The 57,671-nt window shown below is 57.9% G+C and carries 51 protein-coding genes and 7 pseudogenes (1 of these 58 only partly in view); 28 read left to right on the top strand and 30 right to left on the bottom strand.

The features are described from left to right. Positions 1–29: 29 nt before the first annotated feature. From NXC14_RS23760 to NXC14_RS33600, 6 genes are all read left to right on the top strand, one after another. Positions 30–1,316, top strand: coding sequence for a hypothetical protein (locus NXC14_RS23760; protein WP_085780501.1), 1,287 nt, complete (start codon positions 30–32; stop codon positions 1,314–1,316). A gap of 9 nt (positions 1,317–1,325) precedes the next feature. Next, on the top strand, positions 1,326–2,564 hold the full coding sequence (locus NXC14_RS23755; protein ID WP_085780500.1) for a hypothetical protein: 1,239 nt from the start codon (positions 1,326–1,328) through the stop codon (positions 2,562–2,564). A 151-nt stretch (positions 2,565–2,715) separates the two neighbouring features. Next, complete coding sequence (locus NXC14_RS23750) at positions 2,716–3,456, top strand: OmpA family protein (protein ID WP_198175541.1); 741 nt, start codon at positions 2,716–2,718, stop codon at positions 3,454–3,456. Beyond that, positions 3,437–4,279 (top strand): hypothetical protein, encoded by an 843-nt coding sequence (locus tag NXC14_RS32660; RefSeq protein WP_157131487.1) that lies wholly within the window; start codon positions 3,437–3,439, stop codon positions 4,277–4,279. Before NXC14_RS23750 ends, NXC14_RS32660 begins: the two co-directional genes overlap by 20 nt. A 74-nt stretch (positions 4,280–4,353) precedes the next feature. Next, a complete protein-coding gene (locus NXC14_RS33605) occupies positions 4,354–5,370 on the top strand; it encodes a thermonuclease family protein (RefSeq protein WP_245362187.1) in 1,017 nt (338 codons plus the stop codon). Between the two features lie 9 nt (positions 5,371–5,379). Further along, entirely contained in the window at positions 5,380–5,748 is a 369-nt protein-coding gene (locus NXC14_RS33600; RefSeq protein ID WP_085780498.1) for a hypothetical protein, read from the top strand. Between the two features lie 356 nt (positions 5,749–6,104). Here the strand turns inward: NXC14_RS33600 and NXC14_RS33595 are convergent. Both NXC14_RS33595 and NXC14_RS33590 read right to left on the bottom strand, forming a co-directional pair. After that, positions 6,105–6,549: pseudogene (locus tag NXC14_RS33595) on the bottom strand (plasmid partitioning protein); the annotation flags it as partial. Positions 6,550–6,931: 382 nt separating this feature from the next. Beyond that, a pseudogene (locus NXC14_RS33590) lies at positions 6,932–7,138 on the bottom strand (helicase-related protein); the annotation flags it as partial. A 2,539-nt stretch (positions 7,139–9,677) separates the two neighbouring features. Here NXC14_RS33590 and NXC14_RS23730 point away from each other — a divergent pair. Further along, the gene (locus NXC14_RS23730; protein WP_245362186.1) at positions 9,678–11,111 is read left to right on the top strand and encodes a helicase-related protein; all 1,434 of its coding nucleotides are present in this window, start codon (positions 9,678–9,680) and stop codon (positions 11,109–11,111) included. Positions 11,112–11,448: 337 nt separating this feature from the next. Here NXC14_RS23730 and NXC14_RS23725 read toward each other — a convergent pair whose 3' ends face one another. The 3 genes from NXC14_RS23725 to NXC14_RS23715 form a co-directional block, all read right to left on the bottom strand. Beyond that, on the bottom strand, positions 11,449–11,979 hold the full coding sequence (locus NXC14_RS23725; RefSeq protein WP_085780497.1) for a very short patch repair endonuclease: 531 nt from the start codon (positions 11,977–11,979) through the stop codon (positions 11,449–11,451). 46 nt (positions 11,980–12,025) lie between these two features. Next, on the bottom strand, positions 12,026–12,661 hold the full coding sequence (locus tag NXC14_RS23720; RefSeq protein WP_245362185.1) for an NYN domain-containing protein: 636 nt from the start codon (positions 12,659–12,661) through the stop codon (positions 12,026–12,028). Between the two features lie 1,014 nt (positions 12,662–13,675). Next, positions 13,676–15,049 (bottom strand): ISNCY-like element ISRel26 family transposase, encoded by a 1,374-nt coding sequence (locus NXC14_RS23715; RefSeq protein WP_085780495.1) that lies wholly within the window; start codon positions 15,047–15,049, stop codon positions 13,676–13,678. A 258-nt stretch (positions 15,050–15,307) separates the two neighbouring features. On the opposite strand from NXC14_RS23715, the gene NXC14_RS23710 reads away from it, so the two are divergent. The 7 genes from NXC14_RS23710 (at position 15,308) to NXC14_RS23680 (ending at position 22,167) form a co-directional block, all read left to right on the top strand. Continuing rightward, complete coding sequence (locus NXC14_RS23710; RefSeq protein WP_085780494.1) at positions 15,308–16,522, top strand: tyrosine-type recombinase/integrase; 1,215 nt, start codon at positions 15,308–15,310, stop codon at positions 16,520–16,522. Then, on the top strand, positions 16,519–18,051 hold the full coding sequence (locus NXC14_RS23705) for a site-specific integrase (protein ID WP_245362184.1): 1,533 nt from the start codon (positions 16,519–16,521) through the stop codon (positions 18,049–18,051). Before NXC14_RS23710 ends, NXC14_RS23705 begins: the two co-directional genes overlap by 4 nt. After that, positions 18,048–18,257, top strand: coding sequence for a hypothetical protein (locus NXC14_RS33585; protein WP_085780493.1), 210 nt, complete (start codon positions 18,048–18,050; stop codon positions 18,255–18,257). The genes NXC14_RS23705 and NXC14_RS33585 overlap by 4 nt, the downstream gene beginning before the upstream one ends. Positions 18,258–18,259: 2 nt before the next feature. Further along, on the top strand, positions 18,260–18,982 hold the full coding sequence (locus NXC14_RS23695) for a hypothetical protein (protein ID WP_085780492.1): 723 nt from the start codon (positions 18,260–18,262) through the stop codon (positions 18,980–18,982). Continuing rightward, on the top strand, positions 18,936–19,184 hold the full coding sequence (locus NXC14_RS23690) for a hypothetical protein (protein ID WP_245362183.1): 249 nt from the start codon (positions 18,936–18,938) through the stop codon (positions 19,182–19,184). Before NXC14_RS23695 ends, NXC14_RS23690 begins: the two co-directional genes overlap by 47 nt. Before the next feature lie 139 nt (positions 19,185–19,323). Beyond that, a complete protein-coding gene (locus NXC14_RS23685; protein ID WP_085780491.1) occupies positions 19,324–21,612 on the top strand; it encodes an AAA family ATPase in 2,289 nt (762 codons plus the stop codon). A 75-nt stretch (positions 21,613–21,687) separates the two neighbouring features. Next, complete coding sequence (locus tag NXC14_RS23680; RefSeq protein ID WP_085780490.1) at positions 21,688–22,167, top strand: hypothetical protein; 480 nt, start codon at positions 21,688–21,690, stop codon at positions 22,165–22,167. Here NXC14_RS23680 and NXC14_RS23675 read toward each other — a convergent pair. The 5 genes and pseudogenes from NXC14_RS23675 to NXC14_RS33575 form a co-directional block, all read right to left on the bottom strand. After that, positions 22,152–22,844, bottom strand: coding sequence for an alpha/beta hydrolase (locus tag NXC14_RS23675; protein WP_085780489.1), 693 nt, complete (start codon positions 22,842–22,844; stop codon positions 22,152–22,154). The genes NXC14_RS23680 and NXC14_RS23675 overlap by 16 nt on opposite strands. Continuing rightward, positions 22,841–23,323: a hypothetical protein gene (locus tag NXC14_RS23670; RefSeq protein ID WP_085780488.1), complete on the bottom strand. Its 483-nt coding sequence runs from the start codon at positions 23,321–23,323 to the stop codon at positions 22,841–22,843. Before NXC14_RS23670 ends, NXC14_RS23675 begins: the two co-directional genes overlap by 4 nt. Before the next feature lie 42 nt (positions 23,324–23,365). Beyond that, positions 23,366–24,076 (bottom strand): isochorismatase family cysteine hydrolase, encoded by a 711-nt coding sequence (locus NXC14_RS23665; protein ID WP_085780606.1) that lies wholly within the window; start codon positions 24,074–24,076, stop codon positions 23,366–23,368. A gap of 486 nt (positions 24,077–24,562) precedes the next feature. Further along, positions 24,563–25,099 (bottom strand): hypothetical protein, encoded by a 537-nt coding sequence (locus NXC14_RS33580; protein ID WP_348630264.1) that lies wholly within the window; start codon positions 25,097–25,099, stop codon positions 24,563–24,565. 42 nt (positions 25,100–25,141) lie between these two features. Next, a pseudogene (locus NXC14_RS33575) lies at positions 25,142–25,282 on the bottom strand (LD-carboxypeptidase); the annotation flags it as partial. A 927-nt stretch (positions 25,283–26,209) separates the two neighbouring features. On the opposite strand from NXC14_RS33575, the gene NXC14_RS33570 reads away from it, so the two are divergent. The 3 genes and pseudogenes from NXC14_RS33570 to NXC14_RS23645 form a co-directional block, all read left to right on the top strand. Further along, positions 26,210–26,785: a GNAT family N-acetyltransferase gene (locus tag NXC14_RS33570; RefSeq protein ID WP_245362182.1), complete on the top strand. Its 576-nt coding sequence runs from the start codon at positions 26,210–26,212 to the stop codon at positions 26,783–26,785. A gap of 14 nt (positions 26,786–26,799) precedes the next feature. Next, a pseudogene (locus NXC14_RS23650) lies at positions 26,800–27,389 on the top strand (isocitrate lyase); the annotation flags it as partial. 182 nt (positions 27,390–27,571) lie between these two features. Beyond that, positions 27,572–27,861, top strand: a pseudogene (locus NXC14_RS23645) (citrate/2-methylcitrate synthase); the annotation flags it as partial. Positions 27,862–28,007: 146 nt separating this feature from the next. On the opposite strand, the gene NXC14_RS23640 reads toward NXC14_RS23645, so the two are convergent. Continuing rightward, the gene (locus NXC14_RS23640) at positions 28,008–28,487 is read right to left on the bottom strand and encodes an Lrp/AsnC family transcriptional regulator (RefSeq protein WP_085780487.1); all 480 of its coding nucleotides are present in this window, start codon (positions 28,485–28,487) and stop codon (positions 28,008–28,010) included. A 125-nt stretch (positions 28,488–28,612) separates the two neighbouring features. Here NXC14_RS23640 and alr point away from each other — a divergent pair, with 125 nt between their 5' ends. The 4 genes from alr to NXC14_RS23620 all read left to right on the top strand — a co-directional run bounded on the left by alr (position 28,613) and on the right by NXC14_RS23620 (position 33,024). Then, positions 28,613–29,746, top strand: coding sequence for an alanine racemase (alr, locus tag NXC14_RS23635; RefSeq protein WP_085780486.1), 1,134 nt, complete (start codon positions 28,613–28,615; stop codon positions 29,744–29,746). Positions 29,747–29,777: 31 nt separating this feature from the next. Next, positions 29,778–31,028 (top strand): D-amino acid dehydrogenase, encoded by a 1,251-nt coding sequence (locus tag NXC14_RS23630; protein WP_085780485.1) that lies wholly within the window; start codon positions 29,778–29,780, stop codon positions 31,026–31,028. 35 nt (positions 31,029–31,063) lie between these two features. Beyond that, positions 31,064–31,444 (top strand): RidA family protein, encoded by a 381-nt coding sequence (locus NXC14_RS23625; protein ID WP_085780484.1) that lies wholly within the window; start codon positions 31,064–31,066, stop codon positions 31,442–31,444. A 149-nt stretch (positions 31,445–31,593) separates the two neighbouring features. After that, a complete protein-coding gene (locus NXC14_RS23620) occupies positions 31,594–33,024 on the top strand; it encodes an NAD-dependent succinate-semialdehyde dehydrogenase (RefSeq protein ID WP_245362209.1) in 1,431 nt (476 codons plus the stop codon). Positions 33,025–33,197: 173 nt separating this feature from the next. Here NXC14_RS23620 and NXC14_RS23615 read toward each other — a convergent pair whose 3' ends face one another. From NXC14_RS23615 to NXC14_RS23580, 8 genes are all read right to left on the bottom strand, one after another. Then, positions 33,198–34,643: a Glu/Leu/Phe/Val dehydrogenase gene (locus NXC14_RS23615; protein ID WP_085780483.1), complete on the bottom strand. Its 1,446-nt coding sequence runs from the start codon at positions 34,641–34,643 to the stop codon at positions 33,198–33,200. 43 nt (positions 34,644–34,686) lie between these two features. Next, positions 34,687–35,184 (bottom strand): UPF0262 family protein, encoded by a 498-nt coding sequence (locus tag NXC14_RS23610; protein ID WP_085780482.1) that lies wholly within the window; start codon positions 35,182–35,184, stop codon positions 34,687–34,689. A 15-nt stretch (positions 35,185–35,199) separates the two neighbouring features. Continuing rightward, complete coding sequence (locus NXC14_RS23605) at positions 35,200–36,381, bottom strand: acetyl-CoA C-acetyltransferase (RefSeq protein WP_085780481.1); 1,182 nt, start codon at positions 36,379–36,381, stop codon at positions 35,200–35,202. A gap of 74 nt (positions 36,382–36,455) precedes the next feature. After that, a complete protein-coding gene (locus NXC14_RS23600) occupies positions 36,456–37,085 on the bottom strand; it encodes a CoA transferase subunit B (protein ID WP_085780480.1) in 630 nt (209 codons plus the stop codon). 17 nt (positions 37,086–37,102) lie between these two features. Continuing rightward, positions 37,103–37,801, bottom strand: coding sequence for a CoA transferase subunit A (locus tag NXC14_RS23595; protein WP_085780479.1), 699 nt, complete (start codon positions 37,799–37,801; stop codon positions 37,103–37,105). A gap of 104 nt (positions 37,802–37,905) precedes the next feature. Continuing rightward, positions 37,906–39,315 carry an aldehyde dehydrogenase family protein gene (locus tag NXC14_RS23590; RefSeq protein ID WP_085780478.1) on the bottom strand — a complete coding sequence of 470 codons (1,410 nt, stop codon included), beginning with the start codon at positions 39,313–39,315 and terminating at the stop codon, positions 37,906–37,908. 135 nt (positions 39,316–39,450) lie between these two features. Beyond that, positions 39,451–40,854 (bottom strand): aspartate aminotransferase family protein, encoded by a 1,404-nt coding sequence (locus tag NXC14_RS23585; RefSeq protein WP_085780477.1) that lies wholly within the window; start codon positions 40,852–40,854, stop codon positions 39,451–39,453. 362 nt (positions 40,855–41,216) lie between these two features. Then, complete coding sequence (locus NXC14_RS23580) at positions 41,217–42,593, bottom strand: amidohydrolase family protein (protein ID WP_245362181.1); 1,377 nt, start codon at positions 42,591–42,593, stop codon at positions 41,217–41,219. Between the two features lie 457 nt (positions 42,594–43,050). Between NXC14_RS23580 and NXC14_RS23575 the strand changes: the two genes are divergently transcribed. From NXC14_RS23575 to NXC14_RS32655, 7 genes and pseudogenes are all read left to right on the top strand, one after another. Next, a complete protein-coding gene (locus NXC14_RS23575) occupies positions 43,051–44,145 on the top strand; it encodes an extracellular solute-binding protein (protein WP_085780475.1) in 1,095 nt (364 codons plus the stop codon). 82 nt (positions 44,146–44,227) lie between these two features. Next, the gene (locus NXC14_RS23570; protein ID WP_245362180.1) at positions 44,228–45,307 is read left to right on the top strand and encodes an ABC transporter ATP-binding protein; all 1,080 of its coding nucleotides are present in this window, start codon (positions 44,228–44,230) and stop codon (positions 45,305–45,307) included. A gap of 4 nt (positions 45,308–45,311) precedes the next feature. Next, positions 45,312–46,211 (top strand): ABC transporter permease, encoded by a 900-nt coding sequence (locus NXC14_RS23565; protein WP_085780473.1) that lies wholly within the window; start codon positions 45,312–45,314, stop codon positions 46,209–46,211. Beyond that, positions 46,208–46,981 carry an ABC transporter permease gene (locus NXC14_RS23560; RefSeq protein ID WP_085780472.1) on the top strand — a complete coding sequence of 258 codons (774 nt, stop codon included), beginning with the start codon at positions 46,208–46,210 and terminating at the stop codon, positions 46,979–46,981. Before NXC14_RS23565 ends, NXC14_RS23560 begins: the two co-directional genes overlap by 4 nt. 24 nt (positions 46,982–47,005) lie before the next feature. Continuing rightward, complete coding sequence (locus NXC14_RS23555) at positions 47,006–47,569, top strand: amidase family protein (RefSeq protein ID WP_085780471.1); 564 nt, start codon at positions 47,006–47,008, stop codon at positions 47,567–47,569. Beyond that, positions 47,560–48,453: an amidase family protein gene (locus NXC14_RS23550; protein WP_198175540.1), complete on the top strand. Its 894-nt coding sequence runs from the start codon at positions 47,560–47,562 to the stop codon at positions 48,451–48,453. The genes NXC14_RS23555 and NXC14_RS23550 overlap by 10 nt, the downstream gene beginning before the upstream one ends. Next, positions 48,454–48,609 (top strand): annotated as a pseudogene (locus tag NXC14_RS32655) (IS3 family transposase); the annotation flags it as partial. Here the strand turns inward: NXC14_RS32655 and NXC14_RS34010 are convergent. The 11 genes and pseudogenes from NXC14_RS34010 to NXC14_RS23495 form a co-directional block, all read right to left on the bottom strand. After that, positions 48,557–48,730 (bottom strand): annotated as a pseudogene (locus NXC14_RS34010) (aminopeptidase P family N-terminal domain-containing protein); the annotation flags it as partial. The pseudogenes NXC14_RS32655 and NXC14_RS34010 overlap by 53 nt on opposite strands. Before the next feature lie 85 nt (positions 48,731–48,815). Next, positions 48,816–49,532 carry a hypothetical protein gene (locus NXC14_RS23540; RefSeq protein WP_085780468.1) on the bottom strand — a complete coding sequence of 239 codons (717 nt, stop codon included), beginning with the start codon at positions 49,530–49,532 and terminating at the stop codon, positions 48,816–48,818. A 156-nt stretch (positions 49,533–49,688) separates the two neighbouring features. After that, positions 49,689–50,111, bottom strand: a complete 423-nt coding sequence (locus NXC14_RS23535; RefSeq protein WP_157131485.1) for a hypothetical protein — start codon at positions 50,109–50,111, stop codon at positions 49,689–49,691. A 48-nt stretch (positions 50,112–50,159) separates the two neighbouring features. Continuing rightward, positions 50,160–51,341, bottom strand: coding sequence for a Xaa-Pro peptidase family protein (locus tag NXC14_RS23530; RefSeq protein WP_085780466.1), 1,182 nt, complete (start codon positions 51,339–51,341; stop codon positions 50,160–50,162). 30 nt (positions 51,342–51,371) lie between these two features. Continuing rightward, positions 51,372–52,088, bottom strand: coding sequence for a hypothetical protein (locus NXC14_RS23525; RefSeq protein ID WP_085780465.1), 717 nt, complete (start codon positions 52,086–52,088; stop codon positions 51,372–51,374). A 121-nt stretch (positions 52,089–52,209) separates the two neighbouring features. Then, entirely contained in the window at positions 52,210–53,199 is a 990-nt protein-coding gene (gene eutC / locus NXC14_RS23520) for an ectoine utilization protein EutC (protein WP_085780464.1), read from the bottom strand. Beyond that, positions 53,196–54,185 carry a hydroxyectoine utilization dehydratase EutB gene (gene eutB / locus NXC14_RS23515; RefSeq protein ID WP_085780463.1) on the bottom strand — a complete coding sequence of 330 codons (990 nt, stop codon included), beginning with the start codon at positions 54,183–54,185 and terminating at the stop codon, positions 53,196–53,198. Before eutB ends, eutC begins: the two co-directional genes overlap by 4 nt. Positions 54,186–54,214: 29 nt before the next feature. Then, complete coding sequence (locus NXC14_RS23510; RefSeq protein ID WP_085780462.1) at positions 54,215–55,399, bottom strand: M20 family metallopeptidase; 1,185 nt, start codon at positions 55,397–55,399, stop codon at positions 54,215–54,217. 141 nt (positions 55,400–55,540) lie between these two features. Further along, entirely contained in the window at positions 55,541–56,008 is a 468-nt protein-coding gene (locus NXC14_RS23505) for an Lrp/AsnC family transcriptional regulator (RefSeq protein WP_004128880.1), read from the bottom strand. Between the two features lie 175 nt (positions 56,009–56,183). Next, positions 56,184–57,395, bottom strand: coding sequence for a Xaa-Pro peptidase family protein (locus tag NXC14_RS23500; protein ID WP_245362178.1), 1,212 nt, complete (start codon positions 57,393–57,395; stop codon positions 56,184–56,186). A 140-nt stretch (positions 57,396–57,535) separates the two neighbouring features. After that, positions 57,536–57,671: the final stretch of a carboxymuconolactone decarboxylase family protein gene (locus NXC14_RS23495; RefSeq protein ID WP_085780460.1), read on the bottom strand. It continues 401 nt past the right edge of the window; the window shows 136 of its 537 coding nt (coding positions 402–537); its start codon lies off the right edge, out of view; the stop codon is at positions 57,536–57,538.

Genomic DNA, 57,671 nt, shown 5'->3' with positions numbered 1-57,671 from the left:
ACCAATTAAAAGCTAAGTGGAAGACCTCTGTGGCGAACGAAAATCTTTCGATTGATTCCTATCGTGAATTGAACCTTGATCCTGACAGCGAGATCGTCAAGCAGCTTATGTCCGGTGTCGAATCCGAGTTCGGCAGCTCGTCTATCCGATTGACGGACCATGTTGGATCAACGCCTGGCAATCTGACGCCGATGATGTCGTCGTGGTACGTGACCTACATTGCCGGCCCCAGAGGTCAAGCGCTTGACTCTGTCGGAGATCTTCTTGGCGCCAACAGCGATCAAAATCGATCTCGCGGTGTTTTCCTCGAACGCGAAATATCGCACGAGCAAAACCAGCGCATCGAGCGCAAAAGGCAAGCCATTAAAGCTAGCAGGGAAAAGCGGGCAGCGGATTACGACCGCTACGAAGAGGCTCGCATTGAGTACCAAAAAGGTAAGGACACCTATGACGAGCTCCGAGCGCGGCATAATCGCGAAGCGAAGTTGACACCGATGTGGTACATTCCGCTCTTGGGGCTTGTTGGCATTACTGAAATGCTCATAAATTTCGAGTCTTTCAGTAGAAATAAGGCTTACACGCCGGCTATCGCACTCGGCGTCACAATCATAGTAGCCTTAATGCTTGCATACGCATCTCACGTTCATGGAACTTTCCTCCGCCAGATTGAGACGCGATTGGGCGCACATCGACGCGACGGCGACCGAGCCTCTGCATGGCGCATGTTTTCGATCGGTACGGTTTTGCTAGCCATAGCGCTTGGAGCGGTCTATTACGCCCGATCGATAATGTACGCCGACATTCTGCTTGAGAACGCGGTGATGGGCGGCAATGCTCCAAGCCCCTTTTTTGTCATTGGCGGGTCCATGATCGGCAACCTCGGCGTATATGCGGTCGGTGTGATCATCGCATTCTTTGCCCACGACGAAGATCATCATTTTCCAGAGGCGTTGCAAGGAAAAAACAAAGCCGAAAAGAAGATGTATGCGTTGCGTGAAAAAATCAGCGCCCCGCTAAAGCGGGAGTTTGAAAATATTGACGCCACTTGTGAAAAGGCGATCGAGCAAGTCAAAAACAAGCACGCGTCTCTTGGCAGCAACAAGGACTTCCTTGCTAGCCGCACCCTCTTCGCGCAAATCAAAGAACAGGACACGAAAGTCCTAGCTGCACTCCAGGTTTATCGGGTCAAGCTATTGACCGCTCTCAAGGGTAAAGCGCCCAGATTCGAGGTCCAGCCGGAGGTCGAGACCGCTGAGTACCAATTCCTTGATAGTAGCGCGTACGCTGCTCTTCCTCTATCCCTTAAATATATCTGAGGCATCGCCATGAGGTTTTTGAGTGTCGCGCTCGCGTTGGCTTTTTCTGCGACAGCGAGCTTCGCGCAGGTAAAAACAGAGGACGAATCCTGCTCGAAGAATGGCGCGAAGCCATCGCTTCGTCAGACGGTGGTAATCGTCGACGGGAATGTTGCTGTTCCGGACAAGCCAGAAGGGCCTGCTCCAGAAAACCAAGAGTGGCGCAAATTCACGGCTCGATTTTTCGATGCCAATAATAAGAACATCGATCAAGTAATGGCGCCGCGAGAACGGATAACCATCGCAATCGCGAACTCTGATGGTAGTGGCCTCGTCTCAATTTTTACCGGATGCGTTCCTTTCGTCAGCAAGGCTGAGGCCGAGAGCCTGAACGCATCGACGACCAACATGCAGAAATTCTTCGGGAAGGATTGGGTTAGTGCTCAGAGGGACGTGGCAGAGTCTTTTACTCGAGCTGCGACGCTTGCCCTGATCGAGGGCTTGAAGAAGGCAAAGGTTGGAGTTCCCGGCGCTAAGAAGCCGTTTGCTCATGGAGCATTGGTCCAAGCGATAAACAAGGGGCAGAGCTATTCGATAGCAAGCGGACTGCCTCGCGTTATCGTATACTCGGACCTCACCAGATATGACATGCCGGTGTCGGATGTCGCCGGTTCACGCCAGCAAGGAAGAATGGACGCCGAGGCCATTAGCCTCGACCTTCAGCGGGCCGATATCGATCTATTTAGTATCGGTTCAGCTCTCTCAGAGGCGCAGACCGAATATCTCAAAGCCTTCTTCCTGGCGGGCAAAGCGAAGGTTGACACGATTGGCAGCTCGGGTAGTTCCCTAACCGAAAACAAGGAGCCGATCAGTTCAGCCGTATACCAAGGGGCAATTTCCTACGGCAAAGGTCAATATCCTGTTCGTATGAGACTGGCACGTGATCAAAATGGCTCCGTAGTGATGTCCTGGATGGAAGAGCAGTCGAACAGAACGCTGTTTGCACCATTCAGCGGCATCCTGAACTGCGAGAGCGAGAGCAAATGCGAGTTTGTGGGTGACAGAGTGTTTGCACAGATATGGACTGACAAGCCGGGACCGGAGCCTGCTTGTGAGAAATGGATGCCATTTGGCGGATTGAGAGACCTATCGTTTGCGCTTGATGGCGACGTTCTCAATGGCAAGATTTCCGATGGCGTCTGTATCATCAATTTCATGGAAGATGGCGTACAGTTCCAGTTACGGCGCGTACCGAATGCCGTATTCTAAGTCTTCGGCATTTTACGCCGCACTCCTGTCGGGTCTCGCATTGATGACAACTCCGGCGGGGGCTCAGTCCGCTTGTCCTGTAGACGTTGCCGCTCGGATGCCATGTCCGCAAGAAGCGTGGCAGACGGTGGGAATAGAGCATGCTGACCGAATGGCTCGATTGAAGAGATTATCGAAGGGGCGACAGGGCTTCTCCTTTTTTGAGGAAACGGTGTCACCGTCCGAGCATGGGCTCAAAGACTTTCCCGCCGACATTCCGGTTCTCAGAGTTGTAGCCCAACAAGACATTTTCTTCGACAGTGGGAGCGATCAAATCCGTCCTGAGGCCTATAAACTCCTGGACATCGTTGCTGACAGTTTGAAGCAAGAACCTCCTGACGTCGTCTTGTTTGTAGCCGGCCACACAGACGCTGATGGCGAGGAAGATTATAATATCGATCTCGGTCTTTCTCGTGCGCACGCAGTGGCATCTGCCCTCGTGCTCCGCGGGGTGTACCAGGCATCGATTTACCGCGTATCTTTTGGCGAATACATGCCAATTGCGCCGAATGATACTGTGCGAAGCAAAGCTAAAAACAGACGCGTCGAATTCCTCTTTGGAGCTAAGCCCGAAGCTCTCGTCGTAGACATCAAGCGGCAAAACGTGAATCTGTGTAGTGGCGACAATAGTGAGTGCAAAAAGCAGATTCGCATCGAAATCGAAAAGGTTTCCGTTTCGAGGGACTTTGAGAAAAAGATTGTCGAGATCAACAACGAGGTTAAAGCGATCGAGAAACAGTCTGGGAGAAGTCCAGTCGAGATCACCAAGGCGCGGCAAGAAGTCGAGCTTGAGCGTACAAAGATCCCAGTGGAGATCGATCGACAGAAGATTTATGTCGACCTTGGCCGATAACGCAGGCATCTTTGTTGCAGTTTCGCTGTCGGCGATGTCATGCCCGCCGCACGCAACAGCTGCCGAAACACAGTTCGGCGACTACGAAATCAGACTTTGCCACGTCGATCTTCAAGATCGTTCGTCCAATCCAAATCTCCCCGGCGGTTGGTCCCTTATTGACCGGAATGACAACATACCTGTCCTATGCCTATACGGTAGTCTGGCAACGGTTTCACTGGCCACTTTGTATCCAAAGCTTGCGAGCCTTAGATCGGTTGATATCGTGGTAAAGACAACCGGAGGACCGGTTGATGTCTGGCTGCCTTTGGGGGAAACGCTTGTGGGAAAGCTCAGACAACTCGTCATAGACGAGGCATGCTTCTCAAGCTGTGCGAACTATCTAGTTCCACTGGCAACACAGGTGATTGCAGGACGCAATACGTTGATTGTTTGGCATGGTGGGCCAATCACTGGATCGAGTGACATTTTGAAAGGAACTGATGTTGCGACCGCGATCCATTATGATGACCTGGCGCGGCGTACTCAGAGGCTCTATGAACTCGCACGTGTGGACAGTGCGATTTTGGCAGTTTCCGCTGCCATGCCTTCAAAATCAAAATTTAAGGCGATTTTTGGTGATGCAGCCAAAAGCCTTTCAGGTTATGCGTTCTCACCAACGCGATTGACACAATGCTTTCGTTTCAAAAATCTGAAGCACATGTGGCATGCGGGCGACGACGAAGCGGTAGCCAAGCTGGGGATGGAACGAAGTTCCTCCCTTGCCCTACTGGAAAATCCGTCGGCAGAGCGTGACGGGTCTATTGATTGCTTGAACAGGTAAATTTAGCATGGCCGAGCCCAGCGGTGCCACCCTTCCAGCTGACGGGGCGGGGACATGAATGACGAGGCATCGCGGTGCCCCTGAAGCTAAAGGTTGGGTCTAAAATTAAGCTTTTCAACTTAGTGGCGCCGATCGATGAGACTGCATCAGGGTGGGAAATGCTTAGCGAGCACGATATCGCGTACTTCAAGCGGCGCATTGACGACGTGTTGCAGAATGGGCGTGCAACGGAATGGCAGCACCAGTTCTTAAGCGACATTCGCGACAAGATGGCTCGCTACGGCGTCCGAACCAAGGTGAGCGAGAAGCAGTTTGCGATCCTAAGACGCCTGACGCAGGATCAATCGCCGCCCCCAAAACTCGACGTGGTCTCTGATGCGACACTACCACCTCATCAGCCATGCCAACGACCGAAAAGCCAAAGCCATTCGCCCGGCGCGCCGTTCATGCGAACACCGCGCAAACGCAATCCCTTTCGTGTACGCAATCCGCTTCGGCCACGAAATCCCTTCCGACCCCGGAATCCGTTTCGGCCGCACTACCCTCTTCGATCCGTGTCCGGTGCAGGACGTGACACCCTGCTGATCATAATTGGCTGCATACTCTTCGTCGGCTTGTTGGCCAGCCTTCTTGGACGCCAGGTCGACGGCGCCGGCAGTGTCGAGCCGCAAGCCGGGTCCAGGGTTGTGGCCAACGCACCGTCCCTGGGCGCCAAAGGTAGAGCAAGTTTTACGATCACCGATGGTGACACGATCCGTCTGAGCAACGGCACGCGCGTGAGATTGATTGGCTTCAACACGCCGGAAAAATACGAGCCGATGTGTTCAAACGAAGCTAAATTAGGAAATCGCGCTTCTGAACGCCTGCGGGAATTGGTGGGTCGGGCGAACTCGACCAACGTCAGTTTAGTCGCGTGCTCTTGCAAACCCGGTACCGAAGAGACGAAAAAATGCAATTACGGTCGTAGCTGCGGCAAACTTGAAGTCGACGGTCGCGACGTCGGACAGATCTTGATCAGTGAGGGCCTTGCCGTTCCCTTTGTATGTGGAGCGACCGGCTGCCCGCCAACCCCGCGGCCCTGGTGTGGATGACTTAACTTCATGTCGCACAGCTACCTTCTTCCAAGCCTTCTGACATCCACCGTGAAGATCGCAATTACGAGCCTCTTCCTGGTCGCATCCGTGTTCGTTCAGGTGTCACAAGCGAATACCCCGTGTAGCGGGCGCAAGGGTGGCATCGACCACTGCCAAGGAGAGACGTTCATTTGTCGCGATGGCTCCGTAAGTGCGAGCAAGAAGTCCTGCGAAGCTACGATGGGCGCCACCGGACTGTTGAGTTCTGACGCCGAGGATATGCAGCCAACCCTGTCTGGCGAATGCTCGTGCCGTGGAGGAAACTATTGTACGGGTCCAAGGGGAGGGCGCTATTGTCTCACCGATAGCGGGAAGAAGAGCTATCTGCGGAAATAGGTTGGGTAAGCCGCTAGGCTATGGCAAGCTCGGGATCGATGCCGACGATGTCCATCACGGCATGGTCTACGTCGACGATCTCGACTGGAGCGTCGGGGCGTAGTCCCGGCCGCTCTCCAGAACATCGCGCTCGTATTCGTTCAGATCGTGGAGCCGGCGTCCAATCGTCCGATCGCTGTGCCTGCATGCACCGTCTTCGGGCAGAGATCCCGGATATGACGGAAATCTCCATCCGGCTGCGCGAGTGCCATGAGGAGGGCCTGCACCATCCATCCCCCATTGGCCACCGGCCTGAACTGCGAGATGTTCGGCCTTGTGCGTGGCTCGGACGACTTCGCTGCCCCCGCGTGTACCGGGTCGAGATAGAGCCCAGTCTGATCGCCCTTGCCCCGCTTGCCATAGACGCGCCCGGTCTTCTTGGGTATTTCCGGCTGGCCCCGGTTGTGACCTCGACGATCGCGCCCTTCCTCGGCAGGTGCTGGTCATTCATTCCGGCTGGGCGCCCGGGAACGCTTCCACATCGGTGTAGCGATTGTCCCCTGATCAGCCGGGCTGAAGAGACCGTCGGCCCATTCAATGCCAATTGACTTCGAGGAGATCATCGCCGGTACTGGCGTCACGGGCAAATATCCGGGTCCTCGATAGTCCGTTGGCTATCTGCCACCGGGCGGCGGTATTGTCCTTCTTCGGCTTGTTGGCCTTCCATACTGCTTTCTGATCCTCGAGCGAGGCGGCGGCGATGGTGCGCAACGGCTGCTCCTTTGGCATGTCGCCCCTGACCATCTGGTCGAGCATGGCCGGTTGTCGACGGTCTCAGTGAGATTTGCAGATCGGACAGCTCCGCCACCACGTCATTTCCGAACGCGGAAAACAGGTTGATCAACTCATCTTGGCGTGGCTGGCCGAATGCCAATCGATAGGTCGCCAGAGATTTCTTCAGTTTCTCGAAGCGCTCGACCTCTCTGCTGAACGGAGGGATGAGCACAACGCGTTGAATTTTTTCGCTGCCGGGGCAAAGCCAGAAAGGCACGATATCGCCGGCGCGACCGTGCGCGATCTCGTGCTGCCGAGCGGCCTCGAACATGCTCTCCCATGGTCCGACACGACCACCCTCGCTCTGGGCGAAATCGCCGAAGCTGGCAGCAATATTGCGTCGGACGGCATGGTTCTTAAAGCGGTGAACCCGACCTTCCCGTTGCTCGATGTCGACGGGATTACGCGGGAGGTTCCAGTGGACGATGCGGGCACAATAGGGGTGGAAATCCAGGCCCTCTTGGCCAATGGAAGTTGTCGCCAGAACGAACGGGCGGAAAGGGGATTTGAAGGCCGCTTGGACGAGCGTCGTGCGGCGGACGCCCTTTTCATCCTCTGCCTTTGTTGCAAATCGCATCGCAAAACGCGCACGCACCTCGAATGTCTTATCGTGCAAGCGTGAGCGCCCGGCAGTCCAGTGATCAAGCGTTATTTGTGCCGGCCGTAGGGCAACGACTTCGACGACCTTCGCAGCAATGAGTCCCGCGCGTTTGTCCGCTTCCAGTTCGATGCCGCGCTCAGCTTCAAGTACGAGCTGGAGATATTCATCCAACACTGCGGACAAGTCGTGCATTGCGGCATGCGTAATGACCTGGCGCCAATAGTTCAGGGGCGATGTTTCTCTCAACAATACCCGGCTTTCTGGCTGATTATATAGTGTCCGGAAGCCGAGAGCGATCGCGACTGCCGCTCCGACGAGAGCAGGGTGGTTTAGTGGCAGCTCCGGACAAAGGCGACCAAGTGCTCGAAGGGCACACGTTGCCGGTGATCCAAGAGCAAAATCTGCGAGTTTGTCGTAGACATCTCGGGCATCTTCATCGTCGGAATGATCTTCCGCTTCGAGTGCTTTCCTGAGCACCCCAATGGCGCGTGCCATAGCGCCGTGCTCCTCGTGGCCTTCGTGCTCGATGGCGCCCACCCTGCTCCAGTCCACGCGTCTTCCCAGATTATCTTCCAAATTGAGCGGGAGGAGTCGGTCGGATTTCCCGGACAGACGCAATAGTTGCTCCGCGTTGATGAGTTCCTTGAGCACTTCTACCGCCTGGAGGCGCAGCTCATCATGGCTTGCCGCACGTCCAAACCGGCGCTCCATTGCCAAGGGGTCTATCCAAGCCGCCAGCGTAGCGGAGGGGTAGAGCATTGGCATCATCTCCTCGATGCCAATCGGACGGCTGGTGCGGCTGACCAGATCGCTTGTCATGCCCATGCGACGGCTTGCTTCATGCGAGAGAAGCGCGGCGATCGCGTCCGGCACCATCGACCAGTCTGAAAATATGAGCGACTTCGTGGCCGGGGCCGGTTCTCCGTATGATGGCCGAGAGGGCGGAAGCCACAATGCGCGATCAAGTCCGTGCTCGAAGGCTGTGTCGGCCACCACGCGCATTCTCGCGTTTCTCAGAGGAATCTCTGCATAGCTCTCAACCTGCTCCTTGCTGATGAGGAACGGAGCCGCCCCCTTGATTGCACTGCGCAGTTCGCTGGACGGCTGCAGTTTCAGCGCCTGCAGTTTCTGACGAAGCTTGTATTCACGCATGAAGTTGAGCAGGTATGGCGACGACTTCCAATACTCGACGATACCCGGTGCGCTGACAATCGCCGCCACCTGGGCAATCGCCTTCGCCTCCTTGAGGTCCTCCGTCTCGATCATCAGCTCTGGCTTGCTCTCCTTGACCAGAGCATTGCGGTCGTCAGTGGAATCCACGCGCTCGGTTCGGGCGATGACCTCGCCCAGAATGTGCTGGACACGGTCACGCTGGACACGGGCGTGAGCGCTCGTCTCGGGCATTGCCTGCAACGCACGGCGGAAGCCTTTAAGCTCCTGTTCGAGTTCCTTAATCCGAGCGTCACCATCTTCTTCGCCGAACAGGAAGCGCATGGTGCGCAAGAAGTCACTATAGTGATCGCCCTCTTCCGGATCGTCGCTGTTCAATGTCAGCATGCGGTATGGCGTTGCTGATAGCAGCAACAGGCGCGCTTTCGAGCCGTCGGCGCCGGAGTAGGAAAAAAGAGCACGCGCGAGCTCCGCCGCGGCTGCCTTTTCGGGCGCCGACTTCTCATCGTGCTCGTGCAGCAGGTCGGCAAACCGCTGAAATTCGTCAAGGATGATCAAATCCGGACTCAACGCATCAACGCAAATCCGAGCCAGGACGCGGCGTAACTCACCGATCATGACAGCCGGCCGCTGATCGGGAGGATAGTTTGGATTTCTTTTGTTCCTCGCCAACTCCGCGGCGGCACGAATTCGCTCTATGAATTCATCCCCGACGGCGGCGTTGAAATTCTTGGCGATTTCTTCGGAGATTTTCTGGCCGCGCATCCAGTCGGTCCAACCCGGCCAGTTCTCGGCATCGACACCTCCACGGAAAACCCGCTGTATGCCCCTGTGCCGAATGCCGAGCCTCTTCCGCAGCATCTCGTAAATGAGCGCCCGTTCCTTTGCGGTACCGAGCGATGATTTCAGATCGAGTGCCGTTCCCGGGGTGAGGCTGACGAGATTTATTGGTCGGGAGGCAATCCCGCCATCTTGCTCGATTTCCAATGGTAGCAAGGTGAGGCGGGTGTTCAACGGTTTTGTCGTCGAGCCGATGACGTTGAGCGACTTGATGTTCTGCTCGGCGATCGCCTGGTTTGAGCAAATGTAAACAACGTCAATACGGTCGACCTTGCCCGTCAGCTCCTCAATCGCCTTCGCAATGACGCCTCGTGCCACCATGGTCTTGCCAAGACCAACCTCATCGGCAACAAGAAACTGCCTCGTCGTCTGCCGGTCAGTGAAAAGACGCCGAAACACATAGTTGACGGTGGCGCGCTGAAAGGGCTTGAGCAGCTTCAGATGCTCGTCTGCTTGATAGGTCAAGGCCGAGCTTCTTCGCATCAATGCAGAGGTGACCGAACTCATGAACGAAGGGTTGGATTTCGAGCATCTCCGCCCCCGGCAGAGGTTTCTCAACAAGAAGCGTGCCGCCGAAGGCAAGCCGCCGAGCGTTCCCCTGAGTGATCTTTTTGAGTTCGCCCGTGAGACCGTCGCGTACGATACCCGCCCCATCCTGACGGAACTCATGAAGCTGGGTTCGACACCAGTCGAAGGCGCCGACACGTTCCGTACACGGATCTCGAACAGACCTTGGTACAAGTTCTTCAACTATGGGTCTAACGGCGAAATCACCTGGAAGAAGGAAGACCTCGGTGAAAATGTCGCCCTGGTCAACCGGGCGCGGACAAAGATCCACGAAGGGCTGCGGCCGGAGGCAACGGATCTGCTCTTCAGCAAGACCTACTTCGCGCTCGAGGAGACAGGCCTGGGTTGGCCGAGCTTCTATGGCCCGGAGGAATACACGCCGGAGAAATCCCGCGACGACGCGATGCTACGCATATTCGCGGACGCGTACCGCATCACGCCCAACCCCTACATGGAAGAGGTGAAGACCGACTGGAAGTCGTCGCACGACATGCTGGGTCGCGGCGACAACCGCATGCGCCGTCTCATGACGAAGCTGTTCCCGATGCAGACCGAAAAGGAGTGCGACGACTTCCTTCACAAGTTGAAGAACAGCCTGAAACAAACGCGTGTGGCAGGATCCATCGACATCAGCCTGCTTTTCTTCCGGGCTGCTGATCCGGCTGGAAAGGCTTGGCGATGCGACCGTTGTGGCCGTGTCCATCTCCATGAAGGCTTCGGAAAGTGCACCCGTTGCGGCGAAGTGCTGACGAGGCCCGATGATTTGACGGCGTCGGTGATCGCACACGGGAACTTTCTCGGGCGGCGCGTCAAGCGATCTGTCGAAGGCAACGAAAAGCTCTTCAGATTGAAATGCGAGGAATTGACGGGACAGACGAGCGATCCGGCCGAGCGCCTCCAGCAGTTCAAGGGCGTTTTCGTCAAGGAGGACGACGAGAGCGAGCCGGAATTCGAATGGCGTAAGCTCTTCGACACCGTGGATCTGCTGTCCGTCACCACCACGATGGAAGTCGGGGTCGATATCGGTTCGCTGCAGGCAGTTTACCAAGGCAACATGCCGCCGCAGCGTTTCAACTATCAGCAGCGTGTCGGTCGCGCAGGTCGACGCGGCCATCTCCGCGACCGAGATCCTGATCCAGCGAGCGGCGCTCGATCTCGACATCGCGCCGGAAGAGTTCGATGCACTGGCGCCAAACATCATGGTAACGCTCTCAGGAGAGAGGCTGCCCTACCTGCAGATCTCCGATGCCCTCCCGAATGGCTCGGGCTTCTGCCGTCACCTGTTGGGGGACAGCACGATCCCGGTCTCAGGCCTGATCAAGAGCATTCTGGACGACCCGGAGGAGTGGCCGAGGGAAGACGTAGGGGTTGACGCTCACATCAAGAGCTGCGGCTCGTCGTGCTACAAATGCCTCCAACGATACAACAACAGGAACTTCCATGGCCTCCTCGACTGGCGGCTCGGGCTTGCCTATCTCAGGGCGCTGGCGGAGCCGGAATACGACGCTGGGTTCGATGGAGACTACGGGTGCTTCGAGGTGTCGGACTGGACAGCCATGGCCGTAGATTTGGCAGAGCAGACGAAGACCTACATCCCAGGTAACATTGTATCCCACGTGAAGGGCAGGGCTGACATCCCGATCTTCTCCTTGGACAATCACAACAACACGTGGGGCGTGGTGGTTCATCCGCTTTGGGATGCGCGCAAGCTATTCGGCAAGTGGGGGCTCGATAGGAGTTATTTCGCCGTCGACAGTTTCGAGCTTTCGAGACGCCCGCTGCTTGTTCTTCAGCGTGCTCGGGGCGCTGTGAAATGAGCCGTCTTTCCGCCGCGCTTCGACGACCGATGCAATTCGGGTAACAATAGCGCCGGTCGTCTCGTGTTCCCAGAACCTGAGCGCGATCCAGCCAAGCTGCACGAGATGCGCCGTCGCACGCGCATCCCTTGCCCGGTTGCGCTCGATCTTGCCGAGCCAGAAGTCGGAATTCTTTTTAACGGACGGAGGATGCGCTTCGCACCCATGCCAGAAGCATCCATCCAGGAACACCGCAATCTTCGAACCCGGAAAGGCGAAGTCACACGTCGTCCGCTTCATGCCGGGGATCGGGTAGTGGATGCGATAGCGAAGCCCGCGGGCATAGAGATGCGAGCGGATAGTGAGTTCGAAGGGGTTGTCCTTGCGCGCCGTGTGCTGCATCCGGCGGCGAACGGCTTCGGTGGCTTGCAGGTCTAGTGGCATCAACCTACCTTCGTTCATGGACGAGGCGACTTCATGGCAGTCGCGGCTAGGTCTTTTTGAGCCGAACCAAGATGGTCTTTGGGTTCTCGGGCGAGCGCTCGACGTCGACAATGCCGGATGACTTCACGAGGTCGCTCAGTCGAGGAAAGCCGTAGTTACGGGCGTCGAAGTCCGGCGCCTGTTTTGCCAGGTGTCCGCCGACCTGAGCCAGATTCGCTCGACCGTCCTCATCGGCAGTCGCGATGATAGCCTTGATCAGCATATCCCGCGCCGCCTTGTTCAGGCCTGCCTTCTTGGCAGGCTGTTTGGCCGGGGAAGGTTTCACTTCGGTTTGCTGTTGTGTCGGGGCGGCCGCTCGGTCAGCTTCTTCGGCCTGCGTATTGAGAACATCGAAATACACGAACTTGTCGCAGGCCGTGATGAAGGGGCGCGGCGTTTTGCGTTCTCCGAACCCGTAGACCGTGACGCCCTGTTCGCGGATCCTTGCTGCCAAACGCGCGAAATCGCTATCACTGGAGACGATGCAAAAACCGGAAAAGCGGCCGGTGCCTTTCAGGCTACCCGCCCATAGTCGTGTGATTATGGAGGCAGATAATGAATTTCTGGCAACGATTGCTCGCACCCCTTCGACCCCATCCGATGGCCACGGCCCGAGCGCGTTGTCATCGGCCGAATCCTTCAAAACTAACGCATCGGCCCTGACGCCATTGGTACGGATCCGAACGTTTATTCGTACCAATGGTACGCACGATGATATGTTGGTACGAATCCGTGGTGCAAGTGGTACGCAAAAGTGCACCAAACGGTGCAATTTCCGTGAAGGTTCCTGAGACCTTCGCCATCTGGCGGGTAAATTAAAGTATAGTTTCTGCGCTCTCAAATTGTTGACATAAAGTATACGCTTTTTCTGCGGATATACCTTATTTTTATTTTGGCTATATTTACCGAATCCGAAATTGGAAACAGCGTTATACTCACGAGAAAAATGACGTTTTCCGCAAGAAAAACGCAGATTTTTCGGAGGGCGATCAGTTCGATCGGCGAGGGCGCCCTGCGCTATCACATCGGTTTCTCCACGAGGTTCGAGAGCGATGGCGGTTGAAATGCGAGCGGAAACTATCGTCCAGATAGGTTCCGCTTACCGCGGGGCGCTTGGGACGACCTGTATCGGTGCCACTCTCGAGGAAGCGAGGAGACATAGACTGTACGCTGACGCGAGCGCCAGAGTGTCTGACGAGTGAAACTATCTTCGCCCGACGCCGGTAGGATCACGGGAGCTGCGGCCGCATGGAGAGATGGAGACAGCTGTGAGCTAGGACGACGTCGTTGGCATCATCGACGCGCTGTCTCGTTTGCTGCCGTCCAGTTTGCCAATGCCCGGATCGGCGGCTGAAACGCCCAATGTAGAGTTGGAGGAGGCGTCAGTCCAACATTATGGGCGCACAGTCCAAAAATGCGTGGCGACAGTCCAAAATTATCAGGCGACGCTCATGTCGCATTACTAAATAGCTCCTACAAGCAATGTGGCGGGGAAGTTGGAATGTCCGCCGTTGTGCAAAGTAGAAATGTCCGCGAGGTTGCTACGCGGCACACCGATCAGCCCCGATCTGAGCGGCTGATACCGGTTGCAAGAGCAGATCGGGGCGGGTGAGAGACACCCCTTCGGCTTTAGCTTTGAGACTATCCGATCGACGGTTCACTCGGCAGCCTGCTGCCTCAACAGCGCTTTCTCTCGCCGCGCAATCACCGCCGGATCATTCATGTAGTCCGTGCGCCTTCCGGGCTTGCGACCTCTCGGCTTATAGCTATTTTTGTCGCTGTTGCTCTTCACGACCGGCTTTTCCTGCTGGTCCTGACGCTCCTTGATATAGGCCAGAACATCACCGAGCCGCTTGTTCTCGGTAATTGCCGCATGCGTCACCCGCTGGTCCTTGTCGAACACCGTGTAGGGCAGGGAATGTCCCTTCCAGCGCACATCCAGGCGGCCGTCAGCATAGGCATAGGTCTCGACATAGCGGCCCACCAGACCGCGCGTCACCTCGGTCTCCTCCAGCATGATCCGCTTGCGTTCAAACGAAAACGTCAACTGCGCCCCGACGTAACGCTGCTCGCGCTTGCAAAGGATCTCAGTTAACCGACCCGGGGCCAGATTCAGCGGCCGGTGCAAGTCCTCGGACCGGGCAGGGATGATCGCAAACCGCGCATTGTAGTGCTCCATGAAGCCAGGCAAAAACGCATTGCCAGTCTCCATGTCCCAGATCCCCGCCAGCCGTAATTCCTTGACCAGCCGATCCTGCAGCGTCCGGTTCATGCGCTCGACGCGACCTTTGGCCTGGCTCGAATTTGCGCAAAGAATCTCGATGTTTAGCTCGCAAAGCGCCCGCCCGAACTGGGTCATCCCCTGGCCACCCTTGGCGTCCTTCTTCGCCACCCGGAATACCGAATGCTTGTCGGAGTAGAAGGCCACAGGCGCGCCGTGACGCCTGAGGTATAGCGCCAGTGCCTCGAAATAGCTGAAGGCGCTTTCCGAGCGCACAAACCGCAACTGCATCAATCTGCCAGTCGCATCGTCGACAAACACCAGCAGCGAGCATGGCGGCCCGCGATCCTCGAACCAGCGGTGTTCCGACCCGTCGATCTGCACCAACTCGCCATAGGCCTCGCGCCGCAGCCGCGGCTGATGAAACGTCCGCCGCTGCTTGGCAGATAGCCACAGGCCAGCCTCCACCATCCAGCTGCGCAACGTCTCGCGCGACACACGCAATCCATCGCGTTCGGCCAGCTTCTCGGCCGCCAGCGTCGGACCGAAATCCGCATAGCGTTCGCCAACCAACGTCATCGCATAATCGCGAACGCCGTCGCTAATCCGGTTGTTCGATGGCCGACCGATCGCCTTGTGCCTTATCGATGCCGCGCCGTCAGTGCGGATCCGATCCAGCAGCCGACGCACCTGGCGCTCGCTCAGATCAAGCACATGTGCCGCCGACACCAACGTCATGCGGCCGTCGACCACCTTCGACAAAATCTCGATCCGCTGCAGATCGCGCTCGCTCATCGCTATCAATCCCATCCGCAATCTCCACCGTCATCAAAAACGGGAAGAGAGTGACATTCTAACTTTGCAGAAACAGGACACTTTAACTTTGCGGCTACAGGCGAATCTGGCATAACAAATATTATGGAACATCTAGGCGGTTTGCTGCCTGTTGCGTTTTGGCCCGAAACCGCATTTTCCACGACTGTGGAAAACTGGCGATGCTGCGGTTTGCCGTGTTGCGTTGAAGCGAACCGATGGCATGGTTGCGTTCATTGAGGAACGCGAGTCACCATGCCGATCATCAATATAAGAAATGCAGCCCTGCCGCCATCCGCACGCGGGCTTGTCGCTGTCGGGTCGCTTGGTGTCCCACGGTTTTGGGCCACCATCTGGAGTGACGTCCTGAACCCGAGGCTGGAGCCATCGAGCCGACAGAAATATCTGACGGCCATTGATCGTTTCTACGAGGCAGTATGCGAGCAACACGGTACCGACTGTCTGGACCGTCTTATAGCCGAAGCCGATGGCGATGCTTTGGAAGAATGTCTTCTAGGCTTCTTCGCCCAGCTCAGGAACGAGGCAGTCGTCGAGAACGCAGACAAGTCGTCCACATGGAAGTTTGCGCTCGACTTCGCGACGGAAATGCTTCGCCAGGCCGGTAGCACGGCTGGTGCGCGGGCGAACGAAATCCAGGCAAAAGTACATCGCCTTGAGACTTTCTACCGCAACCTGGTTCCGAACCCCCAGAAGCCGCCGCCGCCGATCCGGGCACTTCCGCCGCTCGTCATCGAGGACCTGTACGAAATCTTCAGGCCGGATTCGACGCGCAACCCCTTCAAGACTGAGACGCTGCGCTGGCGCAACCTCTTGGTCTTCATGTTGCTGTTGCGCCTTGGGCTTCGGCGTGGTGAAGGCGCGTTGCTGTACGCTTCCTCGTTCAAGGAGGACTTCGACCCAGTCGCTCGCAAGACCGTTCACTGGTTGGATGTCGAGGAGGTCGATGATCCGGACCCAAGGTACGAACAGCCTGGACTGAAGACGGAGACCTCTCGACGCCAGCTTCCGCTACAGGAAGAGATTGTCGAACTCGTCAGGTTCTACATCCGCAACTATCGCGGACGGGCAAATCATCCGCATCTTCTGATCTCTCAAAAAGGTCTGCCACTTTCGCTGCGATCTCTCAGCGAAATCTTCGAGGTTGCGACGGACGCTCTGTCCGACGAAGCCAAGCAATCTCTGAAAAAGCAGGGGCTTAAAGGCGTCTCTTGTCACGACCTCCGCCATACATCTGCTGTCGTCAGGATGCGTCGGTATCAGGACACGGGCAATGGTCTGGACAAGGCTCAGGAGAAGCTGCGGACGTTTTTTGGGTGGTCGAAGAAGTCGGATATGCCGCGCCTCTATGCCAAGGCCTACTTCGAAACCAGCCTGGACGAAGTCTGGGGCGAAAAGTTCGACCACTTTGTGGATGCTCTTCGACGCACTGTTCCGAAGACGTCCCATTGAAGCCCGCCATCACGCTCCAGAGCGACCGCCTCGTCGCCGATATTGATCGCCTGACATCGAGTTTGCCGCCGTTGCCTGCGGTGGTGAAATACTACGATGATTTTGCGAACGAGATATGCTCCGTCCGGGACCTGTCCGAAACCGACCAGGTCTTCCTTGCCTTGGACGGCCGCCAGCATCCAATATCGTTCAATGCATTTGGTCCCGCAACACAGGTCATGAAACATGTGTTCGCCGACTGGCTTGGCGAACACGACCTTCACTACGTGACGATCTTGTTTGGCAGCACCCTAAGCTACCTCGCACGTCGTGGCGTCCTCTCGCTGATCGAGCTATTGGTGTCGCAGCCATTCGACGCTCGATCCCATTGGAACACATTCGTTCTTGCAGAGGTGAGTGCCAGGGAAAGCTACTCGCTAAGAGCCATTCTTCATTCCCTCTGTCGGCTGAACATTGGTCATTGGACGCCCACGGCAGCATCCCTCATCCGCGCTTTAAAAAGTCCGAAGGTGGACAAGTATCGCGTCGTTCGCATCGGCGACTGCTTCATGCCACTGGATCATCAAAGCCTGATCGTCGACCATATCGACGCGATGTGCGCTGCGCTCTCGAATGATCCGCAGTCGATTGATGACGAAGCGCTGCGGGACGTGTGCATCTTGGTCACGTCGTACCAATATGCCTTCCGTCCGGGTCAGATCGCGCGGATCGAGACGGCCGATGTTCGGCTATACTCGACCGGTGCGGTGCATGTGGCGGTCGCCCGGATCAAGCAAAAGGACAAGCGCAAGCGCATTCGAGAAACCCGGCGGATCAAGCGAGAGTGGGGCCCGCTCTTCAATGAGTTCGTGAAGCGTCGGGACGCAGGAAGGGTCATGATAGAGGAGGGCGTGCCCCCTCGCCTCCTCTTCGGCCTCACGCCGTCCGGTGTCAGCCGGGTCATTCTTGAGCTTACGTCGGACCTGACTGGTGAGGCTTGGTCTCCAACCGACTTGAGACATACGGCGGCACAACGTCTCGCGGACGGCGGCATCTCGCACGCTGGTCTCTCGGAGTTCATGGGTCACTCCAGCGACCGCGTCGCAAACGTATACTTCGACGCGTCGCCGCCACAGGCCAAGCGTATCAACGCCGCCCTGGCGATCTCGCCGATCTACAAGCACGTCGCCAAGATCGCGACGACGAAAACCATCGATAAGGCGATGCTGCTTGGTCTTCCGGCCGAGAAGCAGATCGGCGGCGTGCCTCACGGGATTCCCATTGCCGGAATAGGCGGTTGCAATCTCGGTCAAAACCTCTGCATGAAGAACCCGGTGGTGGCTTGCTACACCTGCTCCCAGTTCATGCCGCTGAACGACCCAGAAATCCATCAAGAGGTCGTGGATAGCCTTCGTCCAGTGGTGACGGAATTTGCCGCTGCGTCCCGCAACAACCAGCAATCCCCTGCTTACGCTCAATTGAAGAGCACCCTCGACGCCGCACGGCGCATCGCCGAGGAGCTGAAACCTGATGGTCAGGAAGAGGTATGAACCCATTCTATGCCGAATACATCGCCACGGCTAAGACCCTGGCGGAAGAGCGCGGCCTTAACTGGAGGCTGGTCTACGATGACCATGGCAAGGTCAGCAAGGATACGCGGTGGAACCTGACCGAGTTGAGGGGCATGTTGCCGCCGCCGATTCAGTGGTTGGGGCAAGTGGGCGTCGAAGCCAATTCGTTTGCGAAATCAGGCTGAGGATGGAACAGGAGCCGGTTGTGGGTGGCCCGATGCCTCCGGCATGGATGGACCTCTATCAGGCCGTCCTTATCCATCAACTTCTCGTCCGCAAAACGAAGCCACTAAGCGCGATAAAAATCGCGGTTCCAATCCGTCAGCTCGCGCCCGTGGCTGGAGAGACGCCGCCGTGGGCCGTGACACCGGTGCAAATCCAGCAGGCCTACAACGCCACCCTGGAGGGACAGGTTTCCGGCAAGGTGGCACTCGACTTTGCCACCATGGTCAGGAACGTTATCGATAGGCAGAAACTCGCTGACATCCCTTCTCTGGCCCGCTATTGCGAGCCATATGCTACAAAAAATGCCTTAGCGGCCCAGCAACAGGCCGACGCAGTCCGAAATCGGCAAAACGCTCATGGCGGCCGCAAGAGCCTTCGGCGCAGCCTGGCCGAAAGGAAGTCGGCGTCGAAGCTTCCGGATGAAAGGGCCTTCTGGGAGCGGGTGCGGATTGTCTTCACAGAGACGCCCATGTCCTTCTCGGACGCGATCCGGTTTGCGGCATTTAAGGTCCAGATCATCATGGGCTTCCGTATCGGAGAGGCTGCCCTCCTTCCATTGGACTGGAAGCGTTGGCGCGAGTATCTGGATGCCGACGGACGACCGGCCGGAGAGCATGGCGGGTTCTCCCGCTCGCTAGGTGTTCCGCACCAATCCTCGCTGCGCCGAAATCCTCGGCAATGCTGACGACCGTGATCGCAAGGCCAACCTGACCCGCCTCGAACAGGCGGAAGCGGACCGCGAGCAGAAGGCCAAGGTCGATGGCAACCAGATGGCCTTGGAGGAAGAAAACCTTCGGCTGAAGGCGGAGAACGCCTCGCTGCGCCGCGACCTGGATCGCATGAAGCGACTGAGCGCGGTGATCGCCGAGACTGGTAGACTTCCATGATTGGGTGTTTGAAGTCTGGTCCTCGGAGCCGCGCCGTCGTGGCCCCGACAGGCCGTGGGAGCTGGATCGCAGTGAATGAGGCACAGGGACCCGCGACGTCCCGTCGTGGGTGGCCGCAGTGAACGGAGAGCCAGAGCCCATGGCAGGGGCCAATCAACGACGGGGTGGCGCAGAGGGGCAGACGTTCCTGGTCCTTGGTGAGCGTTCTGAGCAGTCTTCCTGGGAGCTGTCCATTACGTCAGTTCATGCCAGCCGGTTCGGCGACCACGTCATCATCGGCCGCGACGAGACCGAGCAGCTCCGCCGTGCCCTCGTACTCTCCAAGAGATCACCGCGTGATCCGGCGGTTGGCGAGACTTGGCGTGTCACAGGCTCGATCCAACTCCATCCAGAATATGGTCCGCAGCTTCATGCCGAGGTGGCTTTGCCCCTCGTCACCAAAGGTCGGGCGATCATCCGGCACCTTGCTAGCGACAAGCGCTTCGTCGGTCTCGGCTGGGCGATGGCGGAGAAGGTCTGGGAGCGCTTCGGCGAAACCATCTACGACCTCATTCGGGATCGCGACTTGAAGGCGCTCGCGGACGTCGTCGGCGCGGATCGGGCCATCGCCATCGTCGACGGCTTCGGCATGCTGGCCGAGGAGGTCGAAATCTTTCGATGGCTGGATCGCTACGGCGTCTCGCCTCGTGTGGCTGGTGCTGCCGCCCGTGTCTGGGGTCTTGGAGCTATCGCCCGCATCAAGGCCGACCCGTTCACAATGACATTGCTGGAGCCGTGGAAGGACGTGGACGCGAGAGCGCTTCGTCTTGGCGTTGCCCTCGATGATCCGAGGCGATTGACGGCCGCCGTCGAGGAGGCGTTGGCCATTCGCTTCCGGGCAGGGAACATGGCCTCCCCTTCCCCGGTTCTGAAACCTCTGGTGAAGCGCCTGCTCGCACCTTGGACTGGCGATCCGGCGATTGCCATCGATCTGGCCTTGGCCAGTGGTCGCGTGGTGTCGCCAGCCTCCGAGCTTCTACAGTCGAGGGCCTGCCGCTTCATGGAGGAAGAGGTCGCTCGGCAGATCGGCGAGCGCATCGGTCGCGAAGGGCTGGGATTCGACGGCAAGCTGGTTGTCGAGGCCATGGCCAAGGTCGAGGCGGAGATCGGTTATGCCCTTACCGATGCGCAGCGCGAGGCGGTCTTCATGGCCACGACCTGTGGCTTTTGCGTGATCAGCGGCGGCGCGGGCACGGGTAAGACGACCGTCGTTCGGGCGATCCTTGCGGCATTGGAGGCCATCCGTGACGGTCTTCCGGCTTCGCAGCGCCATGGCGTCGAACACCTGCAGGTGGCTCTCGCGGGCCGTGCCGTCAGGCGGATCAGCGAGGCGACAGGTCGTCCAGCGAGCACCCTCTCGCGGCTGGTTCACGACATCGAGGATGCTGGCCGTCGTATCGAGGCGGGGACGGTCATCTTCGACGAATCCTCCATGCTCGACACTCCATCGATCTACCGGGTGCTCGCTCAGTTGCCCATCGAGGTCAACCTGATCTTCATCGGCGATCCGGGACAGCTTCCGCCCATCGGAGCCGGCCTGCCCTTCCACACCATGGTCAAGGCGACGAGAATACCTTCGGTCACTTTGGACATCGTACACCGACAGGACGACGCCACCGGCATTCCGGCCATCGCATCCGCCGTGCGCACTGGCAAGGCAGTCGGTCTCCGCCGCTTCGATCCGAATGTCGCGCTGACGCCTGGCGTCTATCTCTTCCCGGCGTCGAAAGACGACGTGGCCGGAAAGACCGTAGCGGCCTTCCGCGCCATGTGCGGGCGGGTTCCAGCCTATGGCAAGACGGCCGCACTGCACGAAATGGACGTCCAGATACTCACGCAGGCAAAGAACGGCCCAGCCGGATCGAAAGAGCTGAACCGGGCCATTGAGATCGAGTACATGTCCAAGCAGGCGAATGTCGAGGATTGGGGTTTGAGCGTCGGCTCGAAAATCATGTGGTTGAAGAACGATTATTCGAAGGCCCCTCAGCTCGACGATGAAGGGAAGCATGTTCTCGACAAGGTCACGGGCGATCCGATCTGCGCCGCGTTCATGAACGGCTCCCTGGGCGTCGTCACCAAGCCCCACCCCAAAGGTGCCTGGGTGCGGTTCGACGACGGCGCTGAAGACGTGATCACCACGGCCGACCTTGAGAAGCTCACCCACGGCTGGGCGATCAGCGTCCACAAGGCTCAGGGGTCGGCATTCAAACGGGTCATCATCCCTGTCGTCCGGTCGAAGCTTCTGGACCGAACCATGCTCTACACAGCGATAACTCGCGGCATCGAGACCGTCGTTCTCGTCGGCGATATTGATCTCATCAACGAGGTTGTCTCCGCTTCTCCTAAATCCTTGGATCGCGAGCATAACTTGAGCTTCGACGGTATTTGAATTGACGTGACACTAATCGTTGACCAGGCTGGTAGTGATTGATTCAGCTATTCGCGTAAGGGGTGTGCATCGACCATGTACATGTTGAAGCCCGGCATAAAGAAAGACCCCGTGCGACGCTGGGCTCTGCCTGACCGCATCTTCTTCGGAAATGGCGCGTGCGCCATTCTGGCCGGAGTGTTTTTGAAGGAGGCACCCCTTCCTGAATTTTACGCGGAGCGCATTATCCCAGGCGAAGGGTTTGCCGGAAACCATATCTTCGTGACCGACGGGGTCGTCGCTTTCGACCACCACGGCTATTCGTTGCGGAACCGACTCCTAGCCTACCACACGAATGGTTGGGCGAGCCGATCTGCAGAAGGATGGAATTGCCGCCTCGAACGCGTCACCTTTGATCTGCTCGACAGGCGCGATCTCAATGACAACAAGATGCTCGGGCCGGATCAGTATCTTCACGACCCCATAGCTCGTGCCGAGACCTACCTTGGCCGGGTGAACCACATCGAAGCAAGCGAACGAGCACGCGCCAAGCAACTCGTTCACAGCGCTATCTGATTTATCAATTGGCGGATTATCGAGTTTAGCGCCTCCGGTCGTTCCATCGGCACGTAATGCCCACAGTCGGGGACAACATGCAGGCAACCGTTTTGGGCTATCCCGGCTTGCTTGGAAATGGTCGCCAGTCCGGGTAAGACGTCGTCTGCGCCTGTGACTACGTGCACTGGGCCTGAGAATGTCGAAAGGGTATCGCCGCGACTTCTGCGGGTGTGGAATGCCTCGACGCCTCGTAGTACATCATCAAGGGGCTGACGCATAACGATACTCTCCGCCTCAGCGATGATCGCTGCAGACGTGGTCCTCGCAAACGCAGGCTTCCACCATTCGTGCCATGCAGCCGATAGCCCCATCTCCTGAAGTCTAGTGGCGTAGGTTACGTGAAGCCCGGAATCCAGTCGCCGCGCCGCCTTTGTCCCTATCAGAACCAACGCCGCAACCCGTTCCGGCGCGAGTGCAGCAACCTCCAAGGCGCATGAGCCACCAACCGAGCAGCCGACGGCAATGACTTTATTACCGGTCGGAAGCTTTAGGGCTTCGGCTGCCCAGTCTTCGACGCGATCACCGAAACCATAAAGCGTTGGCGCATACGTTGCACCTGGCAGGAGGTCGAGCTGGGCTGCCCACATCGATCCATCCAAAGGCAGTGCATGGAGCAGCAGGAGTTCGGGATTCATGCGGACGGTTCCAACGATTGCGGGTCACGCCAGCGATGCGGCTGCGTGTCTTTATGGAGATCGCGGTACCGCTTGAGGTTGTTGGCAGATACGACTGAGATCGGTTCCATGCCAACCACCACTAAAACCCCATGCAGCAGCGGATTATCCCACTGGAAGGGAACGTCGCCCCAGAAGAGCGTAAAAGGCCCCTCTCGTTCTTGAACCAAGGTTATCTCGCACAGCGTGCCATAAAAGCGAAAAGCTCGTTTGTGCCGGAAGCGCTTCAGCGGAACCTCTTCGAACTCAGGAATCTCCCGGAGCTTCGTATCCAGTTCTTCAAAGGTCTCGCTGCGATAGAGCATGTCGATATCGCTGTGAGCGAAAGGCTCACGGAGACCCAAAACTTCCTCCGCCCATCCCCCGAAGAGATCGCAGGTCATCCCTGAACTTCGTAGCTTGGCTATGACGGCGGCGACTTTCTCTCGGGTGTTCTCCATTGATCTCTCCGGACCTGCGTCGAACATTGCTAATTACCCTGCTTAGGCGGACATCAGGGCGATGGCATCGTCTGTCGGCCGCACATCGCCAAAGCTCCGATAGATGTTGTGGAGTGCTGCGTTGTGGTCCTGATCCCGCCTGGCAGCCGTCCCGTCGGCTATGAAGATTACCCGGAAGCCGCTGGCATAGGCGTCTCGGGCCGAGGACTCACAGCAGATGTTCGTCAACGTTCCGGTGATGAAGACCGTATCGATTCCGCGAGCGCCAAGTACAGCGGGCAAGTCTGAAGAGCCGGGGAAAAACGCGCTATAGGCGGACTTCTCGAAATACAGGTCTTGTGCCTGCGGAGATAGCCCGGCCCACACTCTCTCCGATATCGGACCAGCCCCGCCTGACGTCCGAAATACTTCCGCTACTTCTTCGCCAAAGAACTCCCGTGTCAGGTCTGGATGAGGTTGATCGGAGCCGGGAACAACCCACGCCACCGTGCCACCAGCGCTACGAAGAGCGTCTGCGAGGCGAATAATGTTGGGCAGTATCCCTCTGCAATAGCCGCTTTCCTCGACGAAAAACGGGACCATGTCGATCACGACCAGAGCCGTTCGACGTGGTTCGACAGATTCATACGCATGGCGTCGTCCGCGCCTCTGCTCCTGCCGCTCATACTCACGCTGCTCAATCAGCCAATTGTGAAGCTTTGGGCGTGGACCCGCTATTTGGAGTGCTATTGCGCTGCCCTGATCAGAATCCATCTCGGCGAATCCTCGTGCGATGCAACGATGATCAACGGCCATTCCGTCAGCGTCAATGGCTCGCGCCACGACGCTCCAAAAGCAACAAAGGGTGTTTTGCGAGCCAGCTACAAGGACTTTCCTGTTGCAAATCTTCCAGCTCCATAAAGCAACAAACGGCCCGAACTAGGCTTAGCAACGGGCCGATGAAGCGATGATCCTCCAGAATGCCTGTGACGCAGAACGTTCTCGCCACTCACTCACCCAGCTTCAGAGCCGAAACCGCACTCTTTGGAACCGAGAGGTCATTTCGAAAGTGTTGCTTTTGGCGTAGCTTGACGTAAAGAATCCCGCAAAGGGATACGGCTGCGTGGGTGACTACAAAGCTCACTGGGTGTGATTCGATCGGTGGCTTGAGACCGTGCTGCAGCACTGCAAGGACAACGCGGAGAAATACCAGTAATTGCGCGACGGGCAGCACGTGGCTTGTCTGAAGTGGGCAGTCGATTAGACGAAAGCAGACGTGATTGTCAGCGTCTTCCTGTCGGCGTCTAACGTTGCCTCAGTACCAATCGGGATCGCCAGCGCGTCGGGACCGTGTCCTAACGGCAGACCGCCCAGTATTGGAACGCCAAGTACGCCCAGACGGTCCCGCAAAACATCGATCACGGTCAATCCTTTGGAAGGCGCGAACTTAGTAAACTGTCCGACAGCAACACCCGCAATACCTGCGAGGCATCCAGATTTAATGAGACGGGTCAACGTTCTGTCGATATGGCCGAGACCCTTCTCGACATCTTCGATCAGCAAAATGGCACCGTCCAGGCTTGGAAGTGCCCAACCGGCTGCTGCTGCTATCATGTCCAGATTGCCACCCAGCAGTGCGCCTCGAACCTTTCCGGACGTCGTCAGTCTAGCGGTGGGTTCGGATTCATCTGAATGAACGACGGTATCTTCTATGGACGAGATAGCCCGCTCGAATGATTTGGAAGAGGTCTCTCCTGATTGGATCGGGTTCCACGCAGCGCCATGTATTCCTGGCACCGCACATTGTTGCCAGATCGATAGGTGAAGGATCGTGATCTCACTGAATCCGATCAGGACCTTTGGGTTCGCACGCATGGCGGCGAAGTCGATACCATCTGCGATACGGTAGGCCCCCTTTCCGCCCCGAGTCGCTATGACGGCACGGACGGAGGGGTCCCGAATGGCATCATTCAGGCCCGAGAGACGGTCTTCATCCCGGCCGGCGAGGTAGCCAAGCCGGTCAAGGGCATGAGGTCCGACCTGAGTTTAAGACCCAGTCCTTCGAGATATCTAACACAGATATCGACGTCGGTGTCGCTCGGAGTGCTCGCTGGCGAGACGAGACGGACGATGTCTCCAGCAGCCAATCCTGCCATCTTTGGCTTCCATGAAACATCCATCTTGAGATTGCCCCATCAAAATTGACTTCGTATAAAGTCTTAAATTACCAACGGCGCGTAGCGTGGCATGCAACAAGGTCACGCGCAACACGCACCGGATTTGCGACGAGCAACAGCCTGCAGCCTGTTGCGTAATCCTGTCAGATGGGAAGCAACAAACACCCGGAAAACCAGAGTGCAACACCCGACTTTGCGGCGGTCCCGTGAGAAATGCCTGTGTTCTGGGGACTCACATCCACTCACTCACCCAGCTTCATTGCCGAAACCGCACTCTTTGGAACCATGCTGCGCGAGTACGGCTTGTTCGACCTATCGAACACCTTACGCGTCTGGCAATCAACGCGAGGGTATGGGCAACGAAAATGTGCGTTGGATCTCGCGGGCGAAGCGGCTCCCATAGCTAGCTGCATCCTCCGTGTGGCAAGGAGCGTTTGGCGCGCCCCTTGCCGAGTCGCCCCCAATCAAGGCTGCGAACTGGTCCATAGTATTGTTCCTCGTGATCGTCGCCCATGTCGGAGCCTGCCATGTTCTGGTACATCGAGGCTTCAGAGCCATAGCTGGCGTTGGCGCGGTACATGCATGGACATACGTTGATACGCGTCACCTACAGGAGAAAGGATTTCATGTTCAAGCCCACCGAGAACGTCGTCATTTTGATTTGGGTGGTCCCGGTCCTCGAGGCACAACAGCACACTGGCAGTCTGCCCCGCGCGGGAGGGTACGCACCATGCCGGTGACGCTCGAGACCGCGCGACTATATTTGCGACCGCTAACCACACCATGGGACCTGCTGCGATTTCATTCACTTCATACCGACCCTTTCGTTGTGAATGCCATATATGATGGAAAGCCTCCGTCCTTTGAAGACACATGGGCCGAGTTCAAGCAGGCCCGCGCGGACTGGGATACGTATGGCATCGGTCTCTTTGCGGTGTTCGGGCGCGACTGCTCCAGCCGGGAAGGCCGTTTCCTTGGACAAAGCGGCCTAACTTTTCTGCCGGAAAGCGACGATCTGGAGTTCAGCGCATGTTTTCACGAGGCCGCATCCGGCAGTGAATATGCCCCAGAGGCGGGATGCGCAATCCTTGATTTTGCCTTTACGACCTTGGGAGCACCGCGAGTCCTGTGCTTTGTTCGGTCCGATAACCGGCGTTCCTTACGTTCAGTCGGAAAGATGGGATTCTGGCAGATCGGTGATCGGTGGTTTGGGGACCAGCTGACGCGCTGCTTCGAGGTAAAGCAACAAGATCTGGATGGGATCATCGCAGCAAATCCACGCTTTGCGCCGGGTTCGCTACGTTAAGATGCGTAAAAAGGGTCGCGATCATCGCCGATATCGATGCAGGTTCTGGCAATGCCGAGGCGACGTATCTGCTTGCAAAAAGATGATCGAAGCCGGCGCTTGCGCCCTGCAGATCGGAAACCAGGTTTCCGACGAAACGCACTGCGGTCCTCAGGACGGCAAGGTGACCAATCCCCATTAGGAATTCGTCGCCAAGAACTGTGCCTGCCGCTATGCGTTTCTCGAGCTCGGCATCGACAACGGCATCATCGTTGCCCGCACGGATTCTCTCGGTGCAGGCCTGACCAAACAGATCGCCTTCAGCGCCAGCGAAGGCGATATCGGCGACCAGTACAACGCTTCCCTTGATTGCTAGGACATCACCAGCCAGCAGACCTCCAACGGTGATGTCCTAGTCACTCGCGGGTCCAAGGTCCTGCGGAGCGGCTGCCGTCCAACCTGTTCCAGTTCCGTGAAGGCACCGGCGCCGACCGTTGCGTCCTTGACTGCATCAATGCGCTCAACAATGGCGCCGGCCTGCTCTGGATCGAAACCTAAAACCCCATGTCGAGCAAACCGCCAGCATGATGGATCGCATCCGCGGGTTATACCGAACGCCAAGCTATCTACGACCCGGGCTTCACGTCGACGACCTCATGCGAATCCTAGATCACCTATATCGATGGCGATGAAGGGGTTCTCCTGCACCGCGGCTGTCCGATCGAACAACTCGCCGAGCAAGGGGATTTTCTCGAAGTCTGTTAATGCTCTACGGCTTATGAGGTGCTCGAGGCGACGGGACAGAGCGACGATCCGCTGATGCGGGTTGCGCTCGAGCTTGAAAAAATCGCGCTCAACGAACCCTACTTCATCGATAAAAAGCTCTACCCCAATGTCGACTTCTACTCGGGCATCACGCTGCGCGCCCTGGGCTTCCCGACCACGATGTTCACGTCCTCTTTGCGCTCGCGCGAACCGTCGGCTGGGTGGCGCAGTGGAATGAAATGATCGAAGATCCAGAACAGCGTATTGGCCGGCCGCGCCCGCTCTATGTCGGCGAACCTCAGCGCGACTACCGGCCGGTTTCAAAGCGATGATCGAACGGAATTGTTGATCTCGCAGCAACGCGACCCTCGAAAAGTAGCGGATGCATCGAGATGACGTCTCGCTGCTTCCCTTGCCATCACCCGCATCTCGGGTCCTCCCCTTGCAATCAAACGAAAGCGGCTTGCCACGCGACTGGTCAACGTGCGGCGGTACTTCGGCCGCCCTTTTGGCGGGCCGCCAGCACATCCCGGATCGAGAAGCTCGAATAGATGCGCAACACACCGGGGAGCGTTGAAAGCACCTCCTTGTGTATCCGCTCGAAAGCCCCTGCACTGTCGACGTCGACGCGCAGCATATAGTCTGATCTGCCGGTCATCAGGTAACATTCGCGGATTTCGGGATGCTTGCGCACAGCCGCCTCGAACCTGTCGAGATAGTCTTCCGTTTGCCGTTCGAGGGTGATGTTGATGATCACGGCGATCATTGCGTCTGAACTTGCCGTGTCGACGAGCGCCGTATAGCCACGGATGACGCCAGCATTTTCCATGATCTTGATGCGCCTCAGGCAAGCGGATGGCGACAGGCCAACCTCGACCGCGAGCTTGGCGTTGCTCATACGCGCATCGACGCGCAGCAGCCTCAAAATGTTCCGGTCGATGTTATCGAGGGCGCTCATGGCAGAATCTTTCAAAAGGCCGCACATTGTGCGATTCTATACGGATCTTCGCTCATTCAAAGCGCAGATTCGCAGGCTCTTTCGCTGATTATTTCATATCTTCCGCACAGTCTAGGGAGCGGAAGATGGACCACCTTCTATCGGCAAAACATGCAAGTGCGGGCGCTGCCGGGATCGGCGCGACGGGTTATCTGACGATCGATATCGCAGCACTTTGCCGTAACTACGCGAAGCTCGCCGCGATGGTCACGCCGGGCCGCGCGGCCGCGGTTGTCAAGGCGGATGCCTATGGCCTTGGTGCGGAGCGGGTCTCGCGGGCGCTTTACGAACGGGGCTGCCGGCATTTCTTCGTTGCACAGTTCGTTGAAGCACAGGAGCTCCGGCTTGCGCTCGCGCCCGATGCGCAAGTCTTCGTGCTGAATGGTTTGCAGCCGGGAACCGAGCTCGCGAGCGCCGAGAGGGGCATCGTTCCCGTTCTCAATTCTCTTGAGCAATATCGCCGGTGGTGTGCAGCTGCCCGCTCGCTCAAACGCACCCTGCCCGCAGTCGTGCAATTCGACACCGGCATGTCGCGCCTCGGCCTCCCACCGGAAGAGCGATCTGCGCTCGCCAAGGCCCTCGATGAGCATGGCAATGTCGAAATCTTGTTCATCATGAGCCATCTGGCCTCAGCCGACGAACTCGATGCGACGCAGAACGCTGAACAGCTGGCGGAGATACGCCGCATCGCCGACGAGTTCGCTGGCTTCGACATTTCCTTCGCCAATTCCGGCGGCGTGTTCCTGGGCGACCCGTACCATGGCGTCCTCGTCAGACCCGGGATCGCGCTTTACGGCGGCGCGCCGACGAGTGGGGAGCCGAACCCTATGGAGCCGGTCGTCAGTCTCGAAGTGGCGGTCGTACAGACACGCACCGTGCCGGCGGGCACAAGGGTCGGCTATAGCGGCGTTCATGTGACCGAAGGCGTGACACGCCTTGCGACGATCGCTGCCGGCTACGCCGATGGTCTCCCGAGGGCCTTGAGCGGACGCGGCGCCGTCTATTACCAAGGCATCCGCCTGCCGATCGTCGGCCGGGTCTCGATGGACAGCATCACGATCGACGTGTCCGCCCTGCCTGAGGACACGTTACATCTTGGAAGCCTGGTCGAGGTCATCGGTCCGCATCAGTCGCTTGAGGACATCGCGCGCGATGCCGGCACGATCTCCTACGAGATCCTGACCAGCCTCGGTCACCGCTACTATCGGCAACATCGTTAAGAGCCCGGTCGGCTCCATCATTGGGGAAATCATGAAAGTTGTTGTTCTAGGCTCCGGCATCGTCGGTGTCACTTCCGCCTACCAGCTGGCCAAGGCCGGCCATGAGGTGACGGTCATCGACCGTCAGCCAGGCCCTGCGCTGGAAACAAGCTTCGCCAATGCCGGCCAGGTTTCGTTCGGCTACTGCTCGCCCTGGGCAGCGCCCGGCATTCCGATGAAGGCGCTGAAATGGCTGTTCATGGAGCACGCGCCGCTGATCCTGCGGCCGAAGTTCGATGCGGCCATGCTCTCGTGGCTGCTCAAGATGCTGTCGAACTGCACGTCGAAACGCTATGCGGTTAACAAGAGCCGCATGCTTCGGCTGGCGAACTACAGCCGTCTGGCACTCGCCGAACTGCGCGAAGAAACCGGTCTTGCCTATGACGAAAACATGCAGGGCACCGTGCAGCTTTTTCGCACGCAGCAGCAGCTCGACGCGTCTGCCAAGGACGTGAAGGCTCTCGCAGCCGACGGCGTGCCTTATGAAGTGCTGGACCGCGACGGCTGTGTGCGGGTCGAACCGGCGCTTGCCCAAGTCCGCGAGAAAATCGTCGGCGGGCTGCTGACGCCGAAAGACGAAACAGGCGACTGCTTCAAGTTCACCAATGCGCTCACCAAAAAGGCAACAGGCCTCGGCGTCCGCTTTCTCTTCAACACGACGGTCAAACGGCTCGGTGTCGAAGGGAACCAAGTACGCGGTGTCGTGACCGGCGATGAGCGGATTGCGGCCGATGCGGTTGTCGTCGCGTTCGGCAGCCATTCGCCGACGTTCCTGAAGCGCTACGGCATCAAACTGCCGGTCTATCCGGTCAAGGGCTATTCGCTGACGATCCCGATCACCGATGCCTCGCGCGCCCCGAAATCGACTGTCATGGACGAGACCTTCAAGATCGCGATCACGAGGCTCGGCGACCGCATCCGTGTCGGCGGCATGGCGGAAATTTCCGGCTACACAAACGATCTCGGCCAGGCTCGCCGGCGCACGCTGGAGCACTCCGTCACCGACCTCTTCCCCGGCGGCGACGTCTCCCAAGCGACCTTCTGGTCCGGACTGCGACCGATGACGCCCGACGGCACCCCGGTCATCGGCCCAACCAAGATCAGCGGCCTTTATCTGAACACCGGCCACGGCACGCTTGGCTGGACGATGAGCACCGGATCGGCCCGAGTGATCAGCGATCTCGTGAGCGGCCGCAAGCCTGAGATCGACGCAACCGAGCTCGCCGTCGCTCGCTACGCCTGACGCCAACTTGAATAATTTTACTCTGGAGACCTGATGTGATCACCGCTATTTCTACCGCCGATGCCCCAGGCGCTGTCGGCCCCTACTCCCAGGCCATTAAGACCGGCAACCTCCTGTTCGTGTCCGGACAGCTGCCGATCGACCCGGCCACCGGCGAGTTCAATTCTGACGATGCGGTCAAGCAGGCCGAACAGTGCCTGAAGAACGTGGCCGCTATTGCCAGGCAAGCGGGAACCGAACTTTCGAAGACGGTCAAGACCACGGTGCTGCTGACCGACCTTGGGGATTTCGCGGAGGTCAACCGCGTCTATGCCGAGTTTTTCTCCGAGCCGTTTCCGGCGCGGGCCTGCTATGAGGTGAAAGCTCTGCCGAAAGGCGCCAAGGTGGAAATCGAAGCCGTCATCGCTGTCGGCTGAACTTCCCCGCACCATCGCGGCATATAGCCGGAGCGGTCGAAGGGCCGCTCCGGTTCTGTCGTTTGACGGCGAAGGAAACGGGCGGCAGCCCAGTTGAGGAGGAGAACGCCGTGACGCTTACGCAGGCGCTCAAAAAGCATATCAACGACATCAAAACATTCGGCGATCTTGCAGCAGCCGCTGGCCCGATCGAGACCGCCAAACGCTTTGCGGTCCACAATCCTTCCACCGGCGATTTGCTGGCGGATCTGCCGGACATGCAGGCCTCGGATGTGGCGCTCGCTATCGACAGGGCTGATGCCGCAGGAGAGCGTTGGGCCGGCCTGACCGCGCGCGAGCGCTCCGACATCCTGTGGCGGTGGCACCAGTTGATTGTCGATCACGTCGATGATCTCGCCGCCATTCTAACTTGCGAAATGGGCAAGCCGCTTGTCGAGGCGAAGTCGGAGATTTCTCATGCCGCCGCTTATGTCCAATGGTATGCGGAAGAGGCGAACCGCATCTACGGCGAAACGATCTCGGCGCCGTCCACCGACAGACGGCTGTTGGTGATCAAGCAGCCGGTCGGCGTCGTCGGCGCCATCACGCCCTGGAATTTTCCGGCCTCGATGGTCGCGCGCAAGATTGCGCCGGCGTTGGCCGCCGGCTGCACGATCGTTTTGAAGCCGGCAGAGCAAACCCCGCTTGTCGCAGGCGCCATGTTCGCGCTTGCCCGGGTGGCGGGTTTTCCCGAGGGCGTGCTCAATCTAATCTATGCGTCGGATGGCGATGCAGTCGGCACGGAGCTTTGTTCGAACCCGAAGGTTCGCAAGATCAGCTTCACCGGATCGACGGAGGTCGGCCGGTTGCTCATGCGCCAATGTTCCGACCAGATCAAGCGGATCAGTTTCGAGCTCGGTGGCAACGCGCCTTTCATCGTGTTCGACGATGCCGACATCGATGCGGCCGTCGATGGTGCGATCCAGGCCAAGTTTCGAAATGGTGGCCAGACTTGCGTATCCGCCAATCGCATTTACGTGCAGTGCGGCGTCTACCACCTGTTCTCCGAGAGGTTCACCGAACGCGTCAGGCGGCTGCAGGTTGGCGACGGGTTCAAATCGGATACCGCCATCGGTCCGCTGATCGACACTCACGCTCTGGCGAAGATAGAGGCGCATGTCGACGACGCCGTGAAAAAGGGAGCGATGGTTCGCTGCGGCGGTCGTCGGGTCGGCGCGAAGGGAACGTTTTTCGAGCCGACCGTCATCACCAATGTCGTCGGTTCGATGCAGATCGCCCAGGAAGAGACGTTCGGTCCCCTGGCGCCGATCATCCGTTTCGAAGACCCGGAGCAGGTGATCCGGGAAGCCAACGACACCATCTATGGCCTAGCCGCCTATTTCTACGCCTCGAACCTCAAACGCGTCTGGCGGGTGGCCGAGGCGCTGGAATACGGCATGGTCGGCATCAATACCGGTCGGATGTCATCGGAGGCGGCACCCTTCGGAGGCATCAAGCAGTCCGGCATTGGACGCGAGGGCTCTCGGCACGGCCTCGAGGACTATCTCGAAATGAAGTACCTCTGCATGGGCGGCCTCTAACGCTGGTTGCCGCCCTCCAACATCGACGCCGGATTCGATGATATTAAAATCTGGATCACCTAAAAAAAAGAGGCTGCCGTCGACCCATGTCCTACGGCAGCCAAGTCGCTTGGGAGGCGAATTTATAGCCGGGGCCATCGATCGAAGAACCGCTGGCCTGGGCAGGCAGTTGATCAGATCCCTATCACTTCATAGGCATCGGCGATCTGCCGGATCGACGCGACATAGGCGGCGGTCCGGTAGTCTCCGAGTTCCGGTTGCTGTTCGATGAGGTCGGCGATGCGTGTCCAGGTGCTGCGCATGACGTCTTCGAGGCCGGACCGCACGAGGTCGATTTCAGCGCCGCCTTCGAGGAACTCGTCGCGGATATCGGCGGGGAATTCCTTGCCGGTCATGCGTTCCAGCGCCGTTGCGATGGTCTGGTTGCGCCGCTCACGGCGGCGCCGTTCCATCAGACCGAAGGGAATATGCGTCAGGTTCTTCACCCACTCGAAGTAACTGACGACGACACCGCCGGCATTGACGTAAAGGTCGGGGAGGATCGTGATCCCACGGGTACGCAGGACCTTGTCGGCCTCGAAGGTCACCGGGCCGTTGGCGGCTTCGACAATGAGATGCGCCTTGATGCGGTCTGCATTGCCGGCATGGATGGCATTTTCCATGGCCGCCGGAATGAGGACGTCGCAAGGCTGCTCAATGCCCGTCATATCGCCGGCAAACGAGGTGGCGCCTTCGAACCCGAGGATGCTGCCGGTTTTGATCTGATGCTGCTTCAGCGCCTCGATCGCCAGACCCTCGGGATTGGCGACATAGCCGTCCCGTTCAGCGACAACGGTAACCCGGGCGCCGTCTTCCTCGGAGACGAACTTTGCCGCATGGTAGCCGACATTACCGAAGCCCTGAACGATGACGGCCGCACCCTTCAGATCACGCTTGCCGTTCAGGCCGGCAGTGCGCGGATCGCGGAGATAGCTCTGGATGGCGAACTGCACGCCTCGGCCGGTGGCTTCAGTGCGGCCGGCGATCCCGCCCTTCGACAGCGGCTTGCCGGTGACGCAGGCGCGCGCATTGATGACATCGGTCGGGTTGGCACGGCGGAACTCGTCCATCATCCAGGCCATTTCCCGCTCGCCCGTGCCAATGTCGGGCGCCGGTACGTTGACGCCGGGGCCGATCAGGCCGCGCTTGTTGAGTTCCTGGGTAAAGCGGCGGGTGATGCGCTCGAGCTCCAGCGGCGTCCATTCGCGCGGATCGATCTTCAGCGCCCCCTTCGAGCCGCCGAACGGGACATCGACGAGCGAGCATTTGAGCGTCATCAGGGCCGCCAGCGCCTCAACCTCTTCAGCATCGGCATTCGACGCATAGCGGATGCCGCCCTTTACCGGCTCGCAATGCTCGCTATGCACCGATCGCCAGCCGATGAAGCTGTACATGCGGCCGCGCAGGCGCACGCCGAAGCGAACCGTGTAGGTCGAGTTGCACTGCATGATCCGCTCCGACAGACCTTCCGGCAGGTCGAGGAACGTCATCGCATGGCGGAAGTTCTGGTCAACGCTATCCAGGAAGCCTGCGGAGCTGGTTTCTCCGGCTTGCACGTTGCGTTGTGGTATTGCGTTCACTTGGGGTTCCTCCTTGGTGGGAAAGTTTCGGGCCGAAGCTGTGTCAGCTCAGCAGAACTCGATGGTCTGCATTGCGCACCAGCAGGGCGTAGATCAGCGTGAACAGCCGGCGGGCGGTGTCGTTGTCGATGTTCACTTTCGCTGACAACCGGCTTTTCAGCAGTTCGGCTGCCTCGTTATGGACGCCGCGCCGACCCAAATCGATCGCCTCAAGCCGCTCAGGACCAGGGTGACGGACGGCATCGTAGTAGCTCTCGCAGATGCGGGTGTAATCGCTGAGCAGCCGGCGGAAGGGCGTGAGCGACAGGTAATGGCTAACAACATGCTCGCCATGGTCATCCGCGACATGCAGGGCCAGGCGCCCGTCAACCGCTTCGATCCTGAGGCGGTAAGGTCCGCCGTCGTGACCGAGCGGAATGAATGTATTGGATTCCAACAGGTCAATGACCGCGAGCGCTTGTTCCCGCTCAATTCTCGCGTCCCGGCCGCAGAACGACCGGTCGAGCGATACGTCGCAGAGACGGTACTCGGCGGAGGCCATGGCCCTGCCCTCCCCTCACATCGCTTCCACGCACATCGCGACACCCATGCCGCCGCCGATGCAGAGCGTTGCCAGACCTTTCTTCGCGCCGCGGCGCTTCATCTCGAACAGAAGCGTGTTGAGCACGCGGGCGCCGGAGGCACCGATCGGATGGCCGATGGCGATCGCGCCGCCGTTGACGTTGACGATCGACGGATCCCAGCCGAGGTCCTTGTTGACCGCGCAGGCCTGGGCGGCGAAAGCCTCGTTGGCCTCGACCAGCTCGACGTCGCCGATCGCCCAGCCGGCATTCGCCAGCGCCTTGCGCGAAGCCGGGATCGGGCCGGTGCCCATGACCTGCGGATCGACGCCGGCCGTTGCCCAGGAAACGATACGGGCGAGCGGCTGGATGCCGCGCTTGGAAGCCTGCGCTTCGGTCATCAGCAGGGCGGCAGCAGCGCCGTCATTGAGGCCGGAGGCGTTGCCGGCGGTGACGGTGCCTTCCTTGTCGAAGGCCGGACGCAGCTTGGTCATCTGGTCGAGCGTTGCGCCATGGCGGATATGTTCGTCCTGGTCGACGGTGATGTCGCCCTTGCGAGTCTTGACGATGAAGGGAATGATTTCATCGGCAAAGCGGCCGGCCTTCTGTGCGGCCTCGGCCTTGTTCTGCGAGGCGAGTGCGAAAGCGTCCTGCTCCTCGCGGCTGAGCTGCCACTGGCGGGCGACGTTCTCGGCGGTGATGCCCATGTGATAGCCGTAGAAGGCGTCGGTCAGGCCGTCCTTGATCATCGTGTCGATCATCTTGAAGTCGCCCATCTTCACGCCGCCGCGAAGATGCGAGCAGTGCGGCGCCATTGACATGGACTCCATACCGCCAGCGACGATGATATCTGCATCACCGGAGGTAATCTGCTGCATGCCGAGAGCCACGGCGCGAAGGCCCGAACCGCAGAGCTGGTTCATGCCCCAGGCGGTCTGTTCCTGAGGGATCCCCGCCTGCATCGCCGCCTGACGCGCCGGGTTCTGGCCCTCGCCTGCCTGCAGCACCTGGCCGAGGATCACCTCGTCGATCTCGCTCGCCTCGACCCCTGCGCGCTCAAGCACGTTCTTGATGACGGCGGCGCCGAGCTCGTGCGCCGGCGTGTTGGCGAACGCGCCGTTGAAGGATCCGACCGCAGTGCGGGCGGCGCTGGCGATGACGATCGATGGGGTGCTCATGCTGATCTCCTCTATGGTGGTCCTTGCGAAGCCGGCAAAGACCGGCTCCAGCGTTTCGGCAATCAGCCTTCAGGCTAGTTGACGATGGTCGCCTCGGTGGCGCTGCGGATCTCGCCGTCGGTGACGCCCTCGGCAAGCTCGACCAGCTTCAGTCCGCCATCGACGACGTCGAGCACACCGAGATTGGTGATGATCCGATCGACGACGCTTTGTCCGGTCAGCGGCAGGGTGCAGGCCTTCAGCACCTTGGATTCGCCGGCCTTGTTGGTGTGGTCCATGACGACCAACACCCGCTTGACGCCGGCGACCAGATCCATGGCGCCACCCATGCCCTTGACGAGCTTGCCGGGGATCATCCAGTTGGCAAGGTCGCCGTTCTCTGACACCTCCATGGCGCCGAGGATCGCCATGGCGATCTTGCCGCCGCGGATCATCGCGAAGCTCTGCGCCGAGTCGAAGAAGGCGGAATGCGGCAGCGCCGTCACCGTCTGCTTGCCGGCATTGATGAGATCGGCGTCGATCTCACCCTCGGTCGGAAACGGGCCGATGCCGAGCAGGCCGTTCTCCGACTGCAGCGTCACATGGACGCCTTCGGGGATGTAGTTGGCGACCAGCGTCGGAATGCCGATGCCGAGATTGACGTAGGTGCCGTCTTGAAGTTCGCGGGCAGCACGCGCCGCCATCTGGTTTCTGTCCCAGGCCATGTGTTTCTCCCCTGCCCTCAAGCCGCCGCGCGCGTGGTGCGCTGTTCGATGCGTTTCTCGTGCTGACCCTGGATCAGGCGGTGCACATAGATCCCCGGTACATGGATATGATCGGGATCGAGGCTGCCGACCGGCACGATTTCCTCGACTTCAGCGACGCAGATCTTGCCGCAGGTGGCGGCCGGCGGATTGAAGTTGCGGGCCGTCTTGCGGAAGACGAGATTGCCCGAGGCATCCGCCTTCCAGGCCTTGACGATCGACAGGTCTGCGACGATTCCAGTCTCGAGAACGAAGACCTCTCCATCAAAGACCTTGAGTTCTTTTCCTTTCGCAACCACGGTGCCGACGCCGGTCTTGGTGTAGAAACCGGCGATACCGGCGCCGCCGGCGCGCATCCGCTCGGCCAGCGTGCCCTGCGGAATGAACTCGAGCTCAAGTTCGCCGCTTAGATATTGCCGCATGAACTCGGCATTCTCTCCAACATAGGACGAGATCATTTTCCTGATCTGCTTGGTCTTCAGCAGCACGCCAAGGCCAAAGTCGTCGACACCGCAATTGTTCGAGGCGATCGTCAGGTCCTTGGTGCCAGCTTTGCGGATCGCATCGATCAGCAGTTCCGGAATGCCGCACAGGCCAAAACCGCCCGCGGCAATGAACATGCCGTCGAACAGCAAGCCTTCAAGCGCCGAGGCCGGATTGTCGAAGATTTTGTTCATACTCCCCCCATCAGGTTCGTCTGTTGCGGCGCCGAGGCGCCGCCTGGATTCATTCACTTGGGTTTCAAAGTCCGGCAGCGGTATCAAACGGCTGCGAGGTCTCTTTACCCACGATTGATGCAAACGACCTTCGGCTGGGTCATCTCTTCATAGGCAAAGCGCACGCCTTCCCGGCCCATGCTGCCGTATTTAGAACCGCCGAACGGCATGGCGTCGAAGCGATAGTCCGAGCTATCGTTGATCATCACGCCGCCAGCTTCGATCCTGCCTGCGGCGTCAAGTGCGACATTGAGGTTGCTCGTGAAGATGCCGGCGTGCAGGCTGTATTCGGGTTCATTGGCCAGTTCGATTGCTTCATCGAGCGTGGCAAATGGGGCAAGCATGACCACGGGCGCGAATACTTCCTCGTGCCATAGGCGGCAGGTGACAGGCGTGCCCTCCAGCACCGTCGGGTGATAGAGCGAGCCTTCGCGCTTGTGACCGCAGAGCAGTTTCGCGCCGGCCGCGAGGGCGTCATTGACGGCTGCTTCGGTCCGTTGGGCGACCTCTTTCGAGATCATCGGACCGACATCTGTATCCTCCTTCAGCGGATCGGCTGCCTTGAGCTTGTTCGTCGCGGCCACGAAAGCATCGCGGAAGCGCCCATAAAGCTCGGCTTGGACAAGAACACGCTGGGCGCCGATGCAGTTCTGACCGGCTGCCCAGAAGGCGCCGGAGACGCAGCCTTCAACCGCCTTGTCGAAGTCGCAGTCGTTCATGACGATGACCGGCGCATTGCCACCCAACTCCATCGCGAGTTTCTTCAGGCCCGCCTTGCGGCTGATCGCTTCCCCGGTTGCGAAGCCGCCGGTGAAGGAGACCATGCGGACCTCACGCGCGGAGACGAGAGCCGTGACGATCTCGCGATCGCCGTGAACGACGGTGATGATCTCCGGTGGCAAGCCCGCTTCCACCAGGGCTTCGACAAGGTTGATCGAGGAGAACGGCGTCAGGTTCGACGGCTTCAAGAGCACCGCGTTGCCGCCGGCGATCGCCGGGCCAAGCTTGTGCGCGACCAGGTTCAGCGGATCGTTGTAGGGCGTAATCGCGGTGATGATCCCGAGCGGCTCTCGCGTAAACCAGCCCTGGCGCTGCTCCGATCCGACAAAGGCATCGAACGGCACGATCTCACCGGCATTGCGCTTTGCCTCCTCGGCAGAGAGCTTTAGCGTGTTGACGCAACGAAGCACTTCCTTGCGCGCCTGGACGATCGTCTTGCCGGCTTCGCGCACGATGGTCTCGGCAAATGCGTCACGGCGGCTCTCGATGATCCGCGCAGCCCCTTCGAGGACGCGCGCGCGCTCATGTCTCGGCAACTTAGCGGAAAGCTCTGCGCCGCGACGGGCGCGGGCGAGGAGTTCGCCGATTTCGCTTGCATCCGTGGCCTCAATCGTTCCCAGCACAGACCCGTCATAGGGGCTGTAGACGGTGATCGGAGCCAAGCTGGTGGTGATATGAAGTTTGGCGGCGGTCATAGGCCGGCTTCCTCTTTCCTAATGACATCTGTGCAACGGTTGAGTTCGTCCGTCAGGGCAAGGGGATGTCCCCTGCCCTGTTCTGCATTCTCTTGAAGCGAATAGGTGCGGCCGGATCTATCCGATCGCGTTCACTCAGATTTTCTGACCGTTTAGAACCAGGTCATCGATGACGCAGCGTACTGCCTTTTCCGCGATCGAGACGATCTCATCGACTTCGGCCTTGGTGGTGACGAGCGGCGGCGCGAAGCCCAGGATGTCGCCATGCGGCATGGCGCGGGCGATCAGACCGCGGTCTCGGGCGGCCTTGGAGACGCGGGCGCCGACCTTCAGCGACGGGTCAAACCTGGTCTTGTTCTCACGATCGGCAACGAACTCGATCGCACCCATCAGGCCAACACCACGCACTTCACCGACGATCGGCAGCTGTGCGAACTTTTCCTTGAGTTGGGCCTGGAAGTAGGCGCCGACTTCGCGGGCGTTGCCAGGCAGGTTTTCCTTTTCGACGATGTCGAGGACCGCGTTTGCGGCGGCCGCACCGATCGGGTGACCGGAATAGGTATAGCCGTGCGAGAAGGCACCGACCTTGTCAGCGCCCTCTTCCATGACCTTGTAGACCTTCTCGCCGACGATCGCCGCAGACAGCGGGAAGTAGGCCGAGGTGAGACCCTTGGCGACCGTGATCAGATCGGGTTCGATCCCGTAATGCTGCGAGCCGAACATCGAGCCGGTGCGGCCGAAGCCGGTAATGACTTCGTCGGCAATCAAAAGCACGTCGTGCTTCTTGAGCACCGCCTGGATCGCCTCCCAATAGCCTTCCGGCGGCGGCGTGATGCCGCCGGTCCCAAGCACGGGCTCGGCGATGAAGCCGCCAACATTGTCCGGTCCGAGCGTCTCGATCATCTCATCGAGCTCGGCAGCGCGACGGGCCGAGAATTCGCGTTCGGTCTCGCCGGGGTTGGCGCCCCAATAGTGATGCGGAACACCGGCGTGATCGATCTGCGGCAGCGGCAGATCCATATGGTCGTGATAGAAGCTCATGCCCGTCATCGAGCCTGAGACGACGCTGCAGCCGTGATAGCCGCGTTCGCGCGAAATGATCTTCTTCTTCGTCGGCTTGCCACGCAGGTTGTTGTAATACCAGACGAGCTTGGCCTGGGTCTCGTTGGCGTCCGAACCGGACATGCCGTAAAACACCTTGCTCATCTTGCCGGGCGCCATCTTCACGAGCCGGTCGGAGAGGATCGCAAGCTCGTCGGTCGTGTGCGCGGCGTAAGAATGATAATAGGCCAGGCGATAGGCCTGACGAGAGATCGCCTCGGCGACCTCAGTGCGGCTATAGCCGACGTTGACGCAATAGAGACCGGCAAAACCGTCGATCAGTTGGTTGCCGTGCGCATCCTGGATGCGGATCCCCTTACCGGTCTCGACGATCGTCGGTTCGCCGAGCTTGCCGGTCGCAAAGTCCTTCAACTGCGTGAACGGATGCAGGACCGAGTTGCGGTCTTTCTCGGCGATATCTTTGATGTTGATCGTCATCCCAAATTCCTTAAGTTGCAAGCTCTTGGCTGCGAATTTCCGGGTTCAGCAGGAAGCCAATCCTTCGACATCTCGCCAGCCACTTTTGGTCAGATCATACTGTCGCCAACTGCGAGCTCGTGCGCAGCGTTTCGGTCGGTCATCCCGCAGCCTTCCTGCATTTTTAGTGGCGCTTCTGCAGGATTCGGCCGATTGGTTGAAAATCAGCGATATTGCATAACGTTAGTTCAAAAGCGCGGCACATAGTACGGGGAAAGCGCTGGCTTCTTTCGTTTGTTGTTGGAGACACCAACCTTCTCGGGACAAAGTGGGCGCGGCAGCGCCCATCGCCTCGTTGAAAATACCGGACCAGACGACCACGATCAGTCAAGCCTGTATAGCGACCTATTGTTCTTGAAGAGGATCATTTCAGCCGCCTCAACAGCTTCTTCGAAGCCAAGGCTGCCTCCAATCACATGCTCAGTGAGCGCCTGAGCGAGATAGCGCTTGCCCCATCTCCCGGCCAACCAATAGAGTTCGGGGATATGATAGGCGTCGCTCGCGTACATTATTTTAGACAGAGGGACAACTTCCATCACCTGCATGTACCGCTGGAACAAGTTTTGGTGCACGAACGGTGTCATGATCGACAGCTCGAAATAGCAGTTTGGATATAGGTGGCTGAGCCATGCCGCCTTTCCGACCGATGGGAAACCCGCATGTAGAGGGATGATCTTTGGCATCCGCATCATATTATCGCGATCGAACCGGCAGACTTCCTCGAGATAGAAGGGATCTTGGTTGCGCAGTATCACGTCAGGTGCTTCGCCATCCCCGGTATGAATTTGCATGGGGATATCTCGCTTAAGGCATTCCTCAAGCGCAATCGTAAAATTGTAACGGCACAGATCTTTGGTGACATTGTAACCAGACTCCCGGTCCATCTGCGGAATCTTGTGGAAAGATGCTCTAAGCTCCTTCCAGGAGGCCTGCGCAACCGAGCGATCGTGAAGCGGACGGATCAAACCAATGTAAGGCAGAAGGTAGGACTTCATTCCATAGGATTTCTTGCCGTAGTTGCCCTTGCCGTCACCATCGAGCATCTCGCGCATCCTGGCGGAAAAGCGCTGCTCGTACTCATCGAACGTAATATCGAGAGGGAATAGCTCTTTCTGAATCATCTCGATTCTAGCGAGCCGGTTTGTCCGGCACGGCAATATAGCTTCCTCGAAGCTAGTGATTTCCGCCGCGCCGCACCCTTCGGCGTAACCAGTGTCCAGCATGATGTTTTCGAGATTCACGTCCCTAAAGAGGCTGTTCACGTAGCCCCAGTAGTTTTTCCCGCGCTCATTTCTTGCTTCAATCACCGCCTCCATTCGAGGTTCACATTCTAGAAATTGCGCGAGCTCCTTTACCAAAAATTTCATGAAAACACTTTGAGCAATGTCGTGGGTGATGCCGTCGACCTTATTCTGAATGTCAAATTGCTTATTCAAGTCGTGCTTAGTGGCATCGTCTCCCTTGAGCCAGCGGTCGTAAACACCATACGGGAAATAGTTGGGTATGGGATAGCCCGCCAGCGATATGCGTTCTACGAAACGTTGCGGCGACGTGAATGCGTCTCGGTCGGTTATGATGTGGCAATGAGTGTCGTCAACCGGCAGATCGTAAATCGCTTCGAATATCTTCGAAAATAGGGGGTGCTGCTTCGACCGAAACAGCGGCAGATGTTCTAACCTGTCTGCTGCGTTGCGTTGCATGTTCATAACTCCGTTAAATGAAGAGGTTGGGCGCTTGCGGCCGCGTGGAAGCACGGGAGGGCACTACGGGACGAACTGCTAGCTCACTTTTTTGGTCTATGCAACGAACGTCTCGTAACACCGTATGCGATTCATTTGTTTCATTAAGGTTTTCGATGCCGAGATAAATCTCGGCTCTAGCGGCGCCTCCAGATGCAACATATGATGCGAATATCTCACATTCAAACATTCATTGCAATCTTGGGGCAGTCGCGCTAAAAGCTGGCCCAGGGGCCAGTATCCACAGCGGAGGGCTCCCAGGCTGCGCCGCGCCGCCTTAGAAGCCGTTGCTGCACAAAAACTTCAATCATAAAGGGAACTTGGTCATGTCGACGTCTACGAGCAACTCGGCCTGTGGAAGGCCGCGAATTTTCGCAAAGCTTAGTGATCTCTCGTCTGCTGAGAAGGGGATGTCGCGATGAGCGGAATCAAGATTGACCTTCAGTCCGGGTGGTCGCGGCGAACCGTGATCAAAGCAGGTATCGGCGGAGTATCGTTGCTCGCAACGCCGTCCCTTCTGCGAGCCGAAGAGATCGGCGGCGAGTTGTACCTGGAGACGTTCGGCGGCGAGTACAGCGAGGCACTCACCGCGTATGTTGTTAAACCATTCGAAGAACGTTATGGCGTTAAAGTGCGTGTGGGGACGTTCGGCGGGGGCGCCGAACAACTTGCAAAAGTACAAGCTGGAAACGATCGCATTGACGTGACCTCTCTCAATGGTCAGTATATGTACGCCGCAATTAAGGCGAATAGTGTACTGCCTTTGCGTCTTGAGAACATTCCCAACTTTGCCAACCAGTCCGAGAGTTTCCGAAAGCCTACCTATGAGGTCGGTGATGGAAAAAACTATAGCGCTGGCCTGGTGTGGGGGGACACCTCAATCGCCTACAACACGGAGATGATTAAGGAAGAGCCCACAAGCTGGAACGACCTTTTGCGTCCTGAATTGAAGGGACGCGTTTCCATGTATGGCGAGGCTGATACGTTAGTTCAAACCGGTGCGATAATGACCGGACAAGACATCAACGACATGAAAGACCTTGCTGCGATCGAAGCGAAATTGATGGAGCTGAGACCGCAGCTTCTAAAATTTTGGAACAGCGGGTCCGAAGCAACGCAATTGTTCGCCTCTGGCGAAATCTGGATTGCTAACTTCTGGCGAGGTCGCGTTAACAAGCTCGCAGAGGATGGAGTTCCAATAAAATATGTCGTGCCAAAAGAGGGATCTGTAGGATGGGTCGATTGCTTTGCAATCCCCCGCACTTGCAAAAACCAGCGAGCGGCCGAGGCCTTTATCTATACTGCACTTGACGCCGAAGTGATGAAAAACTTTGTCACGAAGGGCATCAACTACGCGCCGGCGACAACCAACGTCGACCTCACCCCGCAGGAACAGGAAAAACTGGGTGCCACACCCGCCATCTTCAAAACCGCAGCCTTTCCAAGTTCCCAGTATCAGGCTGCGCATCAAGCTGAGTGGGAACTCATCGCGACACGGGTAAAGGGCTCTTAAGTCTCCTTTCCGAAAGCAGGGTCGAATCGCAGCCGGGATGGTACCCGGCTGCGGGCATCTAGTTTATGGGAGAGGATTTATCTTGGAAATCGATGTCGAAGTGGTCAATGTGACCAAAACGTTCGGTGAATTCGTTGCAGTAAACGACGTGTCATTCGCCATTCCTAAAGGCGAATTCTTTTCTCTGCTGGGGCCAAGCGGCTGTGGCAAGACAACGATAATGCGCATGATTTCCGGGTTTGGACAGCAGACATCTGGTCAAATTCGCATCGCCGGTCGTGACATGAGCGGCATCAAGCCATATCAACGCCCAACCAACCTGGTGTTCCAGCATCTGGCCCTGTTTCCCCATTTGAGCGTAGCGCGCAACATCGCCTTCGGGCTCGAAATGGCGGGGGAACGGCGGCCTGCAATTCTAACAAAGGTTGCGGAGGCTCTGGATCTGGTGCAGCTTCAGGGATATGCGGATCGCAGGATCGACCAACTATCCGGGGGGCAGAGGCAGCGCGTCGCAATTGCGCGCGCTTTAGTGAAGCGGCCGACTGTCCTCCTTCTAGATGAACCGCTAGGGGCGCTAGACTTGAAGCTTCGCGAGCAGATGCAGATCGAATTGAAGCGTATTCAGCGAGAGGCGGGAACTACATTCATTTATGTCACACATGATCAGCGCGAAGCGATCACGATGTCAGACAAGATTGCGGTAATCAATAAAGGGCGGATAGAGCAAATCGATACCGCCTCCGCCATTTACGAACACCCTAGCACGTCGTTTGTAGCAGGCTTTATTGGTGACACAAATTTCTTGCACGGACGCTTAACAAGCGTGAGTTCGGGCCATGGAGTGGTCGCGATAGGAAGCTCAGAAGTTCAGGTGCCGCTCAATTTCATCGCAGTTGCGGGAGATGCAATTACCCTATCAGTCAGGCCCGAGCACCTTCATCTGGGCCCCGCATCCAATGGAGCGTGCAATTCATTCTCGGCTCGAGTGGATGATGTAATTTACCTCGGATCGCTTTCGCACTACCGGTTGGCACTGGACGGCGGCATCTTCCTTACCGCCGAAGTTCAAAATCGCTCGAATGCACCAATCAGTAGAGGCGATGCTACAACGGTAAGTTGGAAACCGGAAGCGGCGACCGCCTTTCCAGCGGTTAGAGGGTGAACTAATGGCTAAAACCCTGTCGATCTTTCCCGCACCGGAGGAAGCACTAAACCAACAGCGGACGCGCACAAGGCTGTTCATGTTGCTAAGCCCAGGAATGCTATGGTTGCTGCTCTTTTTCGTACTGCCGTTAGGCGTTCTTGTTTCTCTGAGTTTCTACGCCTTTATCGACACACAGATCACGAACATCCTTACAACAGAAAACTACGAGAAAATCTTCACCGAGGCGGTCTACGGGAAGATCTTCTTGCGTAGCTTTATGATTGCAGTACTGGTCACAACTGTTACTTTGTTGATCGGATATCCGGTTGCGCACTTCATAGCGCGTAAGTCCCATGCTTCCCGCGATGTCCTTCTTTTGGCGTTGATAATTCCGTTTTGGACCAGCGTCGTCATTCGCACCTACGCTTGGAAAATCTTGCTTGGAAATTCAGGTCTCATAAATTACCTGTTGCGCGAGTTAGGCTTGGCGGATCAGCCGATCCAATTTCTGTATTCCACACCTGCGGTGGTCATCGGGCTCGTGCATGTCTTCCTCCCGTTCATGATCATGCCACTCTATGCCTCCCTCGAGAAACTGGACGCCAGCTTCGAGGAAGCGGCGATGGATTTGGGAGCAAGCCGGACACGTACCTTTCTGCGAGTCACGCTGCCTCTGACTTTGCCGGGGGTGGCGATGGGCTGCCTCCTTGTATTCGTTCTGTCGCTCGGTTCATTCCTGACACCCGATCTGCTCGGCGGCACTAATAGTCTGATGATCTCCAACGTTATTCAGGAACAGTTCCTGCAAAGCGGAAACTGGCCTCTTGGAGGTGCGATGTCTGTAATCCTGTTACTCGTCTCGCTGATCTTTATCTTCGTTTACAACCGTCTCTTTGATTTTGATGAGGAGGCCGGCGCATGAGAGACATCCCGCAAAAACTGCTGACCGCTGCTGTTTTTATCTTTTTGTTTCTGCCGATTGTCATGGTCGTTGTGATGTCTTTCAATGCGTCACGCTACTCCGTGTTTCCTGCACCCTCTTGGACCCTGCATTGGTATCGCAATGCTATAGAAGACGAGCGCATTCTTGAGGCACTACGCACCAGCACCGTCATTGCGTTAGTATCTTCAATCATTGCCACGGCAATTGGAACATGCACCTCCATCGCCCTATCCCGATTTCGGTTTCGAGCACGCAACATGACACGCGCTGCCTTTATGACACCATTGGTGTTTCCCGAGATGATCCTGGCGGTGATGCTCCTTGTAGTGTCCGCTCGTCTCAATCTTCAAGGCGGGTTCTGGATTGTTGTGGGCGGCCACGTTCTGATCGGGCTTCCCTTCGTCATCACGGTTGTCTCCGCGCGTCTCGTTGGTTTTGATCAGTCTCTTGAAGAAGCCGCGATGGATTTAGGTGCGAGTGAATGGCTAACGTTTCGCCGCGTGACATTGCCGTTGGCGCTGCCAGGAATTGTCGGAGGCGGACTTCTAGCCTTTACTGTTTCGTTCGACAACTTCCTCATCACTTACCTGGTCGCAGGATCTGATGTAGTGACGATTCCTATCAAAATTTACTCGATGATCCGCACAGAGTTCAGTCCGAAGCTGCACGCCTTTTCTACCTTCATCCTGATCCTGAGTGTGTGTTTGCTAATCAGCTATCGCATGGCGATCAAAAGGGTCCCAAAGTGAAGCTCGCAGCGAACAGGAACTAATATGTATCTTGCTGAGTATGATGAACTCGACGCCACCGGGCTTGCGGAAATGGTTCGCCGTAAGGACGTCTCGCCCGACGAGCTTTTGCGTGCGGCTATCGATCGAGCGCAGGCGCGCAACACGCTGCTGAATGCAATCGTCACGCCAATGTACGATGAGGCAACTTCGCAAATTAGGTCTGGTCTTGCCCAGGGGCCTTTCCGAGGAGTTCCTTTCCTCCTAAAGGATGGAACTGATTACGCTGGCGTTCCAACGCGACACGGCAGCCGCATCTTCGATAAATGCCCACCTCCACTTCAGCATGATGACGTTACCCAGAAATATTTGGATGCAGGATTAGTTATATTTGGAAAAACAAGCATGCCGGAATTGGGAAATTCCGGCACCACTGAAGCTGAAGCTTATGGGCCCTGCTCAAACCCTTGGGACACTACTCGCAGTCCAGGTGGTTCTAGCGGCGGATCAGCGTCCGCCGTCGCCGGACGCATTGCTCCAATGGCTAGCGGTGGTGACGGGGGGGCTCGATCCGCAACCCCGCGTCTGCTTGTGGTTTGGTGGGACTGAAGCCCACACGTGCTCGCGTAACCCTGGGTCCCCGGACCTTTGAAGGCAATGCAGGCCTTCCCGTTGCGCACGCCCTAACCCGTTCGGTTCGGGACTGCGCCGTTCTTCTCGATTGCACCGCAGGCCCTGTTTTGGGCGACGCTTATGTCGCGCCACGCATTGAACGGCCGTTTGGCGCCTCGGTCGGTGAGCCGCCCGGCCGCCTGAAGATCGGTTTTCACACAAAACCCCACCATCATGTAGCCATTGATCCTGAATGTATCCGCGCGGTGGAAGAAGCTGCGAAGCTTTGCGAGGAGTTGGGGCATATGGTCGAACCGTACCAACCGAATATTGACGGGATGCTTTTTCAAGAAATCAACCTTGTTCTCTGGAGTGCGGATAACCTTCTAAGCCTTTCGCCGGCAGTGGACGTCCAGCGTGACCTCTCTGACCATCCCGACTTAGAGTGGATAACTTCCCAAATCGCTGAGCGCGCAAAGCGCTTTAGCGCGCTCGATCTTGCGCAGGCCAGGCAGAAGATGCATCAACTGTCCAAGGCCGTCGCCATGCCCTTTGCAGTTTATGATCTGATCCTCTCTCCCGTAGTAAGGGAGCGGCCTTGGAAGTTGGGTGTTTATGAGAGCGGCTTCAGGACTGCAGAGGAGTACTTCTCGCGGGTTTACGATTATTCTCCGTTTTGTTGGCCCTACAATCTATCCGGCCAGCCAGCAATCTCCGTACCTTTTCACTGGACTGCGGAAGACCTGCCGATTGGTGTTATGTTCGCGTCACGGTACGGTGACGAGGCCACGCTGATACGCGTCGCATCCCAAATCGAACTCGCCCGTCCGTGGGCGGGAAGAAAGCCGAGAGTTGTCGAACCTCGAAGCACCGACATGTAGCTTGCTGCCATTAGCAGACTTGTGGATTCTCGGCCGACCTATGGCTATCGGCGGATCGCTGCTCTTCTGAACAGGGGGCGGCGAGCCGCCTATCAGCCCGTGATCAACCGCAAGCCAGTTCATTGCATATTGGCCAACCACGCCATGATCCTTGAGATGCGCATTGGAGCACGGGCACATAGAACGAGTTGCCATCGTAGCCGGTAAGCCAGCTCATCTCGGCCTGATCCGTGACGACGAGCACATCAATGCCTTCGCGAGCCATAGCATGGCGAGGGCATTTGAGCCGAGTTTAGTATTCGGACAGTTCAAAACGCAATGGAAAATCGCTCATATCTGATCCCCGACATCGCTTTGACTCGTCAAATCACGGTGGACACTGAGGCAAGCGTCAGTTTGCACAGGTCCGTGATGTCGTAGATAGGAAGCCCGGTCTTGGCTCGAAGAGAATTCGCGACGACGGGAAAGGCTGTGCACTCGAGTAGTATAAGTGCAATGTCGGGATGGACGGCGCGAAGTACCGAAATACGATCACCAACTTCTCGTTCAATCTGCTCAAGGTCGGTCCGCACAAATGGGCGCGCCAATGCGTTGCGCACGTAGACCCCACCTTCGATCCCTCCGACCACCACGCGCTTTCGGTCTGCGGGACTTTGGATGCCCAAGAGGTCCTCACTGCAGTGTCGCGAGTCGGCGGTCAAAACGGCAAGTTTTTTTTGAGGCGCAAGCTGTTGCAGCAAAACTGGAATGAGAAGCAGGCTGGAAGTCACGACGGGCACATTGACTGCTGCGGAAATCGCTTGCTGGTGACGGATGAAAAAGCCGCAGTCTGCGGTAATCACGCCGGCACCTCGAGCAACCAGGCGCTCGGCAGCTGCCACGCAGGCGCCCTCGAGCGAAGCGTCTCCTCGAATGACCACGTCTGGCAAGGCACCTTCCACTATTTCTGCAATCAAGGGTCTCTCAAAGGTTGCCGGGTGGTATAGGGACCCTTGGCGCGGAGGGAACGTCGGACTGTCGGGCGACAGGCCTTCATCCAGTTCAAGAATTCCGAGAGTTAGGCTTCTTTGTGAAGACATAAATAGAGCTCCATTGGTTCAACCGGCTTCACCACTTTACGATTCGAGTGGCATCTGGCTCAGAAAGTGACTGTGAGCCGCTCACATTGCTTGGTGTACCTCAAGTTAGGCGGTGTGTTTTCGGTACGAAGGCGGCCTTACCAACCCAGCGATTGATCATTCAATCCTGGTGCCGGCCTTTGCCGCATGCGATTCGCTTCCACCATCATGAATGGCCGCTCCAACAAGAATGCCGGCCACCGATTTAGTAACGGATTGAGTATCCCATCGATCTTCCGGGGCTCGTCCGAGGCCGTAGCGCTCAAGCAATACCTCACCCTCCCTGACCACAAGCACGCCGGACACGCGTTCTTCGTCCATATTGCGATCCACATCCATGGCATCGCCGTTCCAGATCCAGTGAGGAGAAATCTGATGAAGCGCCAGTGGCATCGACGAGGCACCGGACGCGCTGCCTATTTTCCGCACCGGATGTATTTCAGACCTTCTATGAAAGGCGATCACCTGTTGTTCGGGTGTCCAGTTCAACGACGTCACCCCTCCTGCCGGCAAGAGATCATACGAGACGTTCTTGATCATGGTTTCTTTCCGAGACATGAGATTTTCCAATCAAATTCAGTCGGCTAGTTACTCGATGACGAGCAATTTTCGGGGAACGTTAGAGAGGAATTCGACTTCGCCGTCCGTGATCAAGAAACTTTCGGTAATTTCGATGCCCCAATCGTCGTACCAAAGCCCGGACATGAAATGAAACGTCATGCCTGGGCGCAGCTCGGTCTTATCACCGTCGCGGAAGCTGGCGGAGTTCTCCCCCCATGCCGGCGGGTATCCCATGCCAATGGAGTAGCCGGCGCGGCTTGCCTTCTTCAGATCGTATTTCGCAAGGGCACTTCCGTAGGCCAGAGCGATATCTTTACAGTGATTTCCCACCACAGCCTTCTCAAGGCCGGCGCTCATGCCTTCCAAAACGGCCTTCTCAGCATCCAGCATTTGCTGGCTCGGCTTACCGAGATAGTATGACCGTGAAAGTGGGCAGTGATATCGTTTGTGCACTCCAGCGAGTTCAAAGAAGATGCTTTCGTTCGCACGAATGCGCTTATCGGTCCACGTCAGATGAGGAGCTGAGGCATCGGCACCGGCGCCAAGGTTGGGTACGGCTGACGGATAGTCTCCCCAGTAGTCGCCCACACCACGGGTGCCAACATAGGAAATTTCAGCGATTATGTCCGACTGTTTTACTCCCGGCCGCAGCACCTCTGTGATGCGCTCATACATCGCTTCGACAATCTTGCCGGCGCCGCGCATGTATTCGATTTCACGAGGGGATTTGACGATGCGTTCCCAGTTGATCATCCGCATGGCGTTTTTGAAGCGCGCGTTCGGAAGTGCGGCTGTAAGGGCTTCGAAACCGGCCGGTGAGAAATAGTAGCTGTCCTTCTCCAGACCGATTATGGCTGAACCGTGCCCCTCATCCGTGAGGAACTGGCCAAGAACGGTCATGGGATGCAAGGTGTCTGACTGAACGTAGTGGTCTTCGTACCACCTGATCCGATCCTCGCCGATATATGCCGTTCGACGGCATCCATTGGCATCCTGACCACGGCCGAACCAGAGGGGATCCTTATCCTTTGACACAACAATACATTGTGGCACGTAGAACGAGTTGCCCTCGTAACCGGTAAGCCAGCCCATGTTAGCGGGATCGGTGACCACCAGTACGTCTATGCCAGCTCGCTCCATGGAGCTGCGTGCCTTCTCGAGGCGGGTTCTGTATTCAGAAAGTTCGAACCGTAGTTTCTCGTCAGACATTTCAGTTCCTTTAGATTTCGATGCGGTAAGTCAGACGCGGGCGGCCACAGTCGCGAGCGTCAGTTTGCAGAGGTCGGTGATGTCGTAGATGGGCAGTCCTGTCTTCAGCCTAAGGGCATTTGCAACGACGGGAAAGCCAGTGCACTCGAAGAGTATCATCGCAATATCGGGGTGCTCGGAGCGCAGGTGATCGATGCAGGCACCGACCTCCTGCTGTATCTGATCCAGCGCTGTCCGCACGAACGGCCGCGCCACGGCATTGCGCACGTATACGCCACCTTCGATACCTCCGACGACTACGCGCTTCCGATCCGCCGGGTGCTGGATGCCCAACAGGTCTTCGGTGCAATGTCGCGAGTCCGCTGTTAATACCGCGAGCTTTTTCGTGGGCGATAGCTGACGTAACAAAGTCGGGATGAGTAACAGGCTTGAGGTTATGACGGGTACATTGACTGCCGCAGCGATTGCAGACTGGTGACGGATAAGGAAGCCGCAGTCAGCGGCAATAACGTTGGCCCCTCGATCGACCAATCGCTGTGCAGCCGCAATGCAGGTGTGTTCCAGCGAAGCATCACCTCGAATGACAACATCTGCAAAGGCGCCTTCCACCATTTCCGTGATCACAGGCCCGCCAAACGTTGCCGGGTGCAACAGGGATCCTTCGCGCGGGCTAAGAAGCGGACTGTCTGGTGACACGCCTTCATCCAGCTCAAGTAGTCCAAGAACAGTGCTGCTTTGCGAAGTCATGATGAAGTTCGTCGATTTCGGACGGGTTTGGTCAATGCGAGTATCGTAAGACGTGTGAACTTGCTCGACTGCGCCTCACGCCCAGGCGGCCACCGACTTCAGTGCCGGCCCAGGCACGTCATCAGTCTATCGTTGTTCCGGCTTTGACGGCCAGCGCTCTTGCGAAAGCAAGATTTGCAATGGCAGTGTCTTGAATACCCGTCCCGGTCAGATCGGCGATCGTGATCTGGCGATCGTCGGTGCGTCCGGCCACAGCACCGGCAACAATCTGGCCGAGTTCTCGAAGGGCATGATCTTCTGCGACAGCCCCCGCCTCAATCGCGTGATGCAACTCACCGAGGCGTCGCGTCTGAGCGAGGCTGTCAGCCACGTAGAGATCGGCGCGCGCAATAGCCTCGGCCTCCACTTCGTTCTTGTGTTCGGCATCGGAGCCCATCGCCGTGATGTGCTGTCCTTGTTCGAGCCATCGAGCTTCCAGGATCGGCTGATCAGCCGGCGTTGTGGTGATGATCACATGCGCACCGGCAACGGCTGCTTCCCGGCTATCGCAAGCGATGACGCTGATGCCCAATTGGTCAGACAGTTCTCGGGCCGTCTTGTGGGCTTTGGACGCGTCACGCGCCCAAATCCGCGCCTCACGAATTTGTCGGACCAGCATGAGCGCCTGCAACTGTAGGCGCGCCTGCATACCAGCGCCAAAGACAGCAGCCACCGACGCGTCTTTGCGAGCGAGGTGCACTGCAGCCACGGCACCTGCTGCGGCCGTCCGAACATCGGTGAGATAACCATTATCCAGCAACAATGCCCGAACCAAACCGGTCTTGCTTGACAGCAAAACCATCAGGCCGTTTGTACTCGGCAAGCCAATTTCCGGATTGCCGAAAAAGCCGGGGCTGATCTTGACTGCGAAGCCATCGAGGCCAGGTACGTAGGCCGTCTTGACGTCGACCTCACCGCGATGCTCCAAAATATCGAGGCGAAGAATTGGCGGCATCACGACTTTTTTTGTTGCAAGCGTGCGAAATGCCTCTTCCACACAACGCACAGCCTCCAGATCAGGAGCCACCAGATCTCTCAGTTGCCGTTCAGTCAAAATAGTAATCGATCTCATGACGCCGTCCTCGCAAGAATATCTGCTGTCTCATCGCCCACGACGCGACGATGTAAATTCATATCGATGTTGCGGCCCGACAGCACAGTCACGACGGGTCCGTGAAGGTTGCGCACTTTGTTCGCCAGAAGTGCCGCGATGCCAATCGCCCCTGCGCCTTCGACGATTTCGCGCTCCTGAAGATATGCATGTCGGATGCCAGCCGCTATTTCGGCTTCGCTCAACAAAATGACATCGTCCAACAGGTCGCGGCACATGGGAAAAGTCCATTGATTGGCGAGGCCAATCCCGCCGCCGAGCGAATCCGCCAGACTTTCAAACTCATCGACCTGCACCGGGCGACCTGCATCAAGGCTTGCCTTCATCGCGGCTCCGCGATCCATCGTGAGCCCGATAATCCGCACATCCGGCCGCTGGCTTTTCACGGCTGCCGCCACGCCAGAAGCCAAACCGCCCCCCGAGAGCTGGATAAGCACGGTAGCCACGTCCGGCAGCGCTTCGAGGATTTCCAGCCCTAGCGTTCCTTGGCCGGCGATGATTGCCGGGTGATCGAACGGCGGGACGAGGCACCGTCCATCACCCGCCAATCTCTCGGCCTCTTCCTGAGCATCATCCTGGGATTTTCCGACGATACGGACGTCGGCGCCCAGTCTGCGAATCTCCGAGACCTTATTTTCGGGAACCAGGTTTGACATGCAGATCGTGGCCGTCACACCGCACGTGTTGGCAGCGAACGACAGAGCACGACCGTGATTGCCGGTCGACGCGGCTACAACGCCGCGTGCCCGCTCGTCTTCGGACAGTTGAAGAATGGCGTTGAAGGCGCCGCGCAACTTGAAACTGCCCGTCGTCTGATGATGCTCAAGCTTTAGATAAACGGGCACAGCGCAATGGTTCGACAGGGACGGAGAGTGCGTGAGCGGCGTAGCAAGTATGTGATCTTTTATGCGCCTTTTTGCGCCTTCAATCTCATTGAGATCAATCATCAAAGTCCTCCCTCCGCACCAGCCGCTCGTTACGCGCTCCGAAACAGTTCCCAGCAGTAGCGGATCGCCAGTTCGGTCGTCGGCACGAGGGTCTGATCGGACACCCCGAACGTCGGCGTATGGACGCCGGACTCGTTTCCCGGCTCCTTGCTGCCGAACCAGAAATAGATTGACGGGATGCAGCTGGAGTAAAAACCAAAGTCATCGCTGCCGGAGCTTGCCGAACCCTCGACATATCGGTCCTCGCCATCGGTCTGCACGACGATCTGCTTGAACCGCTCGACCATTGAGCTGTCGTTGACCACAGGAGGCTCGCCCGCGTGGGAGCTAAATTCGGCCCGGCCTCGATGGATCGCGGCAACACCCTCGGCAATTTCGCGCACCCGTTGAACCAGCAACTTTCTCCTCTCGGGACTGCTCGTCCGGATCGTTCCGGTCATCGTGACCGAAGGGCAGATAATGTTCGTCGCTTCCCCACCATGGATGGTGCCGATCGTGACGACAGCGCCATCATCAACCGGCATTTCGCGTGACACCACCTTCTGAACTTCGTTGATGAAGGCGCCCGCTATCGCGATCGCATCCACGCCCAAGTGAGGCTTGGCACCGTGCGCCATCGTTCCGAGAAATTCGAGCGCGAATTGATCCGCTGACTTTGTTACGGCGCCCGCACGTGCGCCATAGGAGCCGGCTGGAATGTCAGTGCGGACATGAAATCCCACTGCAGCGTCGAACCCGTCCAGCAAGTTTTCTTCAACGACGGTCCGGCCGCCAAGTGGTTCTGCTTCTTCAGCGGGTTGAAAGAACACGCGCAGCCTGCCTGAGAAATTTCCGCGCATGCGATGGAAAGCGAGCGCCGTTCCCAAGGCGATCGAGCCATGCATGTCATGACCGCACGCATGCATGACGCCTGGCACTTGCGACCGATACGGCAGGTCGTCGCGGGCTTCCTGAATGGGAAGCGCGTCGATGTCTCCGCGCATCGCGATCGAACGATTTGCGCCTGGGGCCAAGCCCTGAATGTCGACATAGACACCGGTCTTGTGGAACGTCTTTGCTTCGGTCAGGCCGAAGGCAGCCAAGGTCTCGATAATCCGCTTCTGGGTCTTCCACTCGTTGTTGGAAAGTTCGGGCTCGCGATGCATGGCGTGCCGCATCTCGGCGACTGCATTACGCTCGACCTCGGAGAGGAAGTTGTTGGTAGGCATGTTCATGGTGGTCTCCTGGTCTAGTCGTCATGGTGTCTGTTGTCGCACCTAGCAGCGGAGCTGCGCGGCCCGTCGATTCGAATACACATCACGCAGGGTCCCTGCATTAATGGAGGTGACACTGGATCCGTGGCCGCGACATCATCACTACACCTCGAGCGGGATAGCGAAACTGGCCTTGAGACGGTCCATCACAACCATGGTCTTGAAGCCTTTGATATCCGCGTTTTCATAGAAAAACCGACGCGTGAAGTGCTCGTAGTCCTGCATATCTTTCGCGGTAATAACAAGCATGAAGTCGGCATCTCCCGTTACGTAGAAACCCATCATCACCTCACGCGTATTTCGTATCGCAGCCTTGAATCGATCGACGATGTCGGCCCTTTCCCGTTCAAGGGACACCATGACGATCATGGTGATGTGTCGTCCGACTGCCTTGGGCGAGACGATGGAAACGTCTCCCTCGATGACGCCCTCGTTGCGTAACCTTCTCAAACGCCGTTGGCACGCCGTCGGCGAGAGGTGGACCATCCCCGCGAGTTCTTCAGAGGTCAGCCGGTTGTTTTTCTGAACGGCTTGGAGAAGCGCAATGTCGGCGCGATCGAGTTCAACCATCACCTACCTCCCCGAACAAGAACCCGGGGAGCCCGCGCGGAGGCCTGCAGCGCCGATGCGACCTGGCATAGGTCGGTTGCTTCGACGTTCCCGGCGCAGATACTCGTCCGAATAGGCCATTTCGAAAACGAAGCAGACATGCTGGAACCAGACGAGTATGCACCGGATACAGTCTCTATTTGACGAAGAGCTTGCGCGGCGTCTTCGTCAGGGGCTCGTAACCCGTTTCGGAGACCGCAAAGCTCTGTGTGATCGTGATCCCGACATTGTCGAGCCACAGGCCAGGCATCATGTGGAACACCATACCCGGCTTGAGTACGGTTTCGTCGCCCTTGCGAATGCTTGCCGTGCGTTCGCCTGAGGCCGGAGGGAACCCGATGCCGGTCGGATAACCAATGCGGGACTCTTTCTCGATCCCGTGTCGGGCAAGCGCCGTGCGGAAGTCGGCATCGACCTCCGAGCAGGTGCGACCGGGCCGAACTGCTTCCAGCCCGGCATTCAAGGCCTCGACAGCAATTCCCGACAGGTTCAGGAAAGCGGATGAAGGCTTCCCGACGACGATCGTGCGCGCCAGGTTGACCTGGTAGCGATGCCGGCAACCGTTCAGTTCGAGGTTGACAACGGTGGACTCCGGCAGGGGGTCGTCCGTCCAGGCGGCATGCGGCGCGATTGAGCGTTCGCCAATGCACAAATCGGGAGGGCAACAAGGATAGTCGCCACCGAACTCCGGCGTGCCCGAAATCTGCTGGTGATAGATCGCAGCAGCAATATCGCACTCACGGACCCCGGCTTGCACCATATCGATGACGCGCGTCATGGCGGCGTCCGCAAGCTGGCCAGCTTGATGCATAATGGCCACCTCGGCCGGGCTCTTTACGAGCCGGATCCATCCAACAAGAAGATCGGCGTCGACGAACTCGGCATTCGGCAAGGCTCGCGTGAGATCTGCGTGGCCGCGTGCCGGATAGTAATATCCCCCCATCTCGACGCCGATACGCGCCTTTTCACCTCCGAGCTCCCTCACGATATCGGCCATGAAAGTATAGGCCGACAGCGTTGCCGATTGAACATAGGTGTCGGGATAGGCTCGGATATTGTCCTCGGCCAGATAGGTGGTCATGGAAGCCGAAACACGGTCCATGAAACGGCCGATCCAAATCGGTTCTGCGTGGGCTTGCGCCACAATCACCATTTGCGGTGTGTAGAAGGAATACGCATTATAGCCGGTAAGGTAGTTCTGGTTCGGCGGTTCTGAGAGGAGGAGGATGTCAATCTCTCTCTTCGCCATTTCCTTTTTAACGGCTGCTAGACGGGTCTGGAATTCTCCCAGTGCGAAGTGCAATTCTTTTATCATTCTTGATCTCCCATTCGGCGGCGGCGGCCGCACCAATATTTTCCCCGTCTGTCAGGGAGCAAAGCGGGCCGTCGTTATCCCTGTATTGATCGGCTCCTGATCGGCTCCTCGCTTGAACCTGCAGCCTAAGGGCACGGCTGGATCGGAAGGCCGAACTCTCGTTTTTTGCTCCATCAGATTGGGTGTTCAGCCATCTCGTCGGCAACGTCTTGGTCGATCGGCGTGTCGAAAGTCATCAATATGAAACCGAGCACCGAATAGAAGCCGACGGTCGCCATGAGGTCGAACACGGCTTGCCGACCTATGCTC

The sequence above is a fragment of the Rhizobium sp. NXC14 genome, assembly GCF_002117485.1.
In the GTDB taxonomy this organism is placed as follows: domain Bacteria; phylum Pseudomonadota; class Alphaproteobacteria; order Rhizobiales; family Rhizobiaceae; genus Rhizobium.
This window is presented reverse-complemented; position numbering and strand designations above follow the sequence as displayed.

Coding starts and splice junctions, on each gene's coding strand:
- NXC14_RS23755 (WP_085780500.1), top strand. CDS start 1,326: ATGAGGTTTTTGAGTGTCGCGCTCGCGTTGGCTTTTTCTGCGACAGCG.
- NXC14_RS23750 (WP_198175541.1), top strand. CDS start 2,716: ATGGCTCGATTGAAGAGATTATCGAAGGGGCGACAGGGCTTCTCCTTT.
- NXC14_RS32660 (WP_157131487.1), top strand. CDS start 3,437: ATGTCGACCTTGGCCGATAACGCAGGCATCTTTGTTGCAGTTTCGCTG.
- NXC14_RS33600 (WP_085780498.1), top strand. CDS start 5,380: ATGTCGCACAGCTACCTTCTTCCAAGCCTTCTGACATCCACCGTGAAG.
- NXC14_RS23730 (WP_245362186.1), top strand. CDS start 9,678: ATGAACGAAGGGTTGGATTTCGAGCATCTCCGCCCCCGGCAGAGGTTT.
- NXC14_RS23725 (WP_085780497.1), bottom strand. CDS start 11,979: ATGCCACTAGACCTGCAAGCCACCGAAGCCGTTCGCCGCCGGATGCAG.
- NXC14_RS23715 (WP_085780495.1), bottom strand. CDS start 15,049: ATGGGATTGATAGCGATGAGCGAGCGCGATCTGCAGCGGATCGAGATT.
- NXC14_RS23710 (WP_085780494.1), top strand. CDS start 15,308: ATGCCGATCATCAATATAAGAAATGCAGCCCTGCCGCCATCCGCACGC.
- NXC14_RS33585 (WP_085780493.1), top strand. CDS start 18,048: ATGAACCCATTCTATGCCGAATACATCGCCACGGCTAAGACCCTGGCG.
- NXC14_RS23695 (WP_085780492.1), top strand. CDS start 18,260: ATGGAACAGGAGCCGGTTGTGGGTGGCCCGATGCCTCCGGCATGGATG.
- NXC14_RS23685 (WP_085780491.1), top strand. CDS start 19,324: ATGGCAGGGGCCAATCAACGACGGGGTGGCGCAGAGGGGCAGACGTTC.
- NXC14_RS23680 (WP_085780490.1), top strand. CDS start 21,688: ATGTACATGTTGAAGCCCGGCATAAAGAAAGACCCCGTGCGACGCTGG.
- NXC14_RS23675 (WP_085780489.1), bottom strand. CDS start 22,844: ATGAATCCCGAACTCCTGCTGCTCCATGCACTGCCTTTGGATGGATCG.
- NXC14_RS23670 (WP_085780488.1), bottom strand. CDS start 23,323: ATGGAGAACACCCGAGAGAAAGTCGCCGCCGTCATAGCCAAGCTACGA.
- NXC14_RS23665 (WP_085780606.1), bottom strand. CDS start 24,076: ATGGATTCTGATCAGGGCAGCGCAATAGCACTCCAAATAGCGGGTCCA.
- NXC14_RS33570 (WP_245362182.1), top strand. CDS start 26,210: ATGCCGGTGACGCTCGAGACCGCGCGACTATATTTGCGACCGCTAACC.
- NXC14_RS23640 (WP_085780487.1), bottom strand. CDS start 28,487: ATGAGCGCCCTCGATAACATCGACCGGAACATTTTGAGGCTGCTGCGC.
- alr (WP_085780486.1), top strand. CDS start 28,613: ATGGACCACCTTCTATCGGCAAAACATGCAAGTGCGGGCGCTGCCGGG.
- NXC14_RS23630 (WP_085780485.1), top strand. CDS start 29,778: ATGAAAGTTGTTGTTCTAGGCTCCGGCATCGTCGGTGTCACTTCCGCC.
- NXC14_RS23610 (WP_085780482.1), bottom strand. CDS start 35,184: ATGGCCTCCGCCGAGTACCGTCTCTGCGACGTATCGCTCGACCGGTCG.
- NXC14_RS23605 (WP_085780481.1), bottom strand. CDS start 36,381: ATGAGCACCCCATCGATCGTCATCGCCAGCGCCGCCCGCACTGCGGTC.
- NXC14_RS23600 (WP_085780480.1), bottom strand. CDS start 37,085: ATGGCCTGGGACAGAAACCAGATGGCGGCGCGTGCTGCCCGCGAACTT.
- NXC14_RS23595 (WP_085780479.1), bottom strand. CDS start 37,801: ATGAACAAAATCTTCGACAATCCGGCCTCGGCGCTTGAAGGCTTGCTG.
- NXC14_RS23590 (WP_085780478.1), bottom strand. CDS start 39,315: ATGACCGCCGCCAAACTTCATATCACCACCAGCTTGGCTCCGATCACC.
- NXC14_RS23585 (WP_085780477.1), bottom strand. CDS start 40,854: ATGACGATCAACATCAAAGATATCGCCGAGAAAGACCGCAACTCGGTC.
- NXC14_RS23580 (WP_245362181.1), bottom strand. CDS start 42,593: ATGCAACGCAACGCAGCAGACAGGTTAGAACATCTGCCGCTGTTTCGG.
- NXC14_RS23575 (WP_085780475.1), top strand. CDS start 43,051: ATGAGCGGAATCAAGATTGACCTTCAGTCCGGGTGGTCGCGGCGAACC.
- NXC14_RS23565 (WP_085780473.1), top strand. CDS start 45,312: ATGGCTAAAACCCTGTCGATCTTTCCCGCACCGGAGGAAGCACTAAAC.
- NXC14_RS23560 (WP_085780472.1), top strand. CDS start 46,208: ATGAGAGACATCCCGCAAAAACTGCTGACCGCTGCTGTTTTTATCTTT.
- NXC14_RS23555 (WP_085780471.1), top strand. CDS start 47,006: ATGTATCTTGCTGAGTATGATGAACTCGACGCCACCGGGCTTGCGGAA.
- NXC14_RS23540 (WP_085780468.1), bottom strand. CDS start 49,532: ATGTCTTCACAAAGAAGCCTAACTCTCGGAATTCTTGAACTGGATGAA.
- NXC14_RS23535 (WP_157131485.1), bottom strand. CDS start 50,111: ATGATCAAGAACGTCTCGTATGATCTCTTGCCGGCAGGAGGGGTGACG.
- NXC14_RS23530 (WP_085780466.1), bottom strand. CDS start 51,341: ATGTCTGACGAGAAACTACGGTTCGAACTTTCTGAATACAGAACCCGC.
- NXC14_RS23525 (WP_085780465.1), bottom strand. CDS start 52,088: ATGACTTCGCAAAGCAGCACTGTTCTTGGACTACTTGAGCTGGATGAA.
- eutC (WP_085780464.1), bottom strand. CDS start 53,199: ATGAGATCGATTACTATTTTGACTGAACGGCAACTGAGAGATCTGGTG.
- eutB (WP_085780463.1), bottom strand. CDS start 54,185: ATGATTGATCTCAATGAGATTGAAGGCGCAAAAAGGCGCATAAAAGAT.
- NXC14_RS23510 (WP_085780462.1), bottom strand. CDS start 55,399: ATGAACATGCCTACCAACAACTTCCTCTCCGAGGTCGAGCGTAATGCA.
- NXC14_RS23505 (WP_004128880.1), bottom strand. CDS start 56,008: ATGGTTGAACTCGATCGCGCCGACATTGCGCTTCTCCAAGCCGTTCAG.